Raw genomic sequence first — 56478 nt, 5'->3', positions numbered from 1 at the left:
TGCTGTGGTTCTATCAGGACGGCGCATCCTGGTTGTTTCCGGATTTCTGGGAAGATTTCATCGCCCCCATCCCCGAGGCCGAGCGCGGCGACCTGATTGCGGCCTACCGCAAGCGCCTGACCAGCCCCGACCCCGAAGAGCAACTGGCCTGCGCGCGGGCCTGGAGCGTGTGGGAAGGCCGCACCATCCGCCTGCTGCCGAGCGAGAACAACATCGTGCAGCACGCGCAGGACGCGTTCTCGCTCGCGTTCGCCCGCATCGAGAACCATTATTTTGTCCATGCGGGCTGGATGGAGGCGGGCCAGCTGATCCGCAACGCAAGCAGGCTGGCGGGCATTCCCGGCGTGATCGTGCAGGGGCGCTACGACGTCTGCACCCCGATGCGCACCGCCTGGGAGCTGCACCGCGCCTGGCCGCAGGCAGAGTTTCAGCTCGTGCCCGACGCCGGGCACGCCTACAACGAACCGGGCATTCTGTCGCGCCTGATCGACGCGACCGATCGCTTCGCGGCCTGAAGCCCGGATTGCGGTTGGTCAGGCCGTTGCCGCGGCGCGCAGTGCGCCCAGCCCCGCGTCCTCGCGCAGCAGCGCGGCGCGGTCGGTGGCCTCCCAGCTGAATTCGGGCTCGTCACGGCCGAAATGGCCGTAGGACGCGGTCTTCTCATAGATCGGCCGGCGCAGGTCGAGCATCTGGATGATGCCCTTAGGGCGCAGGTCGAAGTGACGCCGCACGAGTTGTTCGAGCCTGGCGTCGTCGATCACCCCGGTGCCCTGCGTCGTGACCATGATGCTGGTGGGCTGCGCCACGCCAATAGCGTAGGAAATCTGCACCAGACACTTCTTCGCCAGCCCCGCGGCGACGATGTTCTTCGCCACATACCGCGCGGCATAGGCGGCGGAGCGGTCGACCTTGGTCGGGTCCTTGCCGGAGAATGCGCCGCCACCGTGCGGAGCGCCGCCGCCATAGGTGTCGACGATGATCTTGCGCCCGGTCAGCCCGCAGTCGCCCTGCGGCCCGCCAACGACGAAGCGGCCCGTCGGGTTGATCAGGTACTTGACCTCGCCGCGCATGAGCTCGGGCGGCAGCACCGGCTTGATGATGTGCTCGATCACCGCTTCGCGCAGGTCGGCCATCTCGATGTCGGGCGCGTGTTGGGTGGACAGCACCACGGTGTCGATCGCCACCGGCACGCCGTTCTCATAACGGAAGGTGATCTGGCTCTTGGCATCGGGCCGCAGCCACGGCAGCCGCCCGTCGCGGCGCAGCTGGCTTTGACGCTCGACCAGGCGGTGCGCGTAATAGATCGGCGCGGGCATCAGCTCGGGCGTTTCGTCGCAGGCATAGCCGAACATCAGCCCCTGATCGCCCGCGCCCTGGTCGAGGTTGTCGTCGTGCGCGCTGTTCACACCCTGCGCGATGTCGGGGCTCTGCTTGTCGTAGGCCACCAGCACCGCGCAGCTCTTGTGGTCGATGCCGAAGTCGGCGTCGTCGTAGCCGATGCGCTTCAGGGTGTTGCGCGCGACCTGGATGTAGTCGACTACCGCGTTGGTGGTGATTTCGCCTGCGAGCACGATCAGCCCGGTGTTGGCCAGCGTCTCGGCGGCCACGCGCGCGGTGGGGTCCTGCGCCAGGATGGCGTCGAGGATGGCGTCGGAAATCTGGTCGGCCACCTTGTCGGGATGGCCTTCAGAGACGGATTCGGAGGTGAACAGGAAGTGGTTTGCCATGACGGCCCTCTCTCACGGTTGGTCTGACGCCACCGTCTGGGTCTCGCACGGCGACGCTTTAGCGGACTGCTGTGCAGCGCACCGATTGGCGCACTGCTCCTGCCACCCCGCAAGTTGTCATTAACTCGGTGGCATTGCGCTGCATTCTATGCCTGCAGCAAAGCCGCGCCAATCCGTAACATGGCACCCTTTGCACTGCAGGGACATCATGCTGCTTCGCGTTTTCCGCTGGCTATCCGTCTTGCCTCTGGGCCTGCTTCAGGCCCTCGGGGCGGCGCTTGGGATGACGGTTTATGCAGCATCGGGCACCTACCGCCAGCGCCTGCGGGCCAATCTGCAGCAGGCAGGGTATGAACCGAGGTTGCTGGCGCGCAAGGCGGCAGCGCAAGCCGGGCGCATGGTCGGCGAGCTGCCTGCAGTGTGGTTTCGGCAAGGGCACAAGGCGCCAGTCCACCGGGTGCGGGTGATCGGCAAGGAGCATGTGGACGCGGCGCGTGCGCAAGGCCAGGGCGTGCTCTACCTCACGCCACATTTGGGTTGTTTCGACGTGTCGGCGCAGAGCGCCTCGGCCTGGGGCCCGATCACGGTGATGTACCGCCCGCCGCGCAAGGCCGCGCTGCAGCCCGTGGCGCTGGCTTCGCGTCAGCGGCACAACCTCGCCATCGCACCCGCAAACCTGGCCGGGGTGCGGCAATTGCTGCGCGCGCTGCGCGCAGGCGAGGCGGTGGGCCTGCTGCCCGATCAGGCCCCCAGCAGCGGCGAAGGCGTGTGGGCCGATTTCTTTGGTCGCCCTGCCTACACCATGACCCTGCCGGCCCGGCTGGTGCAGCTGGGCAACGCCCGCATCATTCTGGCCTCGGCGCTGCGTCTGCCGCGCGGGCGGGGTTACACCCTGCTGCTGGAACCCTTCCCGCAGGCGCTCGACGCCGATCCGCAGCGCGCCGCCACGCAGATCAACCACGCGCTGGAGGCGCTGATCCGCCGCTGCCCGGAGCAATACCTGTGGGGCTACAACCGCTACAAGCGCCCACCGGGCGCCCCGCCCCCGCCGGAGGCCGCAGCATGAAAGCACTGCTTGCCCGACTGAGCATTGCGCTGATCTGGTTGCTGCACCTGCTGCCCTATCCGCTGCTGGCGGCGCTGGGCGCGGTGGTGGGCTGGCTGCTGTGGCCGCTGGCGCGGTCACGTCGGCGCATCACGCTGCGCAATCTGCAGTTGTGCTTTCCCGACTGGAGCGCGGCGCAGCAGCGCGCGGTCGGGCGCCGGCATTTCGTCTACGTGGCACGCGCGTTCCTGGAGCGCGGAGTACTGTGGTACGCCAGCCCACGGCGGCTGCGACGGCTGCTGCATCTCGACGGCGCGGTGACCGAGGCGCTCGACGGCAGCCGCAACACCCTGCTGCTGGGTTTTCACTTCGAGGGGCTGGACGCCGGATGGACGGCGCTCAGCCTGGTGGCGCCGCGCCCGGTCTCGGGCATGTACACCCCGCAGAAGAACAAGGTGCTCGATGACTGGGTGGTGGCGCGGCGCAGCCGTTTTCACACCGCAGCCATCGTCTCGCGGCACGACGGTGCGGCAGCCATGCTGCGGCAGTTGCGCGCCGGCGTGCCGTTCTACACCTTGCCCGACATGGATTTCGGCCTGCGCAGTTCGCGCTTCATCGACTTTTTCGGCGTGCCCGCTGCCACACTGGACGTGGCGCCACGACTGGCGGCGTCGGCCAATGCGCGGGTGTATCCGGTGGTCACCCGCATCCTGCCCGGCGCGCGCGGCTATGCCATCACGGTGCATCCGGCCTGGAGCGATTTCCCTGCGCTGGACGAAAAGGGCAAGCCCGCCGACATCGACGCCGATCTGCGGCGCATGAACCGCTTCATCGAAGAGCAGGTGCGCACCATGCCTGCGCAATACCATTGGGTGCACAAGCGCTTCAAGAATCGCCCCGAAGGCGAGCCCTCTCTGTACTGACCATGCAACTCGCGTTCACCAAAATGCACGGCGCCGGCAACGACTTTGTCGTGCTCGACGCCACCCGCGCGCGCCTCGCGCTGAGCGCGGCGCAGTTGCGGCTGCTCGCCGACCGACACTTCGGCGTGGGTGCCGACCAGATCCTGCTGGTCGAGCCGGCGCCCCAGCCCGGGGTGGATTTCCGCTACCGGATCTTCAACGCCGACGGCGGCGAGGTCGAACAGTGCGGCAATGGTGCGCGCTGCTTCGTCGCCTATGTGCATGGCAAGGGCCTGACGACCAAGCGCCGCATCCGGGTGCAGACGCTCGCGGGCGTGATCGCGCCCGAACTCCAGCCCGACGGCCGCGTCACCGTGGACATGGGCGCGCCGGTATTCGAACTGCCGCAAGTCCCGTTCGACGCCAGCGGGCTGTCGCCGCGGCAGGTGGACGGCTGGGAGCAGTGGCCGCTGGACTTGCCCGGCGCGACCGTCTGGGTCAGCGTGCTGTCGATGGGCAATCCGCACGCGGTGCAGCGCGTGACCGACATCGACGCCGCGCCGGTGGCGGAGCATGGCCCGCAGATCGAGCATCACCCGCGCTTTGCCCGGCGGGTCAACGCCGGGTTCATGCAGATCGTCGATCCGCAGCACATCCGCCTGCGGGTGTGGGAGCGCGGCGCCGGCGAAACCCTGGCCTGCGGCACCGGAGCGTGCGCTGCGGTCGTCGCCGGCTTGCGCCACGGCTGGCTGCAGGGCGCGGTCGATGTGCAGACCCGCGGCGGGCTGCTGACCATTTCCTGGGCCGGGCCGGGCCACGCCGTGCACATGACCGGCCCGGCCACCTTTGTTTTTGACGGCACGATCGACCTTCCCGATCTGCCCTGATGGAGATCCCCGCATGGAACTGAGCGAACACGACCTGGCCGCCTATCTCGCCGCCCACCCCGAATTTTTCGAGCGCCATGCCGAGCTGCTCACCACGGTGCAGCTCCACAGCCCGCACGGCAACCGCGCGGTGTCGCTGCAGGAACGCCAGATGGAAATGCTGCGCGACAAGATGCGTACCCTGGAGCACCGCCTGGCAGCGATGATGCGCAACGCCGTGGACAACGAAGCGCTGGCGGGCAAGCTGTTGCTGTGGGCACGCGACCTGATCCTGGCACAGCAGGGCGCACCGGAGCAGTTGCCGCACACCCTGCAGGAAGCACTGAAGGCGAGTTTCGACCTGCCGATGACCGCACTCAAGCTCTGGCCGGTGCGCGAGCAATTCGCCGCACTCGATTTCGCCACCGGGGTGAGCGATGACGCCAAGACCTTCGCCGCCAGTCTGGCGGCGCCCTTCGTCGGTCCCAATCCCGGCTTCGAGGCCACGCACTGGCTGGCTGATGCGCAAATGGCGCAGTCCCTCGCCCTCATCCCCCTGCAGAACCCGCACACCAGCATGTGCATGGGGCTGCTGGTGCTGGCCTCGCCAGACACCCAGCGCTTCACCGCCGATATGGGCACAGACTTTCTCACCCACATCAGCCAGCTCTCCAGCGCTGCACTCGTGGGATTGCTGGCGCGGTAGAACGTGGCAGAGGGCGCGCTGTCCATGGCCACGCATCAGGCGCCAGCGCCCGCCCCTGCCGACTTGCGCGCACTGGCCGTGCAGTATCTCGCCCATGCGCAGACCGAGCGCCGTCTGGCCGAGGGCACCCTGGTCAACTACCGGCGCGACCTCGACGACCTGCTGCAGCGCGCGGAGCACCTGGGCAACATGCCGATCGAATCCGCCCACATCCGCCGCTGGGCTGCGCAATTGCACGCCGACGGCATGAGCCCGCGCGCCATCGCGGCCCGGCTGTCGGCCTGGCGCAGCTTTTTCCGCTGGATGGGTCGAAACGGCGATGTTGCCGCCAACCCGGTGCAGGACGTGCGCGCGCCCAAGGCCGCCAAGCCGCTGCCCAAGGCGCTGTCGGTCGATCAGGCCGTGGCACTTGCCGCCTATATGCCTGAATCAACAGGGTCGACCGCAGCGCAGGCGCGCAACCGCGACGACGCTGCCGCTCGCAACGCCCGCGTGCATGCCATCGCCGAACTGCTGTACTCCAGCGGCCTGCGCGTGTCCGAACTCACCGGGCTCGATCTGCGTGCCAGCGCCACCGCGCGCGGCTGGATCGACTGGGACGCGGCAGAGGCCACCGTGACCGGCAAGGGCAACAAGCGCCGCAGCGTGCCCATCGGCCAGCCCGCGCTGCAGGCGCTGCGGCAGTGGCTCGCGCACCGCGCCACACTTTTGCGTTCCGACGCCGATGCCGACGCACAGGCCGCGCTGTTTCTCGGCGCGCGTGGCGGACGCATCACCCCGCAGCGGGTCTGGCTGGAACTGCGCGAGCACGCCAAGGCGGCCGGTCTGGACGCCCGTGTGCATCCGCACATGCTGCGCCACTCCTTTGCCTCGCATGTGCTGCAGTCCAGCGGCGATCTGCGCGCAGTGCAAGAATTGCTGGGTCATTCCAGCATCGCCACCACGCAGGTCTACACCCGCCTGGACTTTCAACATCTGGCCAAGGTCTATGACGCCGCCCACCCGCGTGCGCGCAAGAAGACCTGAGCCTGCCGCCCCTCTCTCATGAAGACCATCCGCCTGCACCCCGGCAAGGAACGTTCCCTGCTGCGTCGCCACCCCTGGGTGTTTGCCAGCTCCATCGCCAAAGGCAGTGCCGACAGCGGGGAAACCGTCCGCGTGGAGTCGCACGAGGGCCAGTTTCTCGCTTGGGCTGCATTCAGCCCCAGCTCGCAGATCCGCCTGCGGGTGTGGAGTTTCGATGTTGCGCAGCGGATCGATGCCGACTTCTTCGCCGCAAGGCTGCACGCTGCAATCGAACGTCGCCGCGCGCTCGGGCTGGACCTCACCGCCTGTCGCCTGGTGCACGGCGAAAGCGATGGTCTGCCCGGCTGCATCATCGACCGCTATGCCGACATCGTGGTGCTGCAGGCCGGCAGCGCCGGCATCGAACGCTGGAAAACCACGCTGGTCGGCGCGCTGCGCACGCTCTTGCCCGAGGTCCGCCTGTACGAGCGCTCCGACGCCTCGGTGCGCGAACGCGAGGGCCTGTCGCCATCTGCTGGCTGGCTGCATGGCGAGGGCAGCACCCAGGTCGAGATCAGCGAAAACGGCCTGCGGCTGATGGTCGATGTTGCCACCGGCCACAAGACCGGCTTTTACCTCGACCAGCGCGACGCCCGTGTCCGCTTTGCCGAGCTGGTGCGCAGCCATGGCGTGCAGCGCGTGCTCAACTGCTTCAGCTACACCGGCGGCTTCACCCTGGCCGCGCTGGCCGGCGGCGCGCAGCAGGTGGTGTCGGTCGATTCCTCCGCGCCAGCGCTCGCCCTGGCGGCGCAGCATGTGGCGCTCAACGGCTTCGATCCGGCCCGCACGACCTTTGTCGATGCCGATGTCAACGCCACCCTGCGCCGACTTCGCAACGAGGGCGTGCAATTCGACGCCATCGTGCTCGACCCGCCCAAGTTCGCCTCCACCCCGCAGCAGGTCGAACGTGCCGCCCGGGCCTACAAGGACATCAACCGTCTGGCGTTTCACCTGCTGCCACCGGGCGGCTGGCTGCTCACCTTCTCCTGCTCTGGCGGAGTCAGCGGCGACCTGTTCCAGAAAATCGTCTCTGGCGCCGCACTAGACGCGGGCGCCGACGCGCAGATCGTCGCGCGCACCGGCGCCGGGCTGGATCATCCGCTCACCCTGCACTTTCCCGAAGGCGACTATCTCAAGGGTCTGTTGCTGCGCCGCAGTTGATCGCAGATTGATTTTTCGACGATCGTCCCCAACCTCCCAGAATGCTCCGTTAAAAGGAATTCCCCGATGTCTACCCTCATCCCCGCCACCATCGTCACCGGTTTTCTCGGCAGCGGCAAGACCACCCTGCTCAAGCGCGTGCTCAACGAGGCGCATGGCTCCAGGATTGCCGTGATCGAAAACGAGTTCGGCGAAGAAAACATCGACAGCGACATTCTGGTGCGCGAGGAAGGCGAGCAGATCGTGCAGATGTCCAATGGCTGCATCTGCTGCACCATCCGCGACGATCTGCGCGCCACCCTGGCCGATCTGGCGCTCAAGCGGCGCAAAGGCGAGATCGCGTTCGACCGTGTGATCATCGAAACCACCGGCATTGCCGACCCCGGCCCGGTGGCGCAGACCTTTTTCATGGATGACGAAGTCGCCAGCCAGTACATGCTCGACGCCATCCTCACCCTGGTCGATGCGGTGCATGCCGAGCAGCAGCTCGACACCCGGCAGGAGGCCCGCCGCCAGGTGGGGTTTGCCGACCAGATTTTCATTTCCAAGGCCGATCTGGTGAGCAAGGACGCGCTCGCCGCGCTGCAGCACCGCCTTGCACACATGAATCCGCGGGCAAAACAGAGTGTGGTGCACTTCGGCGAGGTGCCGCTGGCGCAGGTGCTCGACCTCAAAGGCTTCAACCTCAATGCCAAACTCGACATCGACCCCGATTTCCTCAAGGCCGACGATCATGATCATCACGACCATGATCATCACGAACATGGCGCGCACTGCAATCACCCGCATCACCATCATCATGACGACGACGTGACGTCCTTTGTCTACCGCACCGACAAGGCGTTCGATCCGGCCAAGCTCGAGGACTTTCTTGGCGCCATCGTGCAGGTCTACGGTCCGCGCATGCTGCGCTACAAGGGCGTGCTGAACATGCAGGGCATCGACCGCAAGGTGGTCTTCCAGGGCGTGCACCAGCTCATGGGCAGCGACCTCGCCGCGCCGTGGGGGCCGCAGGAACAGCGACAGAGCAAGATGGTCTTCATCGGCATCGACCTTCCCCGCGACATTCTCGAACAGGGACTGCAGCAGTGCCTGATCAGTTGAGCGCCTTGCCTTGTCGCAAGAAGTGAATAGAATCGGCCGGTTTTGACCCACAGTGTCCTGGCAGGGAGAAACCTCTTGGTGACTGGGCAGTGGCGGGCAGACGATCGGGAACAGATGATCCGGGCTCTGTTTTGACTGGTGCTGCTGATGCGGCAAGTCGTGCGCAAGTACGCCTGGGCGGCACGAGGCACAGCGCAAGACGGCGCAAAACAGACGGCGACTTGCCGTCGGAATCGAGAAGTTCGGGAGGATTTTCGTGGTGAAATCGCCTCAAAAAACGGCGCCCCAAAAAGCGACGTCGCTGAAAACGGCTGCTGCACCTGACAAAACTCCGTCCGGTACGTCACACAAGAAAGCCGCCGTCAAGCACGCCGGGAAATCCGCCGATGTCGCGACATCCAAGGCGCCACCCAGTTCTGCAGCCGCTGTGCAGGCTGCGCCTGCCGCGCCGGCAAAAAAAGCCGCGACGGCCCTGCGGCGTTCCTCGTCTTCTGGTGTGAGTAAACTGCACGCCGCAAAGCCCTTGTCGGCGGCCATGGGGTCGCCGGAACCCATCCGACTCGACAGAAGTTCCATGAGCAGCACAACCATCGAACCCGCACCCAAGAAAACCGATCCCAAGCATGCCAATGCCTGGAAGAACAAGTCGGCCTCCGACCTGACCGAGCAGGACCTGCTGGCCATGCCCGAGTCCGAGTACATGAACGAGGTTCAACTCGATTATTTCAAGCGCCTGCTCACCGGCATGCGCAACGATCTGATCAAGAACGCGGGCGAGACCACGGAACATCTGCGCGAGGACACCCTGCTGGTGCCCGATCCGGCCGATCGCGCCACCATCGAGGAAGAACACGCGCTGGAGTTGCGCACACGCGACCGCGAGCGCAAGCTGCTGAAAAAGATCGAGCAATCGCTTGCCCGCATCGAGAGCGGCGAGTATGGCTGGTGCGAGGAAACCGGCGAGCCCATTGGCGTCGGTCGCCTGCTGGCCAGGCCCACCGCAACCTTGTCACTCGAGGCACAGCAACGCCGCGAAATCAAGCAGCGCATGTTCAACGACTAAGGCGTGTCGACCACCAGTTCGGCACGCAGCGACGCAGAGGCCCCAGCAGCATGAGCAGTTCGGGATCAGGCGGTTTCTGGAAGCGGGTGGGTTCTTTCGTCAAGAACCCGACCCGCGACTGGTCGCTGACCGATGAGCAAGCCCTGCAGGAACATGAAAGCCTCGCCAAGGTCAAGGCGCGCGAAGACCAGAAGCGGCAGGATGATTTCATCCGCAAGCGCGAACTCGATGGCTTGCGCAAACTGCGCAAGCGCGAGGCCACCGACCTGGGCATGGACGACAGCCTCCAGACCAATGTGCCCGACCTGAGTTCACAGCCCGCGCCCGTGCACGACCGGGACGAGACGCTGCGCAAGATCAACGAAATCGAAAAATCGATGGCGGGGGACCAAGCGGCCGCACCAGCCCGCACCCGCGCACCCGTGACCCGACAGATGCCTGCGGCGCCATCTCCCCAGTCGCGGCCTCCACTTCCCTTGGGGCTGCCCTCCGCCGCGCCCCCCCTCACGGCAGCATCGCTTACCCCAGAGACAACGGGCAGTGGCGCAGTGCAATGGAAAATCGACACGGCCTACGCGGACACCACGCTGATGACCAAACCCGGCGGGCTTGGCCCCGCTGCGGCAACAGGCATACCAACGCAATCCGGCCCAACAACCTCCCCCGGCACGCCCACGACGCAGCCCCCGCTTTACGCCCCCACGGTTCCCTACACGCCGACTGTCCCTCAGGCGCTCACCCGCGGGCAGAGTGCTGCGCCCCTGCCGTTTGACGAACAGCCCACGCTGGCCGCCGCCACGCGCCTGAGTGCGGACGCCATGCCCTCCCGGGTCTCCGTGGCATCGGGCGACAGTTGGCTGCGGTCGAGCAACGATTTCATGCCCAGTGCATTCTTCGCTGTGGAAGTGCACGAGGCCCTGAGTTCCAATCCTCTGTTCGACCAGGCGGTGATGGACTTCGCCAATGGCGACGACGCTGCTGCAGAAGCCGCGCTGCGCGACGCCATCTCCAACTCGCAAGACCTCGGCGCGGAAAAGGAGCTGTGGCTGGCGCTGTTCGATCTGTTCCGGGCATCGCACCAGATCGAGAAATTCGAAGCCCTGGTGGTCGATTTCGTCAGCCGCTTCCAGACCTCGGCACCGATGACCGATGATGGCCTGCCCGCCGCGCCCAGCGCACCCAAACCGGCCGAGAGCAGCTTCAGGCCATCGATCACGTTCTCGGCAAACGTCGACCTGGCACAAGGTGAGCGGCTGCGCAAGCTGCTGCTCAACGCGCCCTCTGCAGTGGAGTTGAACTTCTCCGAAGTCCGCAACATTGCCGCCTCCGCCCTGCCCGCCTTGGTCGAGGGGCTGAAGAAGCTCAATCAGACCGCCTGCACCGTGACCCTGCATGGCACGGAAAATCTGCTGGCACTGTGCCAGGCGCAGGCGCCGGCCATGCAGCGCGAGGCCGATGCGCAGTGGTGGGCGCTGCGTCTGGAATTGCTGCGGCTGATGAATCAGCAGGACGACTTCGACGCCATCGCGCTCGACTATTGCGTCACTTACGAAATTTCTCCGCCCACCTGGGAGCCCAGCCGCGCCCGGGTCGATCTGGCCGGGGTGGACAGCACGGCATCCGGCACGGGCGCAAGCTCGGCCCCGGCTGACTTCCAGAACTCTGGCCTGAGCCCGCATTCGGTGCTCGGCAACGGCGGCTCGCGCTCGGCGCAACTGCATCTCAGCGGCGAGATCACCGGCAGCTCCAGCGCCTTCCTCGGCCCGCTCGACCAGGCAGCCAGGACGCACGAGCAGATGAGCATTTCGCTGCGCCAACTGCGCCGCATCGACTTTTCCAGCGCAGGGGCCCTGCTCAACTGGGCCATGACCCAGCACGACGCCGGCAAGACCCTGCAGTTCACCGGGGTGCATCGCCTCATCGCCGGGCTGTTCAGCATTCTCGGCCTGCACGAGCACGCGCTCATCCAGTTGCGGCGCGACTGACTGCGCCCGCGCCGCGCACATCATCGCGGCCCTTGAGTTTCTTCGGCACATCCCCAAATCGCAGCATGGATCAATATCACGGCACCACCATTCTGAGCGTGCGCCGAGGTTCCACCGTGGCCCTGGGCGGCGACGGTCAGGTCACCCTCGGCAACATCGTCGTCAAATCCACCGCACGCAAGGTGCGCAGGCTCTACAACAACCAGATCCTCGCCGGTTTCGCCGGCGGCACTGCAGACGCGTTCACGTTGTTCGAGCGCTTCGAGGCCAAGCTGGAAAAGCACCAGGGGCAGTTGCTCCGCAGCGCGGTCGAACTGGCCAAGGACTGGCGGACCGACCGCATGCTGCGCCGCCTGGAGGCCATGCTTTCTGTGGCCGATGCCGAGCACTCGCTCATCATCACCGGCAATGGCGATGTGCTCGAACCCGAGTATGGCATCGTGGCGATTGGCTCGGGCGGTGCATACGCGCAGTCGGCGGCAAGGGCGCTGCTGGAGCACACCGCGCTGAGCCCGCGCGAGATCGTGGCCAAGTCGCTGCAGATCGCCGGAGACATCTGCATTTACACCAATCAGTCGCACACCATCGAGACCCTGGGGGAATGACGCCATGAACATGACTCCCCGAGAAATCGTCTCCGAGCTCGACCGTTTTGTCATCGGCCAGGCCAAGGCCAAGCAGGCCGTGGCCATTGCCCTGCGCAACCGCTGGCGTCGCCAGCAGGTTGCCGAGCCGTTGCGCCACGAGATCACGCCGAAAAACATCCTGATGATCGGCCCCACCGGCGTGGGCAAGACCGAGATTGCGCGCCGCCTGGCCAAGCTGGCCGACGCGCCGTTCATCAAGGTAGAAGCCACCAAGTTCACCGAGGTGGGCTATGTCGGACGCGATGTGGACACCATCATCCGCGATCTGATGGAAGCGGCGGTCAAGCTGGCGCGTGAAAACGCGATGCGTGCGCAGCGCACCCGGGCGGAAGACCGCGCGGAAGATCGCATCCTCGACGTGCTGCTGCCCGCACCGGCTGACTCCAGTGGTCACGCGGCATCGATCACCGAGACCAACCCGACGCGGCAGATGCTGCGCAAGCGCCTGCGCGAGGGCCAGCTCGACGACAAGGAAATCGAGATCGACGTCGCGGTGCATCCAGCCAGCGTGGACATCATGGGCCCGCCCGGCATGGAAGACATGACCGAACAGATCCGCTCCATGTTTGCCAATATGGGACAGACGCGCAGCAAGAAGCGCAAGCTCACCGTGCGCGAAGCCCAGAAGCTGCTGATCGACGAAGAGGCCTCCAAGCTGGTCAACGAGGACGAGATCAAGGCCGGCGCGCTGCGCGCCGTGGAACAGAACGGTATCGTGTTCCTCGACGAGATCGACAAGGTGGCCTCGCGCAGCGACACCCAGGGCGCCGATGTCTCGCGCCAGGGCGTGCAGCGCGACCTTCTGCCGCTGGTGGAAGGCACGACCGTGAGCACCAAGTACGGCATGGTGCGCACTGACCACATCCTGTTCATCGCCAGCGGGGCGTTTCATGTCGCCAAGCCCTCGGACCTGATTCCCGAACTGCAGGGGCGCTTCCCGATCCGGGTGGAACTGGAGTCGCTGTCCGTCGCCGATTTCGAGGCCATCCTCACCAGCACGGACGCCAGCCTGACCAAGCAATACGCAGCACTTCTGGCAACCGACGGAGTGCAGGTGGAGTTCACCGCCGACGGCATCCGTCGCATGGCGGAAGTTGCTTTTCAGGTGAACGAGAAAACCGAGAACATCGGTGCGCGGCGGCTGCACACGGTCATGGAGCGGCTGCTCGAAGAGGTGTCCTTCCACGCCGACGGCGCGCAGCACAGCACGGTGAAAGTGGACGCGGCAATGGTCAACCAGCGTCTGGGCGATATCGCGCGAGACGAAGACCTGTCGCGCTACGTGCTCTGAAGTGTCTGTTCCTGCTGCGCGGCGATGCACAGCAGGCCCTCGAACACCAGGTGTTCGACATGCCGATGCGGCAGGCCCAGCGCATCACGCAGCTTGGGCGCCGCACCGCCGGTCAGCAGCACGGTCACCTCGCCCTGAGCCAGGGCCTGCAGACGCGCATGCATCTGCCGCGCAGCGCCCGAGATGGCCAGCGCCCCGCCCGTCATCAGCGCATCGCTGGTGTTGGTGGGAAACTCCACGACCTCACCTTCGGGCACGCGCAATCCCGCAGTGCCCATCTCCAGCGCCTTGAGCATCAGACCGAATCCGGGCAGGATGATGCCGCCGATGAACACGCCATCGGCGCTGAGGCAATCCACCGTGACCGCGGTACCCACACTGATGACCATTGCCGCCCGATCAGGAATGCGCTGACGCGCTCCGAGTTGTGCCGCCCAGCGGTCCGCTCCCAGCAAGGAGGGCGTGGCATAGCTGTTGCGCACGCCGCATTGTTCAGACTGCGCGGCAATCCAGTTGCAGTGCAGCCCGAGCGCATCGAGTTCCGCACACACCCGCGCCGTCACCACCGCACCGGCAACCGCACAGCCGATGACCCGCTCAGCGCGTGGTTGACCGGCCAGCACATGCCGCAATTGATCGACTTCCTCCAGCAACATTGCACCACCGGCAAGCAACTCCGCGCCGCGCTGCGGGCGAGCATACAGCCCCCATTTCAGCCGGGTGTTGCCAACATCGAGAACAAGGAGGTGCATGCCGATCCGTGCTGCGAACCAAGAACGCATGCACCATAGCAGAGCATGCAGCAGCGTTCAGGGCTTCGCACCCGCCTTGACCCAGGACGCGACCTCGGCGCGCTCCAGTTCGGTGATCTGCGTGGCGTTGTTCAGCGGCATGGCCTTGAGCACGACCACCTGCTGGTAGATGGCCTGCGCGTGGCTGACGATGTCCTGCGGTGAATCGAGCCGCACGCCTTTTTGCGCAGCGGGCCCGGCATGGCAAAGCAAGCAGCGCTGCTGCACGATGTGCTGCACCGTGGCAAAGCGCACCGGCTCGGCCGATGCCCGCACAGGTTGCGGCTTGGGCGCGAGTGCAATCGCCACGCCGAGAATGATGGCCACGCCCACCAGCCAGTACTGCCACTTCCACGCGCCCTTGTGCTTGAGCACGAAAAACTGGCGGATGAGCGCACCGGCCAGCATCATCAGCACCAGCACCAGCCAGTTGTTCGGCGCGTCGTAGACGAAGCTGTAATGGTTGGACAGCATGGCGAACAGCACGGGCAGAGTGAAGTAGGTGTTGTGCACGCTGCGCTGCTTGCCGCGCTTGCCATCCATCGGGTCGGGCGTCTGGCCGGCGCGCATGGCCGCAACCACGCGGCGCTGACCCGGAATGATCCAGAAGAACACATTGGCACTCATCGAGCTGCCGAGCATGGCGCCAATGATGAGAAACGCCGCGCGCCCGGCAAACAGATGGCAGGCCAGCCAGGCCGCGAGCACCACGTATGCCGCGACCAGAATGCCCACGATCAGGTCGCCGTTCCTGCGCTGGCCGAACAGGCGGCAGATGCCGTCATAGACCAGCCAGCCGACCACGAGGAAGCTCAGCATGGCGGCCACCGCCAGCCCCGGTGAACTCCATGCGTACACACGTGGATCGACGATGAAAATGCCCGCGTGATAGAAGTACAGCACACACAGCAGGGCAAAGCCGGACAGCCAGGTGGTGTAGCTCTCCCAGTAGAACCAGTGCAGGTGCTGCGGCAGGTTCCTGGGAGCCACCATGTATTTCTGCGGGTTGTAGAAGCCACCGCCATGCACCGCCCACAGCTCGCCGTCCACGCCCTTGGCCTTGAGGTCGGCGGCCTTGGGCGGCTCCAGGCTGTTGTCCAGCCAGACGAAATAAAACGAAGAGCCGATCCATGCAATGGCCACAATGACATGCAGCCAGCGCAACAACAGGTCGGCCCAGTTCATCGCGTAGGGCAAGATGGTGTTGATCAAGTCGTTCGTCATGACGCCCCCAGAGAGTCATATGAAAACGACTTCCGCCACTGCAGGCCCTGCGAAAGTCTGTCGGATCGCGTGCCATCTGCGATGGCGCACCGCACTGCGGCGATCCTGGTTGATCTGGCAGCCTGCCTCAGCTGCCTCGGTAAGTCGAATAGCTCCAGGGCGACACCAGCAAGGGAACGTGATAGTGCTGCCCTGCATCGGCCACGCCGAATTCCAACGGAATCTGATCGAGAAAGGGTGTCTGAGGCAGCGTCAGGCCCAGCCCCTTGAAATAGGCACCCATGTGGAACACCAGCCGGTATCGTCCAGGCTGCAGGTCGGCTCCTTGCAACAGTGGCAGTTCACAGCGACCATCCGAGTTGGTCTGGACAGAGCGAAGCAGCATCCAGCCTGCACCCTGTTCGGCGTAGAGATCGATGCGCACGGCAGCAGCGGGATGCCCATGCGCGGTATCGAGAATGTGTGTGGTCAGCGCGCCCATCGCGGTTTTCGATCCCTGGATTGAATATGGCTCGAAGACTTCGATTGAAGCCTTATTGCATACAATCGTAAGATAAGTTGTATGCTACTGGCAAACCAAGTGGACTCACAACCCCACAGCCCGTTGGCATGCTTTGGAGTTGGCAGATGCCATGCCGAGAAACATCGCAAGAAGGGAGACCATGAACGCGCGCACCAAGGCACCCTCGAAGTCACAATCCCCCGCGGGGAAGGTGGTGCGCCCGGCAGCGGCTGTCGACAGCCCAGTCGCCGACTCGACCCAGACCATCGTCGCCGCGATTACCGCAGCGATCATCGAGCACCGCCTGGCCCCCGGCGCCAAGCTCACCGAGCAGAAGATCGCGGCGATCTACGGTGTGTCGCGCACCATCGTGCGGCAGGCGTTGTTTCAGTTGGCGCGTGACCATCTGGTCACGCTGGAGCCGGCACGTGGCGCCTTCGTCGCCCAGCCCTCGGTGGAGGAAGCCAAGCAGGTGTTCGCGGTGCGGCGTGTGCTCGAGCAGCATCTGGTCGAGGCATTCTGCGAGCAGGCCACGGCAGCAGACTTCCGCGCCCTGCGTGCGCACCTCAGGCAGGAACAGGCCGTGGTCAGCCGGGTGGATGTGACCGGGCGCACCCGGCTGCTCGGTGACTTTCACGTGCTGATGGCGCAGCGCATCGGCCAGCATGTGCTGGCGCAGATCCTGTCGGAGCTGATCTCGCGCTGCGCACTGATCACGCTGATGTACCAGTCATCACGCGCGGCGCAGCATTCGTCGGACGAACATGTGGCCCTCCTCAAGGCGCTGGAGGCGCGCAACGTACCCAAGGCCAGGGCGCTGATGGAAGCCCACCTGCTGGCCACCGAAAGCAGTCTGCTCTATCACCCACGAACCAGCAGCACCGATCTCGCCCAGGCGCTGACCGCGGCGGCTTGAAAGCAGAAGGACGTCCATCATGCCGAACCCTCGCTACCCCCGCGACCTCATCGGCTACGGCCGCAACCCGCCACAGGCCAACTGGCCGGGCCGTGCGCGCGTGGCGCTGCAGTTCGTGCTCAACATCGAGGAAGGCGGCGAGAGCTGCGTGCTGCACGGCGACGCGGCCAGCGAACAGTTCCTCTCCGAACTGTTCAACCCGGCTGCCTACCCCGCGCGCCATCTGAGCATGGAAAGCATCTACGAATACGGCAGCCGTGCCGGGGTGTGGCGCATCCTGCGCGAATTCGAGCAACGCGGCCTGCCACTCACCGTCTTCGGCGTGGGCATGGCGCTGCAGCGCACCCCCGACCTCGCCCGTGCCTGCGTGGAACTGGGGCATGAGATCGCCTGCCACGGCTGGCGCTGGATTCACTATCAGAACGTCGATGAGGCCACCGAGCGCGCGCACCTGCGCCTGGGCGTGGAGGCCATCGAAGCCGTCTGCGGCGTGCGCCCGCTGGGCTGGTACACCGGCCGCGACAGCCCCAACACCCGCCGCCTGGTGGCCGACCACGGTGGTTTCGCCTACGACAGCGATCATTACGGCGACGACCTGCCCTTCTGGCTGCAGGTGCGCAAGACCGACGGCACGCTGGCGCCGCATCTGGTCGTGCCCTACAACCTCGATGCCAACGACATGCGCTTTGCCCTGCCGCAGGGCTTTGCCCAGGCCGAGGACTTTTTCATTTACCTGCGCGACAGCTTCGACGTGCTCTATGCAGAAGGCGCCGAAGCGCCAAAGATGCTGAGCATCGGCATGCACGCGCGGTTGCTCGGCCGCCCGGGCCGCATTCGCGCGCTGCAGCGCTTTCTCGACCATGTCGCACGCTTCGACCGCGTGTGGATCGCACGGCGCATCGACATCGCGCGGCACTGGCAGGCCGAGCATCCGTTCCACGTCGCCACGGCTTTCGTCTGGGAATGACCATGTTGACTCTCGACCAGATCAACACGGCCAGCACCGCCGACATCGCCACCCTGCTGGGCGGTGTCTACGAGCACTCGCCGTGGATCGCGCAACGCGCGGCGGCAAGCCGCCCATTTGCCACACTGGCCGCGCTCAAGCAGGCGCTGGTGCAAACCGTGCGCAGCGCCAGCCGCGCGGAGCAGCTCGCGCTGATCCGCGCACACCCGGAGCTGGCGGGCAAGGCCGCGATCGCAGGCGCACTCACCGCAGAGTCCACGGACGAGCAAGGCCGCGCAGGACTCGCACATTGCACGCCACAGGAGTTCGCCCGCATCACCGCGCTGAACGCGGCCTATGGCGAGCGCTTTGGCTTTCCGTTCCTCCTCGCGGTGCGCGGCCCGCGGGGCACCGGGCTGACTCGCGCGCAAATCATCGCCACACTCGAGCGCCGCCTGGACAACCCGCCGGATGTGGAATTTGCCGAGGCGCTGCGCCAGATCCATCGCATCGCCGAACTGCGGCTCAACGACAAGTTTGGCTTCATCCCGCAGCAGGGCAACCAGGTGTGGGACTGGTGCGAGCGCCTTGCCGCGCACAGCGAGTCGCCTTGGCGCGAGCGCTTTGAGCTGACTGCAACCTATCTGACCGACGCCCATCGCGCCGCTGCTGCCGAGATCGCCGCAACCATGCGCCACTGTGGTTTCGACAGTGTGGGCATCGACGCCGTTGGCAATGTGGTCGGGGTGTATGAGGGCACGCAGCCGCAGGCCCGCCGCCTGCTCACCGGCTCGCATTACGACACCGTGCGCAACGCGGGCAAGTACGACGGCCGCATCGGTCACTTCATTCCGATGGCCTGCGTGCAGGCGCTGCATCGCGCCGGACGCCGCCTGCCCTTCGGCCTGGAGGTCGTGGCCTTTGCCGAGGAGGAAGGCCAGCGCTACAAGGCCACTTTCCTCGGCTCGGGCGCGCTGACCGGCGACTTCAACCCCGCCTGGCTCGACCAGCAAGACCGGGACGGTATACCCATGCGCGAGGCCATGCGCCATGCGGGGCTGCCGGCCGATCTGCAGGCGATTGCAGCGCTCAAACGCGATCCCCCGCGCTACCTCGGCTTTGTCGAAGTGCATATCGAGCAGGGCCCGGTGCTCAACGCGCTCGACCTGCCGCTGGGCATCGTCACCGCGATCAACGCCAGTGTGCGCTTGGTTGGAGAGATCGTCGGCATGGCCAGCCACGCTGGCACCACGCCGATGCATGCCCGGCGCGACGCCGCCTGCGCCGCAGCTGAGCTGGCGCTGTTCATCGAGCGTCGCGCCACGGTCGATGGCGATTCAGTCGCCACCATGGGGCTGCTGGAAGTGCCCGGCGGGTCGATCAATGTCGTGCCTGGGCGCTGCGCCTTCAGCCTGGATCTGCGCGCCCCGAGCAACACGCAGCGCGACACCCTGCTCGCGGACGTGCGCGCCGAACTCGACGCGATATGCACGCGCCGCCAGCTGCGCTTCACCCTGGAAGAAACCATGCGCGAACAGGCCGCTGCCAGCGACGCCGCGCTGCAACAGCGCTGGGAGCATGCCGTGGCCGCGCTGGGCCTGCCCTTGCACCGCCTGCCCAGCGGCGCCGGGCACGACGCGATGAAACTGCACACCATCCTGCCGCAGGCCATGCTGTTCGTGCGCGGCGAAAACGCCGGCATCAGCCACAACCCACTGGAATCCAGCACCGCAGACGACCTCGACCTCGCCTGCGCCGCCTTCACCCGATTGCTCGACGACCTCGCCGCCCCATGACCCACCGCGATCCCCCGCAAGCCACCTACGCCGCGCTCGACCGCTGGGTCGATGCGCACTTCGCCGAGCAGACCCGCATGCTGCAGGAACTGGTGCGCGTGCCCACCGATACCCCGCCGGGCAACAATGCGCCGCACGCCGAGCGCACCGCGCAACTGCTGGCCGACCTCGGCATGAGCGCCGAGAAGATTCCCATTCCCGCCGAAGCCTGTCGGGCACAGGGACTGGAGTCCATCACCAACCTCATCGTGCGCCGCCACTATGGCCCCGGTGGCCCGGTCATTGCGCTCAATGCCCACGGCGACGTGGTGCCGCCGGGCGAAGGCTGGACGCACGATCCATACGGCGGCGCAATCGAAGACGGCAAGCTCTACGGCCGCGCCGCCGCCGTGAGCAAGTGCGACTTCACCACCTACACCTTCGCCGTGCGCGCGATCGAGGCACTGGGCGCGCCGCTGCGCGGCGGCGTGGAGCTGCACTTCACCTATGACGAGGAATTCGGCGGCCTGCTCGGCCCCGGCTGGCTGCTGGACCACGGCCTCACGCGGCCCGACCTGGAAATCGCCGCGGGCTTCAGCTATCAGGTGGTCAACGCGCACAACGGTTGCCTGCAGCTCGAAGTGACCGTGCACGGCATGATGGCGCATGCCGCCATTGCCCACACGGGCGTGGACGCGCTGCAGGGCGCGGTCGTCATCCTGAATGCGCTCTACGCGCAGAACGCGCTCAACCGCAATGTGCGCTCGCAGGTTGTCGGCATCGACCACCCGTACCTCAATGTCGGGTGGATCGCAGGCGGCACCAACACCAATGTCGTCCCCGGCAAGGTGGTGTTCAAGCTCGACCGCCGCATGATTCCCGAGGAAGACCCAGCCGCGGTCGAGGCCGAGCTGCGCCGCATCATCGCGCAGGCCGCCGCCAGCGTGCCCGGCATCACCGTGGACATCCGCCGCATGCTGCTCGCCCGCGCCCTCACTCCGCTGCCCGGGCACGAGCGCCTCGCCGCGCCGCTGCAGCGCCATGCGCAGGCGCTGTTCCACGAGACCATCCCGATCGTCGGCACCCCGCTCTACACCGATGTGCGCCTGTACGCCGCGCATGGCATTCCCGCAGTGATCTACGGCGCCGGTCCGCGCACCGTGCGCGAGAGCAACGCCAAGCGCGCCGATGAACACATCGTGCTCGACGATCTGCGCCGCGCCACCCAGGTGGTTGCCCGTACCCTGTTCGATCTGCTCGGTTAAAACTTAAACTCCCCCGCGTGAAGCAACCCCCACTGCGCGCATGAACCCCGATACCGTGCTGTTCAAGACCCCCCTGGGCCAGAGCGAGATGGCCAAGCCATCGCTGTTGCGATCGCGCCCACTGCGCAATGTGCTGCTGCTGGTGGACGGCAAGCGCGATCTGCAGACCCTGCAGAGCATGATGCAGGCGATTTCCGCGCCGAGTGATGCCATCGAACAACTGCGCGCGCTCGGCCTGATTGCTGTGCCCGAGGAACCCGCGCCCGCAGCCGCCGCCGAATCAAGCGCCGATGCCTTCCTGCATGACGACGACGAGCTTCCTTCGGAACTCGCGCTCGACACCCGCAGCGCCGCCGAGCCGGAAGACACCGCAGCCGCGTTCTCCAGCCTGTATCGCCGCATCAACGCGCTGGTCAGCGGCAACCTGGGCATGCTCAAGGCCTATGGCATCCAGCTCAAGATCGAACAATGCCAGACCGCCGACGAGCTGCTCGCGCTGCTGCCCGAGATCAAGGCCGCGCTCGTGGCCAAGCATGGCGAGCCCAAGGCGATTGCGCTGCTGCGCCAGCTCAAGACATAGGTTCAGCGCGGCGCGAAGAACCACGCGCACACCGCGATCGACGCGATCACCCCGGCCAGATCGGCCAGCAGCGCGCAGCCCACCGTGTGCCGCACGCGGCGGATGCCCACCGCGCCGAAATACACCGCCACCACATAGAACGTGGTTTCGGTGCTGCCCTGCATGGTGGCGGCCAGCAGCGCCGGGTAGCTGTCCACGCCGTAATGCTGCATGGTCTCGATCAGCATCGCGCGCGCGGCGCTGCCGGAAAACGGCTTGACCAGCGCGGTGGGCAGCGCGGCGACGAAATCGGTGTTCAGGCCGAGCGCGTGCACCACCCAGCGGATCGCCTCCAGCGCATAGCCCAGCGCCCCCGAAGCGCGCAGCACGCCGACTGCGCACAGCATGGCCACAAGGTAAGGCAGCAGATCGCGCGCGACTCCAAAGCCGTCTTTCGCGCCATCGATGAACGCCTCGTACACCGGCACCTGCTTGATCGCCCCGGCCAGCAGAAACGCAACGATCACGCCGAACAGCACCAGATTGCCCACCAGCGCCGACACACTGGCCAGCGCCGCCGCGCTCAGACTCGCCAACACGGCAAGCAGGCCGCCCAGCAGCAGCGCGCCGCCGCCGAGGTAGGCCAGCGCCACCGGGTCCCACAGCTTGAGGCGCTGCATCCAAGCCACACTGAGCAGGCCGACCAGGGTGGACGCGCTGGTGGCGAGGAGGATGGGCAGGAACACCAGCGTCGGATCAGGCGCGCCCTGCTGCGCGCGGTACATGAAAATGCTCACCGGCAGCAGCGTCAGCGACGAGGCGTTGAGCACCAGGAACAGGATCTGCGCGTTGCTCGCGGTATCGCTGCTGGGGTTGAGCGTCTGCAGTTCGCGCATGGCGCGCAGGCCGATCGGCGTGGCGGCGTTGTCCAGCCCCAGCACATTGGCGGCGAAGTTCAGGGTGATCAGGCCGATGGCCGGATGGCCTGCGGGCACTTCGGGCATCAGCCTTGTGAACAGCGGCGTCAGCGCGCGCGCCAGCAGCTCGACCAGCCCGGCGCGCTCGGCGATGCGCAGCAGCCCCAGCCACAGCGTGAGCGTGCCGAACAGCAGCACCATGACCTCGACCGAGAGCTTGGCCATGGCAAACAGGCTGTCGGTGACGGCGGCGAACACCGCAGCATCGCCACCCAGCAGCCAGCGCGCCAGAGCTGCCACGGCGGCCACCAGAAAAAAGCCAAGCCAGAGACGGTTGAGCATCGCCTGAGGGCATGACGCGCCCGTGCGCTAACGTCTCAAGGCTTGCGCTTGAAGGATTTGCCGCCTGCGGGCATCGGCGCAGCGCGGCGCTTGGGTGCCGGCGAAGGGGCGCCAGCATCGGCGCGGCGCGACGGTGCGCGGGCTGGGCGCTCGCCGCCTCCTGCACGCACCGGTTCTGCCTTGCTGAGCTGCAACTGGCGTCCGCCCACCCAGGTTTTCTGCAGGGTGCGAAACACATCCTTGGGCATGCCTTCGGGCAGTTCCACAAAGCTGTGATCGCCACGAATGGCGATATTGCCGATGTGCTTGTTTTCCAGCCCGGCCTCGTTGGCGATGGCGCCCACCAGATTGCGCACTTCCACACCATGATCACGTCCGACCTCGACGCGGTAGGTCTCGAAGCGCAGATCGCCCACGGACACATTGCGCTGCGAACGCTCGGCGCGTGCCGGTCGCTCGGCATGCTCGGCCTCGCCATGCGTGGCGCGCTGCGGCACGCCCGCTTCCTCGCGCACCTGCATCAGGGTCTGGGTGAACGACTCCAGATCGCGTGGCTTGGTCCGCTCGCGGGGAGGGCGCAGCGGTGCCACGTCATCGCGCGGTGCCCGCACCGAACGCGGAGCGCGCGGCTCGCGGGCTTCACGCGGCTCGTGCTCCCGACGCGGGGCGGCGGTTTCCGCACTGTTGGACGGCTCGCTGCCCGCACGCATCAGCAACGGCTTGTTGCCCTGCACCATGCGCGCCAGCGCTGCGGCAATCTCGATGGCCGGAATGTCGAATTCCTGCTCATAGCGCTCGACCAGACGCTGATAGTCTTCCAGCCCCTCCTGCTCGCGGGCTTCAGTGATGCGCTCCATGAAACGGTTGATCCGGCTGTCGTTCACCGCCTCGGTGCTGGGCAGTTGCATCTGCGTGATGGGCTGGCGCGTGGCGCGCTCGATGGCACGCAGCAAATGCCGCTCGCGCGGGGTGACGAACAGAATGGCATCGCCAGCACGCCCCGCGCGGCCCGTGCGGCCGATGCGGTGCACATAGCTTTCGGTATCGGTGGGGATGTCGTAGTTCACCACGTGGCTGATGCGCTCCACATCGAGGCCGCGCGCCGCCACGTCGGTGGCCACCAGGATGTCGAGCTGGCCGTCCCTGAGCCGTTGCACCATGCGTTCGCGCAGCGCCTGCGGCACATCGCCGTTGAGCGCTGCGGCGGTGAAGCCACGGGCCGCGAGCTTCTCGGCCAGTTCCTCGGTGGCCTGCTTGGTGCGGGCGAAGATGATCATGCCCTCGAACGGCTCCACCTCCAGGATGCGGGTGAGCGCGTCGAGCTTGTGCAGACCGCTGACCATCCAGTAGCGCTGTTGAATGTGCGTGGCCGTGGTCGTGGCCGCCTTGATGGTGATTTCCTGGGGATCACGCAGATAGGTTTGCGCAATCCGCCGGATGGCTGAGGGCATGGTGGCCGAAAACAGCGCCACCTGACGCTGCGGGGGGGTTTTTTGCAGGATGGACTCGACATCGTCGATGAAGCCCATGCGCAGCATTTCATCGGCCTCGTCGAGCACCATGTGCGCGAGCTGGTCGAGCTTGAGCGTGCCGCGTTCCAGATGGTCGATGATGCGCCCCGGCGTGCCCACCACCACATGTGCGCCGCGCTTGAGCGACGCCAGCTGCGGCACATAGCTTTGCCCGCCGTAGATCGGCAGCACGTTGAAGCCCGGCAGATGCGCGGCATAGCGCGCAAAGGCTTCCGCCACCTGGATCGCCAGCTCGCGCGTGGGCGCCAGCACCAGTGCCTGGGTGTGGCGAGCGTTGCAATCGATCCTGGCGAGGATGGGAAGCGCAAACGCGGCGGTCTTGCCGGTGCCGGTCTGCGCTTGCCCGAGCACATCGCGACCGGCGAGCAGCGGCGGAATGGTGGCCGCCTGAATGGGCGACGGACTCTCGTACCCCACATCGCGCAGGGCTTGCAGCAGCGGTTCAGGCAGGCCGAGTTCGGCAAAGGGGGAGTTTTCTTGGGGCGTCATGATGAAGGCCTTGAATACGGCTAAACCTCCATTGTGCGCGCTCTTGGGCTGCGTACGCGCATTCGACGACAGTGATCCAGTCCAGCGTGCGTCAACGAGATCAGCAAGCATTTGTTACCACTTGTTTGCCTGAACGATGAGATCCTCGAGAAATCGAGAAAAATTCACGAATTTTTTTAACGTCACTCCATTATGATGGACAAGTGCTTGTTTTTATCCCCGAAACGATGAACCTTGCACACTCTGACTGACGCTGATCGACCTCTTGCGTTTTTCGGCAATCTTCGCGTCATGGCCACAGCGGTCAGTCGCCTACGAACCCGCACACAACACTTGGAGTCCGCAAAAAATGATGCAGCATCGCTTCAAACGCCTTGCCACCCTGGCTGTGGTCCTGTCCCTTTCTGCCTGTTCCAGCATGGACATGGGCTCCAAAGCAGCCAAGACCGAGGCCACCGGCTCTGCAGGCGGTGCAAACAGCCAAAACGCCAACGACAAACTGGCCCGCTGCAACGCGCCGCTGGGCACCATCGCCGTGGTCGAGGACACCAGTTCGCCGTGGTATGGCATCCTGACCAGCCAGTATCAGCTCGGCCCGACCACCCCGGTGCTCAAGCTGATGATCCAGCAATCGAACTGCTTCGTCGTGGTAGACCGCGGCCGCGCCATGAACAACATGATGCAGGAGCGTGCGCTGGCGCAATCGGGTGAACTGCGGCAGAACTCCAATTTCGGCAAGGGCCAGATGGTGTCTGCCGACTACACCCTCACGCCGTCAATCACGTTCTCCAACAACAACGCAGGCGGCATGGGAGGGCTGGTCGGAGGACTGCTTGGCCCGGTTGGCGCCATCGTCGGCGGAAGTCTCAGCTCCAAAGAGGCCAGCACCCTGCTGACCCTGGTGGACAACCGCTCGGGCGTCCAGCTTGCCGCTTCAGAGGGCAGCGCAAAGAACTGGGACTTTGGCGCCATTGGCGGCCTGTTCGGCGGCGGACTTGGCGGCATCGGCGGCGGCTACGCCAATACCGCGCAGGGCAAGGTGATCGTTGCGGCCTTCATGGACTCCTACAACGGCATCGTCAAGTCCGTGCAGAACTACAAGGCGCAAGAGGTCAAGGGCGGTCTCGGCACGGGTGGTCAGCTGGGTGTGCAGGGCGGATCGACCCCGGCGGCGCAACCGGCCGCTGCGGCGCAACCTGCGACCCTGAGCATGACGCTGAAACAGGCACAGGAAAAGCTCAACCAGAAGGGATACCCGGTTGGCGCCCCGGACGGCATGATGGGTCCGAAAACCCGCTCCGAGCTGATTCGCTTCCAGAAATCCCAGGGCCTGCCCGGTACCGGCATGCTGGATCAGGCCACCATCGCCGCGCTCAGCCAGTAAGCAAGCGGTCAACGGGGCTGCCCCCGGCGGGCTGTCGAACAGCCGCAGAGCGCCGGGGCGAGCCGATGGACCGTCCAGCACATGATCAAGCAAAAGGGTCGACAATGCGTCGGCCCTTTTTCATTCCGCATGTCACATTCGCCCTGTGCTATCCCGCAAATATCGCTATCTCATGGTTCTGGCGCAGGAGCGGCATTTCGGCCGGGCCGCCTCGCGTTGCCATGTCTCGCCGTCCACCCTGTCTGCTGCCATTCGGGATCTGGAATCAACGCTCGGCGTGGCACTGGTCGAGCGGGGGCAGTCGTTCTCTGGCCTGACCGTCGAGGGCATCGCCGTGCTCGACTTCGCACGCCGCATGGCCTCTGTGGAAGACGATTTGCGGCTGCACCTGAGCCAGCTTGGCGCGGGCATCAGCGGGCGCCTGCGGCTGGGGGTGATTCCCACGGCACTCACCGTGGTGGCCGCGCTCTCCGCCGTACTGGTCAAGAGCCATCCACAACTCATCCTGGAAATCCTGTCGCTCAACACCGATGAAATCCTGCGGCGGGTTCAAGCCTTTGAGCTGGAAGGCGGCATCGTCTATACCGAATCCAGCGACGGGCCGGGGCTGGATTTCATTCCCATCTGGCAGGAGCAGCATGTGCTGATCGCCGGGCGCGACACCGCAGCAGCGCAGCGCGAAGTCATCACCTGGGGCGAGGCGGCGCTGTTGCCGCTGTGCCTGCTCACACCGGACATGCAGAACCGCAAGACCATCAACCGCGTGTTCGCCAGCCTCGGCCTGCAGCCCAGGCCCGGGGTGGAGACCAATTCGATCATGAGCATGCTGTCGCATGTCGCCAGCGGCGCATGGTGCTGCATTCTGCCGCGCCGGGTGCTCGATATTCTCGATACCGCGCACTGCCTGCATGTGGTGCGCCTGGAGCAGCCTGCCGTGTCGTGGCAGACGGGGCTGGTCACCCTGCAGCGTGAACCACACCCGGTCGCGGTGGGCGCACTGATGGCTGCTGCGCGCCGCCTGACGGGGGCATCGACATCGCCCTGACAGGTCTCATGCAGAAAAAACGAATGCCCATTTCAGAAAATTTGATGGGCATTTTTCATATCCGCCTGTAAGTTTCTGCAAGAAATTTCACTACAAAGCGGTGCCACCGCTGAAATTCGGCGGTTGCTACATCGTTCATTCCAACAGACCACTTGGAGAATTCATGTCTGCATCCATCACCACGCCATTGCCCTCACCCGGCCTCCTCGACCGGGAGCGCACAGTCGCCAGTCCGCGCTTCAATCGCTGGCTGGTTCCCACCGCAGCGCTGGCCATCCACCTGTGTATCGGCATGGCCTATGGTTTCTCCGTGTTCTGGCTGCCCATGAGCAAGCTGCTTCAGGGCACCGATGCTGCGGTGTGCGGCAGCATGGGCTTCTGGGGACATCTCACCACCACGACCTGCAACTGGACTGTGCCGTCGGTCACGCACATCTTCGAGGTGTTCATCGCGTTTCTCGGCATTTCCGCAGCCATCTGGGGCGCCTGGCTGGAGCATGCGGGTCCGCGCAAGGCGGGCTTCATTGCGGCGCTGTGCTGGGGAGGTGGACTGGTGCTCGGCGGCATCGGCGTCTCCATCCATCAGCTCTGGCTGGTCATTCTGGGCGTCGGGGTGCTGGGGGGCATCGGCCTGGGGCTGGGATACATCTCACCGGTCTCCACGCTCATCAAGTGGTTCCCGGATCGTCGCGGTCTGGCCACGGGTTTCGCCATCATGGGCTTTGGCGGTGGCGCCATGATCGGCGCGCCACTGGCTGTCGCATTGATGAAGCAGTTCAGCGCCACCAGCCCGCAAGGCGTGGCGCCCACCCTGATCGTCATGGGACTGCTTTACCTTGTGGTGATGAGCATCGGCGCCTTTGGCTTTCGCGTGCCGCCCACTGGCTGGACGCCGCTGGGCTGGACGCCCAAGGCCAAGGGCAGCAACGCCATGATCACCGATCATGAAGTGCATCTGAACAAGGCCATGAAAACGCCGCAGTTCTGGCTGGTGTGGTGGATTCTGTGCCTGAACGTCACTGCCGGCATTGGCGTGATCGCCATGGCCAGCCCGATGCTGCAGGACGTGTTCGGCGGCCGTCTCATCGGTCTGGACAGCGGTGCCGTGCTCGACGCCGGACAGAAGGCCGCGCTCGTTGCAGCGGCCGGTGGTCTGGTGGGGCTGATCAGCCTGTTCAACAGCGGTGGGCGCCTGTTCTGGGCCGCCCTGTCCGACTACATCGGCCGCAAGGCGACCTATGCCGTGTTCTTTGCGCTGGGCGTGGCCCTGTATGCCAGTCTGCCCGCGCTCGGCCATGGAGGCGCGGCCGGTCTGTTCATCCTGGCGGTCTGCGTCATCATGACCATGTACGGCGGCGGCTTCGCCACGGTGCCCGCCTACCTGGCCGACTTGTTCGGCACGCAGATGGTCGGCGCCATTCATGGCCGGCTGCTCACTGCGTGGTCGGTGGCCGGGGTTGCAGGGCCCTTCCTGATCGCCGCCATCCGCCAGACGCAGATCGACGCTGGCATCGCGAAAAATCTGGTGTACGACCGCACGCTCTACATTCTGGCCGGGCTGCTGCTGGTGGGCTTCATCCTCAATCTGCTGGTGCGTCCGGTGGCCGCCAAGTACCGCATGACGCCGGAAGAACTCGCTCACGAACGCGCACTCAAACACGAAGATCGCATCGCGGGTGATGCCGAACACGCCGCACGTGGCAGCTTTGGCCTGGTCGGCGTGCTGGCCTGGGCCGCAGTGGGCATTCCGTTCCTCATCGGCGTGTCGATCGCCCTGCAGAAAGCCGCTGTGTTGTTTTGATCGATCTGCAGAGGTTCGGGAGGTGGTCTGATCTCGGTCTCCTCCTGTCGGTTCACCACAATGCCGGCATCCGTCGGCTTTGTGGTTTCAAAGGCCCCCAGGGCTGGCCTGCGCCCGGCCCGCCCCCAAGGGGAGACAAGGAAACTTGGGGTGTCCCTGCGTATCCTTGAGAGATTCACATCAGATCCCATGTCACAAGACTCCGCCATCTCCTCCGCCCCAACTCTCGTCCCTCCCGCGGTTGACGCCGCGAAAAGCGCAGCACGGCCACAACCGATGCGTTTCATGCGCAACACCCCGCGCGGCGGACTGGTCAGCCCGGAAGCCCGGGCTGCAGTGCAGGCCGCCTGCGGCGATCTGGCTGCGCGGCCCGATTTGCTGATGGAGCACCTGCACCGCCTCAACGACGCCGAGCGCGGCCTGCGACCCTCGCGTCTGGCGGCGCTGGCCGAGTGGCTACGCCTGAGCACCAGCGAGGTGTACGAGGTCGCCAGCTTCTATCACCATTTCCGTCTGCTGCGCGAGGACGAGGCCGCACCCACTGCGGTGGTGCGGGTCTGCACCAACCTGAGCTGCGCGCTGGCCGGGGCCGACGGCCTGCTGCACGATCTTCAGCAGCGCTGTGGTACCGGTGTTGCAGTGGAAGGCGCGTCGTGCATGGGGTTGTGCACGCAGGCGCCCGGCGTGCTGGTGGGGCAGCATGCACTGGGCCATGCCACGGCAGACGCCGTGCTTGCCGCGTTGCCGCAAGCAGCAGATGCACCACAGCCCCCCACGGATGCCGAAGACCTCGCCGCCTACCGCGCAGGCGGCGGCTACGCCCTGCTGGCCGACTGCCGCGCCGGGCGGCTGACTCCAGACGCGGTGATTGCGCGCATCGACAACGCCGCACTGCGCGGACTGGGCGGTGCCGGATTTCCCAGCGCGCGCAAATGGCGCACCGTGGCGCAGCAGCCGGGGCCGCGGCTGATGGTGGTCAACGCTGACGAGGGCGAGGTGGGCACCTGCAAGGACGGCCACTTGCTGCGCACGACCCCGCACCGCCTGCTCGAAGGTCTGCTGATTGCTGCCTGGGCCGTGGCCGCAGGCCGGGTGTGGATCTATCTGCGCGACGAATACGCCGCCGAAGGCGCGCTGCTGCACCGCGAGCTTCAGGCGCTGCACGACGCAGGGCTGCTGCGCTACGGCGGGGTGGACATCGGCGGCGCCAGCGATGACGAGCCGGGCGACGACGCCGCGGTGCGTGCGCGGCTGCCGCAGGTGGCACTGCGACGTGGCGCCGGGGCCTATATCTGCGGCGAGGAGTCGGCGCTGATCGAGTCTCTCGAAGGCAAGCGCGGCATGCCGCGGCTCAAGCCGCCGATCGTTGCCATCTCGGGCCTGTTCGGCAGGCCCACGCTGGAGCACAACGTCGAAACGCTCTCCTGGGTTCCCGAGCTTGTCGCAAATCCCGAGGCGGAGTGGTTCAAGCTGGGCCGCCGTGGCCACAAGGGGCTGCGTCGCTTCACCGTGTCGGGCCGGGTGGCGCGGCCGGGCGTGTATCTGGCGCCGGCGGGCATCACCGCGCGCGAGCTCATCGACGAATTCGCCGGCGGCATGGCGCCCGGCTGGACGCTCTACGGCGTGCTGCCCGGTGGTGCTTCCGGCGGCATTCTCAACGCGGAGCAGGCCGATCTGCCGCTCGATTTCGGCACGCTGGACGCGCAAGGTTGTTTCATCGGCTCGATGGCGGTGATCGTGCTCGGCACCAGCGTTGCGCACACCGACACCGCCACCCATGCCGCGCGCAACCTGATGCAGTTTTTCGCCCACGAGAGCTGCGGCCAGTGCACCCCCTGCCGCGAGGGCACGCATCAGATGCTGGCCGCGATGGCCAGCTCAGGTTGGCCCGCTGCGCGCATCGCAGACTTGAGCCAGCTCATGCGCGACGCCTCCATCTGCGGCCTCGGCCAAGCCGCGCCCAATCCGACCGACAGCGTGCTGCGTCACTTTCCCCACGAAGTGCACGCGGCCAAGGAGTAACCCGATGGACATGACCCCACCCACCATCGCCTTCACCCTCGACGGCAAGCCCGTCACCGCTCACCCCGGCGAGACCATCTGGGCTGCGGCCAAGCGCCACGGCGTGGAGATTCCGCATCTCTGCCACAGCGACCCCTTGCGCCCTGTGGGCAACTGCCGCGCCTGCATGGTCGAGGTCGAGGGCGAACGCGTGCTCGCGGCCGCGTGCTGCCGCGCCGTCACGCCGGACATGAAGGTGCATGCCGCGAGCGACCGCGCCCGTGCCGCGCAACGCGGGGTGGTCGAGCTGCTGACCGCGCGCAAGCCACAGCGGACAGACCGGGTGAACGACGCGCTCGACCACTGGGCGCAGCGCCTGGGGGCCGATCGCACCCGCTATGCCCGCGCGGTTCAGAGCGAGGCCGCGCAGGCCGCCCATTGGCCGCAGACTCCGGCAGCCGATCTGTCGCACCCGGCGATCAGCTTCAACGCCGACGCCTGCATCCAGTGCACCCGCTGCCTGCGTGCCTGCCGCGAGGAGCAGGGCAACGATGTCATTGGCCTGGCCGGGCGCGGCGCGGCAGCGCGCATCGTGTTCGACCAGAACGCGCCGATGGTCGAGAGCACCTGCGTGGCCTGCGGCGAATGCGTGCAGGCCTGCCCGACCGGCGCGCTGGCTCCAGCCAACGGTTCCTGGGCCAAGGTCAGCGCGCGTACGGTCGATTCGGTCTGCCCGTATTGCGGCGTGGGCTGCGCGCTGACCTATCACCTGCAGCAAGATGCGCAGGGGCAGGAACACATCGCCCGCGTCGAAGGCCGAGACGGCGTTGCCAACCAGGGCCGTCTGTGCGTCAAGGGGCGTTTCGGCTTCGACTACGTGGCCAACCCGGCCCGCCTGACCAAGCCGTTGATCCGCCGCGACGACGCGCCGAAAAACCCCGGGCAGGTCACGCTGGCAGACTGGCGCAGCGTGTTCCGCGAAGCCACCTGGGACGAGGCGCTGGAGCGCGCCGCGGGCGGCCTGCTGCGCATCCGGCAGCAGCACGGCGGCGCGGCGCTGGCCGGTTTCGGCAGCGCCAAGGGCACGAATGAAGAGGCGTATCTGTTCCAGAAGCTGGTGCGCGCCGGATTTGGCACGCACAACGTCGATCACTGCACCCGGCTGTGCCATGCCTCCAGCGTGGCGGCGCTGTTGGAGGGCATTGGCTCCGGCGCGGTGAGCAACCCGGTGAAAGACGCGCTGCAGGCCGACGTCATCCTGATCATCGGCGCCAACCCCACGGTGAACCATCCGGTCGGCGCCACCTGGATGAAGAATGCCCTCAAGCGAGGCACCCGCCTGATCCTGGCCGACCCGCGCCGCACCGAACTGGCGCGCAAGGCCTGGATGACGCTGCAGTTCACGCCGGGGGCGGACCTGGCGCTGCTCAACGCCATGCTGCACGTGGTGTTCGCCGAAAACCTGCTGAGTGAAGCCAGCATCGCCGCGCGCTGCCATGCCGTGGACGTGCAGGCCATCCGCGCGCACGTGGCCGCGCTGTCGCCGGAAGCGATGGCGCCGATCTGCGGCGTGCCCGCCGCCGACATTCGGGCCGCCGCGCGCGCCTTCGCCACCAGCAAGGCGTCGATGATTTTCTGGGGCATGGGCATTTCGCAGCATGTGCACGGCACCGACAATGTGCGCGCACTCATTGCACTGTGCCAGCTCACCGGTCAGATCGGGCGTCCCGGCACCGGGCTGCACCCGCTGCGCGGGCAGAACAATGTGCAGGGCGCCAGCGATGCCGGGCTCATCCCCATGATGTTCCCCGACTATGTACGCACGCAGACCCCCGGCGTGCTCGACAAGGTGGAGCGCTACTGGTCGCTGCCGCCTCAGAGCCTGAGCCGCACGCCGGGTCTGACCGTGGTCGAGATCATCCACGCTGCGCTCGCCGGGCAGATTCGCGGCATGTACATCGAGGGCGAGAACCCGGCGATGAGCGATCCCGATGTGCACCATGCCCGCCAGGCGCTGGCCGGGCTGGAGCATCTGGTGGTACAGGACATTTTCCTCACCGAGACCGCCGCGTTGGCCGACGTGGTGCTGCCCGCCTCCGCCTGGCCTGAGAAGACCGGCACCGTCAGCAATACCGACCGCCTGGTGCAGCTCGGCCGCAAGGCCGTGGCCTGCCCCGGCGAGGCGCGGGCCGATCTGTGGATCATCCAGGAGATGGGGCGCCGCCTTGGCGTGGCGCCCATTGCCGAAGTGGACATGCACGGCGGCGAAACCGGGGTGGACGCGGTGTTCGAGGAAATGCGCGGCATGATGCCGTCGATCGCTGGGATCAGCTGGCAGCGGCTGCAGCGCGAAGGCGCCGTCACCTACCCTTGCGCGGCGGAAGACGAGCCCGGCCACCGTGTGGTGTTCACCGACGGCTACCCCACCGCGGACGGCCGCGCCACGCTCAAGCCCGCCCCGCTGGGCTTTGCCGACGAGCAGCCCGACAACGTCTACCCCTATGTGCTGATCACCGGGCGCGAGCTGGAGCACTGGCACACCGGCGCGATGACCCGCCATGCCAGCGTGCTCGACTCACTGGAGCCGCAACCGACGGTGAGCATTCACCCCAACCTGCTGACCAAGCTCGGTCTGCACGCCGGCGATGCCTTGCAGGTGCAGTCGCGCCGCGGCACCATCGTGCTCGCCACCCGCGCCGACCCCGCCTTGCCCGAGGATGCGGTGTTCATCCCCTTCGCCTACGCCGAGGCCGCAGCCAATCTGCTGACCAACGCCGCGCTCGACCCCTGGGGAAAGATCGCCGAGGTGAAGTATTGCGCGGTCAAGCTGGGCAAGCCGCAACCGGCTTTGGCAAGTGTCTGAGGCGTTCGCGCAAAGCCGAAGAGCGCCCCGATCCGCGTCCTACAGCCCTTGAAAAAGGGCTGGAAATGCGGTTCGCCGCCAGAACATCCAGTCCTTCTGGCGGCGGATCTGCACGGTGCGCCAGCCGAACTCCCCGGCGAGGGTGAGCTGCATCGCGCCGTGCTGCCGCACCGCCCGGGCGATCGCGGCAGACAGCGCGGCATCGAGTTGCTGCGCGCCTTGGGCCGGGTCGTCGCGCAGGAAGCGGCGGGCGTCGAACAGTTGCAGCGTTGCGGACGCTTCGGCTTGCGCCAGCCCACGCAGCGCGGCAGCGAGCATGGGATCGCTGACTGCCTCGTCCGCGTCCATCAGGCGCAGCGGGCTGCGCCAGCCGGACGGCAACGCGCCGCAGCCGTGGATCCACAGGGTGTTGACATCGGGCAGTCCCTGCTGCGCCCGCGCCTCGTTGACCGCGTGGTGCTGCCAAGTCATCTGTACCTGGGTGAGCAATTGCCGCCACGGGCGCGCCGCCGGGCCACCGGGCATCCATGCGGCCACGCTGCGTCCCTGCGCCCGCGCCACGCCTGCGGTCACCACCTCGGCCAGGCTGGGATGCGCCGCATACCAGCGCTGCGGGGCGACCAGCCGCAACGTCCAGCCGGCCTCGGCAAACAGCGGCGCGACCGCGTCGAACAGCTGCTGTGCATTGGCAGCTGAAAGCGCGAGTGCGTTGGGGTCGGCAAGCGTCAGGCTGTCGCGCCCCAGCCTCAGGTGCGCCGGAGTCAGCAACCCGAGCGGCTGGTCTGCGGGAAGCCCACCCGCCACGCCATCGGCCAACGCGGCCAGCCGCGCCCAGGGCGCCTGCTCAGCCTCGGCGCCCTCCAGGTGCAGGGCGTGCAGCAGCCAGCGTTCCGCCGGGGTCAGCCAGGCGGCCTGCGCATCCTCGCGCGGCGCTTCCTGCTCCAGCACCACGGCCTGGCGACACAGCGCCGCGGTCGCCGGCAGCGCGGGCTGCGCGAGGAACTGGGCAAATGCGGGCGAGGTGGTCGGCAGATCGAACAGCAGCAGCTGATGCATGGCGGAAACGATGGAAAGCTCTACTCGTAGCGCAGCGCCTGCGCTGGCTGCACCCGCGATGCGCTCCAGCTGGGGTAGAGCGTGGCCAGCAGCGAGAGCACCAGCGAAGCGATGGTGATGGTGGCGATGTCGGAGAAACGCGGGTCGCTGGGCATGGTGTGGATCAGGTACACGCTGCGCGGCAGGAACTGGGTGTGCAGCACGGCTTCGAGAAACGACACAATGGGGTCGAGGTTGAACGCGATCAGACAGCCCAGCGCCACCCCGGCGAAGGTGCCGAGAAAGCCGGTGACCGCCCCCTGCAGCAGAAAGATGGACATGATCGAGCCGGGGCTTGCGCCCTGGGTGCGCAGGATGGCGATGTCGGCCAACTTGTCAGTGACGGTCATCACCAGGGTGGAGACCAGATTGAACGCCGCCACCGCGACGATCATGGTCAGGATGATGAACATCATGCGCTTTTCGATCACCACGGCTTCGAACCAGGTGCGGTTCTGCTCGGTCCACGGCTGCGCCACGAGGCTGGGCGGCAGCACGCGCTGCAGGTCTTGCGCAATCTGCGGCGCGTCGTTCATGTTGCGCGTCTGCACCCGCAGTCCGGTCGGGCCGCCGGTGCGGAACAGCGCGCTGGCATCTTGCAGATTGACCAGCGCCAGCGTGCTGTCGTATTCGTAATGCCCGACATCGAAAATGCCGACCACCCGCAGGGTGCGCAGGCGCGGAATCATGCCTGCCGGGGTGATCGAACCGCTGGGCACGACCATGGTGATCTGGTCGCCCAGCGTCACCCCGAGCGCGTTGGCCAGTTCATTGCCGAGCACCACGCCGAAGTCCCCTGGCTTGAGCACGGAAAGACTCCCCGCCACCATGTGCTCGGGAATCTGCGAGACCCGGGTTTCTTCGCCCGGCTCCACGCCCCAGACCAGCACGCCCTGCAACTGGCTGCCCTGCGCCACGAGCGCCTGGCCCTGCACGAACGGCGCCACGCCGGTGACCGCCGGATTGCGCTGCACCTGCTGCGCGACCCGGCGCCAGTCGGGCAGCGCCTGGCCGTTGACATTGAAGATCTGGATGTGCGGAATGACATTGAGCATGCGGTCGCGCACTTCCTTCTGAAACCCGTTCATCACCGAAATGACCACGATCAGCGCAGCCACCCCGAGCGCAATGCCGCCGACCGACACGGCCGAGATGAACGAGATGAAGCCATTGCGCCGGCTGCGCCGCCCGCTGCGGGTATAGCGCCAGCCGATGAGCAGTTCGAAGGGCCAGGAAAAGAATGTGGACATGGGCAAGCAGTGTAGGTGAGGCCGCAAGCAAGCGCCGTGGCCTCGGGCAAAACCGGGCTGCGCCGCTTGCGCAAGGCACAATTGCAGCCTCACTCGGTTCACGCGTTCTCCATGCTCCACGCCACCGCCCTGTCTGCCCTGCTCTGCTGGCTCGGATGCGCTGCGCTCATCGTGCTGGGGCGGCGCAAGCACTTCGGCCTGGACGAAACCGCCGGTGTGCAGAAATGGCACCGCCACCCGACCCCGCGCACCGGCGGCTTTGCGATGGCGCTGGGCATGATGCTTGGCATTCTGTGGCTGATGCACCTGTCCTATGTCACCGCGCCCGATACCGGGCTGCTGGCCGTTGCCAGTCTGCCCGTGCTGCTGGCCGGCATCATCGAAGATCTGCGGCGGCATGTGCCGCCGTTGTGGCGGGCGTTGGCCACCGTGCTTGCGGCCGCACTGGCGGTCTGGCTGCTGGGCGCCAGCGTGCATCGCATCGGCCTGTGGCCGGTCGATGCGTGGCTGCAGACCTGGCCAGTTCTGGGGTGGCTGATTGCACTGGTGGCCATCGGCGCCATGCCGCATGCAGTCAACATGATCGACGGCTACAACGGCCTGGCGGGGATGGTGAGCTTCATGATTTTCGGCGCCATCGGTTATGTGGCGTTCAAGGTCAGCGATGTGCAGATCATGGCACTCAGCCTCGCCGCGATCGGGGCGCTGCTGGGCTTTCTGTTCTGGAACTGGCCGCGCGGGCAGATTTTTTTGGGCGATACCGGCGCCTATCTGCTCGGCTTCTGGATGGCGCTGCTGAGCGTGCTGCTGGTTGCGCGCAACCCGGCCGTCTCGCCCTGGTTCGCGCTGATGGTGCTGATGTATCCAGTGTGGGAATTGTTGTATTCGCTGTGGCGGCGCAAGTTTCGGCAGCGCGCCGGCACCGCGCCCGACACGCTGCATCTGCATCATCTGGTGTACTGGCGGCTGACCCGCCTGCTCGACCATGACGACCACCCCGACCCACGGCAGCGGCGCAACGCCGCCACTTCGCCCTATCTCTGGGCGGTCGCCGCGTTCAGTGTGGGGCCGGCGATGCTGTGGTGGAGCAGCACGCCGATGCTCATGCTGTGCTGCGTGGCCTTCGTCACTCTCTATCTGCTGGCCTATCGCCTGCTGGTGCAGCGACGCATTTGAAGCGCTGCGTCAAGCCACGTCCTGCCAGTCGAAGCTCCAGGCGCCGTCCAGCAGTTTTTCCAGCCAGAAGGCGCCGATCACGGTCTTGACGTCGGTGATCTGGCCATTGCGCACCCAGTTCAGGGTGTCGCGCGGGTTGGCCTCGAACACATCGAGCAACTCGTTGTCGTCGAGCGACTGCGCCCCCGCGACCAGACCGCGCGCGAAAGCGAGGTGGATGGTTTCATCGGAATAGGAAATGGCGTTGTTGATCGGGCCGATGTAGGCCCATTGCCTGGCGCTGTAGCCAGTTTCCTCGCGCAGTTCGCGCTGCGCGCAGGCCAGCCAGCCCTCGCCGGCATCGAGCTTGCCCGCAGGAAACTCCACCATCACCCGCTGCATCGGCGTGCGGAACTGGCGCTCCATCAGCACATTGCCGTTGTCCAGCAGGGGAATGATCATCACCGCACCGGAATGACGGATGTACTCGCGCGTCACCTGCGCGCCATTGGCCAGCCGCACCAGATCGCGCGAGATGTTGAGAAAGGTCCCGCGAAACACCATCTCGCTGTCGAGCGTGTGCTCGCGCAAGGCCGCTGCCTGCGGCACGCGCGCCGGATCGCTGCTCATGCGCGACTCGGAGCCGGGTGGCGCTTGACCATGTAGCGCAGCACATAGCCCGGAAAGGCAAGCACCAGGAACATGGCGAGCGATACGGCGTAGAACTCCCATTGCTGCGGATAGTTCTGCCCGATCCGCGCCTCCAGCGCACGGCCGATGAAGCCGACGACGAAGAACAGGATCAGCAGTTCAGCCAGTCGCAGCCAGATCGACTTGGGCGTCTTTTTCAGCGGGAACACGAGAAAAAACCGGTTGGACACAAACGGCAGATTGGCGGCAACGAATGCCAGCACGATGACCAGCCAGACGGCGGAAGTTTGCACGACAAATTCCTTTCAATGCAGGGTATTGGCAATGGCCTGATAACACAGGGTCATCAGTCCACCGGGCATCAATCCGAGCGCCAGAACGGCCAGTCCATTGAGCGAGAGCAGCGCACGTGCACCACCCGCGCCCGCAGCACGACTGGCCGACAGCGCCGTGGGCGCATCGAAATACATGACCTTGACCATGCGGATGTAATAGAACGCCCCGATGACCGACAGAATCACCGCGTATACCACCAGCCAGACCCGCCCGGTGTTCAACAGAATGGTGAGCACTTCGAGCTTGGCATAAAAGCCGGCGAAGGGCGGAATGCCAGCCAGTGAGAATAAGAGAAAGGTCATGACACCTGCCATCCAGGGGTCTGTCTTGGCAAGCCCAGCGAAGTCGCGAATGTCCTCGGCCTCGAAGCCTTCGCGTGCCAGCAGCAGAATGACGCCGAAGGTGCCCAGGGTGGTCAGCACATAGATGACCATGTAGAACATCGCGCCGCTGTAAGCGGTGGATGCCGACAGCCCGTTGCCGTTGAGCATGCCCGACAGCAGCGCAAGCAGCACGAAGCCGACCTGCGCAATGGTCGAATAGGCCAGCATGCGCTTTAGATTGGTCTGCGCAATGGCTGCCAGATTGCCCAGGCCGATGGACAGCACCGCCAGCACCACCAGCATGCCCTGCCAGTCCATCGCCAGCGGGAACATGCCCTCCACCAGCAGACGGATGGCCATGGCGAAGGCCGCCAGTTTGGGCGCCGCCCCCACCATCAGCACCACGGCAGTGGGCGCCCCCTGATAGACGTCGGGAATCCACATGTGGAACGGCACCGCACCGAGCTTGAACGCCAGACCGGCGACGATGAACACCACGCCAAGCACCAGCACCGCGCGGTTGATCGGCTCGACCGCGATCATGCGGAAGATGGTCACCAGATCGAGCGATCCGGTGGCGCCGTACAGCATGGACATGCCGTAGAGCAGAAAGCCCGATGCCAGCGCACCGAGGACGAAATACTTCATCGCTGCTTCGGTGGACTGGGTATGGTCACGGCGCAGTGCGACCAGCGCGTAGAGCGCGAGCGAAAGCAACTCCAGCCCCAGATAAATGGTCAGCAGATTGTTGCCCGAGATCATGATGAACTGCCCGAGCAGCGACAGCAACACGAGGCTGAACAGCTCACCGCCCCACATGCCACGATCCAGGGCGTAGCGGCGCGAATAGACCAGGGTGACGGCGGTGGCGATCACGGTGAACAGCTTGAGCAGCATGGCCATCGGATCGACGATCAGTGCCCGCGCCATGGCCAGCTGCTGCATGCCCGAGGCGTAGTACAGGCCGCACAGCACGCCCAGAGCAGCCAGACCGACCAGGGTGATCCAGTAACTCACGCGGTGCCGCGTGTCTTTGACGCACAGGTCAACGAGCATGACCACGCAGGCCAGCACGAGCAGGAAGATTTCCGGATAAATGGCGATCCAGTTCATGGCGGTTGTTGTCACTGCAATTTGGAAGACGCCGCAAACTGCAGCAAATGTTGCACCGAGGCCTGCATTGGGTCGGTGAAGAATTTGGGATACACGCCCATCCAGAGGACTGCTCCCACCAGGACGGCCAGCATGAAGAACTCGCGCGCGCCGATGTCCTTCAGGGCAGCGACATGGGCATTGCCGATCGGGCCGAAATACACCCGCTTGATCATCCACAGGGTATAGCTGGCGGCGAGGATCAAGGTGGTGGCAGCGAGCAGCCCAATCCAGAAATTGAATTTCACCGCAGCCAGAATCACCATCCACTCCCCGACAAAACCGCTGGTGCCGGGCAGACCTGCATTGGCCATGCCGAACAGCACAGCCAGCGCGGCGAACTTGGGCATGGTGTTGGCGACCCCGCCATAGTCGGCAATCTCACGGGTGTGCATGCGGTCATACAGCACCCCGATGGTCAGGAACATGGCGCCGGAAATGAAGCCGTGCGAGATCATCTGCACCAAGCCGCCCTGCACTCCCAGGTCGGAGAACAGGAAAAAACCCAGGGTGACAAAACCCATGTGCGCAATCGACGAGTAGGCCACGAGCTTTTTCATGTCGGCCTGCACCAGAGCGACAAAGCCGATGTAGATGACCGCGATCAGCGACAGCGCGATCATCACCGGCGCCAGCGCGTGGCTGGCGTCGGGCAGCATGGGCAGAGAAAAGCGGATGAAGCCGTAGGCGCCGAGCTTGAGCATGATCGCTGCCAGAATGACCGAGCCGCCCGTGGGCGCTTCGACGTGCGCATCCGGCAGCCAGGTGTGCACCGGCCACATCGGGATCTTCACCGCAAAGGCGAAGAAGAACGCGATGAAGATGAAGACCTGTGCGGTCATCGACAGCGGGACGTGATACCAGTTGGCAATGTCGAAGCTGCCACCCGACTGCAGATAGAGATAGATCAGCGCCACCAGCATGAGCAGCGAGCCCAGCAAGGTGTAGAGAAAGAACTTGAATGCGGCATAGACGCGGCGCGGCCCACCCCAGATGCCGATGATGAGGTACATCGGGATCAGCGTGGCCTCGAAGAATACATAGAACAGCAGGGCGTCGGTGGCCGCAAACACGCCGATCATCAGTCCGGACAGAATGAGGAAGGCACCGAGATAGAGATTGGCGCGGTCCTTGATCACCTCCCAGGCGCTGATCACGACGATCACCGTCATCAAGGCGGTCAAGGGCACGAACCAGAGCGAAACGCCGTCGATGCCCAGGGCATAGTTGATGTTGAACGGTCGGATCCAGGGCACGGATTCAACGAACTGCATGCCGGCCTGCGCACCATCGAACCCGCTGATCAACGGCAGGGTGATCAGGAAGGAAATCAGCGCGCCGATCAACGCGAGCCAGCGCGCGGCACCGGCGCGATGTTCGCCCTGGACGAACAGCAGCACCACACCAAAGGCGATGGGAATCCAGATGGACAGACTGAGCAGTGGAAGAGATTGCATTCTTGTATCGCGCTTGGCTGTTATCTGATGAACCAGCCGGACAACAGCTTGCCCGGAACAAAGTAGCCCATGAAGACCACCACACCGGCAATCATCGCCAGGGCGTAGTAGTAGATGTAGCCGGTCTGCAGCAGACGCACCAGGCGTGCAGTCCAGCCAACAGCGCGCGCCGAGCCGTTGACCAGCAGGCCGTCGATGAGCCCGACGTCGCCGCCTTTCCACAGTCCCTTGCCCAGCAGGCGTGCAGCGGCGGACAGCACATGCTCGTTGAACCAGTCGAAGTAGTACTTGTGGTCGAGGATGGTGTAGATCGGTCCCAGCGCGCGCTGCACCGTGCGCGGGAAATTGAGGTTGATCATGTAGGCGTAGTACGCGGTGGCAAACCCGGCGACCGCCAGCCACAGCGGCAAGGAGGTGAACCCGTGCAGCGTCATGGCCAGTGCCCCGTGGAAGTGCTCGGCCAGATCGCTCATGGCCGGATGGGCTGCAGCATTGACAAAAATCGCGCCCTGAAAGAAGTGGCCGTACAGCAAGGGCTGGATCAGGAAGTAGCCCGCCACCGCCGATGGAATGGCCAGCATGATGAGCGGAAAGGTCACCACCCAGGGCGACTCGTGAGGCTCGCCGCCATGATGGCCGTGATCGTCATGCCCATGGCCGTGCGCTTGCGCCACGTCCCGGAAACGCTCCTTGCCGTGAAACACCAGGAAATACAGGCGGAAGCTGTAGAGCGCGGTGACGAACACACTGGCCACCACGGCGAAATAGGCGAAGCCCGAACCCGGCAGATCGCTGGCGTGCACCGCCTCGATGATGCTGTCCTTCGAGTAAAAGCCCGAGAACAACGGCGTGCCGGTCAGCGCCAGAGTGCCGATGAGGAAGGTGATCCAGGTGATGGGCATGTATTTGCGCAGGCCGCCCATGTGGCGAATGTCCTGATCGTGGTGCATGCCCAGGATCACCGAACCGGCGCCGAGAAACAGCAGCGCCTTGAAGAAGGCGTGGGTCATCAGGTGAAAGATCGCCACCGAATACGCCGAAGCGCCCAGCGCCACGGTCATGTAGCCGAGTTGCGACAGGGTGGAATAGGCGATGACGCGCTTGATGTCGTTCTGGATCACCCCGAGGAAACCCATGAACAGCGCAGTGATGGCACCAATGACCAGGATGAAGGACAGCGCGGTGTTCGACAGTTCGAACAGCGGCGACATGCGCGCCACCATGAAAATGCCGGCGGTCACCATGGTGGCGGCGTGGATCAGCGCGGAAATGGGCGTAGGGCCTTCCATCGAATCGGGCAGCCAGACATGCAGCGGGAATTGCGCGCTCTTGCCCATCGCGCCAATGAACAGGGAAATGCAGGCCGCAGTGACCAGCATCCAGTCGGTGCCTGGCAGATGCAGAAGGGCCAGTTCCGGACCTTTGGCAAAGATCTCCGTGTAGTTCAGGCTGCCGGTATAGGCAGCCAGCAGACCGATGCCCAGAATGAAGCCGAAATCACCCACACGGTTGACGATGAAGGCCTTCATGTTGGCAAACACCGCCGTGGGCCGGGTGAACCAGAAACCGATCAGCAGATACGACACCAGGCCCACCGCCTCCCAGCCGAAAAACAGCTGGAGCATGTTGTTGCTCATCACCAGCATCAGCATGGAAAAGGTGAACAGCGAGATGTAGCTGAAGAAGCGCTGATAACCGTCATCGTCGGCCATGTAGCCGATGGTGTAGATGTGCACCATGAACGACACGAAAGTCACCACCGTCATCATCAAGGCAGACAGGCCATCGATCATGAAGCCGACTTCCATGTGCAGCTTGCCCACCACCATCCAGTCGTAGATGGTGGCGTTGAAACGGGCGCCGTTGATCACGTCGTTCAGCACCACAAGCGACAGCACAAATGACAGGCCGACCGACAGTGTGGTCAGCCAGTGGGACGCGGACCGGCCGATGCTGCGTCCGAACAGACCGACGATGATGGACGAGACGAGAGGAGCCAGTGCGATGACCAGCAGCAAGTTGGGGTTCAGCGTGGCTTGCATCGATCAGCCCTTGAGTTGGTCGAGATCCTCGACGTCAATGGTGTTGAGGTTGCGGAACAGCACGACCAGGATGGCCAGGCCGATGGCCGACTCGGCCGCGGCAACCGTCAGAATGAAGAACACGAACACCTGACCAGCGAAGTCCTGCAGGTAGTGCGAAAAGGCGATGAAGTTGAGGTTGACCGCCAGCAGCATCAGCTCGATGGCCATCAGGATGACGATGAGGTTGCGGCGGTTGAGGAAAATGCCGACCACCGAGATGGCGAACAGAATGGCGCCGAGCACCAGGTAATGCGCCAGGGTGAGTGAACCGAGCATGGCTTAGTCCTTGGGTTGGGCGGGCATGGATACCAGCCGCACGCGGTCTTCGCGGCGGGCCTTGATCTGTTCGGAGGCCGGCATGTGCCGCGCGTCCTTGCGCTTGCGCAGGGTCAGCGCAATGGCGGCAATGATGGCCACCAGCAGGATGACCGCTGCAATCTCCACGGCGAACAGGTATTGTGAATACAGCACCACGCCCAGCGCCCGGGTGTTGGACAGGTGAGTGAGTGGGTTGTCGGCCGATGCGGCTGCGCCGACCTGCGCGGCGCGTGTCATGCCGCCGATCTGGAAACCCTGCATCAGCACGGCGGCCATTTCCAGCACGATGAGCACGCCCACCAGCGCGGCCACCGGGAAATAACGCCAGAATCCCTTGCGTATCGTGTCGAGATTGATGTCGAGCATCATCACCACGAACAGGAACAGCACCATCACCGCCCCCACGTACACCAGAACCAGCACGATGGCGAGAAATTCAGCCCGGAGCAGCAGCCAGATGGCCGACATCTGGAAAAACGCCAGCACCAGAAAAAGCGCCGAGTGCACCGGGTTGCGCGCCGTGATCACCCGCAGCGCGGCGAACAGCAGCACGGCGGAGAACAGGTAGAACAGGATGGTTTGAACGTCCATGGTCACAACGAAGGCCAGACCGAGGCGGAGCCGTCGGCATCGAAACAGAGGGAAGAACGTCGGGCCTGCTGCACCGCGAGCAGGCTCGAGGCGATCAGCGGTATGGGGCGTCGGCCTCCTTGGTGGCGGCGATTTGCTTTTCGTAGCGATCGCCCACGGCCAGCAGCATTTCCTTGGTGAAGTAGAGATCTCCGCGCTTTTCGCCGTGGTACTCGAAAATGGGCGTCTCGACGATCGAATCCACCGGGCAGCTTTCTTCGCACAGGCCGCAGAAGATGCACTTGGTCAGGTCGATGTCGTAGCGGGTGGTGCGGCGCGTGCCATCGTCGCGCTGTTCCGATTCGATGGTGATGGCCAGCGCCGGGCACACGGCCTCGCACAGCTTGCAGGCGATGCAGCGTTCTTCTCCATTGGGATAGCGGCGCAGCGCATGCAGCCCGCGAAACCGCGGCGACAGCGGCGTTTTCTCTTCGGGGTACTGCACCGTGATCTTGCTCTTGAAGGCGTACTTGCCCGTCAGCGCCAGCCCTTTGAAAAGCTCGACGAGGAAGAAGCTGTTGAATGTGTCACGCAAAGCGGCCATGGTCGTGTCTCACTTCCAGATGTTCCAGGGGGTTTGCATCCACGCCGCCACCACGACCAGCCAGATGAGGGTGACGGGAATAAAAATCTTCCATCCCAGGCGCATGATCTGGTCGTAACGGTAGCGCGGGAAGGTGGCCCGCAGCCAGAGGAACATGCTGACGACGAGGAAGGTCTTGATGCCCAGCCAGATCCAGCCCGGAATGAAGCCCAGGAAGGCCACCGGCGCATCCCAGCCCCCGAGGAACATCACGGTGGTCAGGATGGAAATGAGGATCATGTTGGCGTATTCGGCCAGGAAGAACATGGCGAAGGCCATGCCCGAATACTCGACCATGTGGCCGGCGACGATTTCCGACTCACCCTCGACCACGTCGAACGGAGCGCGATTGGTCTCTGCCACACCCGCAATGAAATACACCACGAAGATGGGCAGCAGCGGCAGCCAGTTCCAGGACAGGAAATTCAGCCCCATGCCGGCAAACAGACCCTTGGTCTGCCCCGTCACGATCTCGGTCAAGTTCAGACTGCCGGAGACCATGAGCACGATGACCATGGCAAAGCCCATCGCGATTTCGTAGCTCACCATCTGCGCGGACGCCCGCATGGCGCCCAGAAAAGCATACTTGGAGTTCGACGCCCAGCCGGCAATGATGACGCCGTAGACCTCCAGGGAGGTCAGCGCCAGCAGCAAGAGCAGCCCTGCGTTGACATTGGCCAGCGCGACATCCGGGCCGAACGGGATGACGGCCCAGGCCGCCAGTGCCGGCATGATGGTCATCACCGGCCCGAGCAGGAACAGGCGCTTGTTCGAGCGGAAGGGAATGACGATTTCCTTGAGCAGCAGCTTGAGGCCGTCGGCGACGGGCTGCAGCAGACCGTAGGGACCGACGCGATTGGGGCCGATGCGGATCTGAATCCAGCCGATCAGCTTGCGCTCCCACAGGGTCAGGTAGGCGACAGCGCCCATCAGCGGCGCGACGATCACAACGATCTTGATCAGGTTCCAGACAATCGGCCAGGCGATGGGGCCGAGCAGGGACAGACCGCCTTGGTTGAAGGATTCGAGCATGTCAGACCTTTTCAACAGCACGCACAGCTGCGGCTTGCGAGGTGGCGGAAGGCGTCACGCGCTCGATCTGCACGGCGCCAAACATCGCACCCAGTGCAGCGGCCTCGGCCCAGGCTGCGGCGATGCGCACCACATTGTGGGCAAGCGTGTCATCTCGGCGCGCGGGCAACACCGCGGCGTTTCCGCTGGCGCTCACGCGTACCGCGTCCCCGTCCTGCAGGCCAAGCTGTTGCCACAGCGCCGCCGACACACCCACCATGCGGGCGTCACGGGCATCGCGCGTGCGCTGCAGACTGGGAGCACGTCGCACAATGGCGTCACTGGAATAGATGGGCACAGGCGCACAGCGTTCGACTGCCTGCTCGGCGGCTGCAGCCAGCCCTTGCGGCAGCGGCAGTTCCTTTTGCTGTGCCAGCCTCGCTGCAATCTGCCCAGCCTCGTTCAAGGTGCCGAGTGCCTCGGCGCGCACTTCAGCGGCGCTCTGAAACTCGAATCCGTTGAGGTCGAGGAGATTGCCGAGCACACGCAGCACCTTCCAGCCAGGGCGTGTTTCGCCCAAGGGCTGAACCACGGGATTGAAGTGCTGCAGCCGCCCTTCCGCATTGATCAGGCTACCTGCGGTTTCGGTGTAGGGCGCGATCGGCAGCATGACATCGGCATGGCCCTCTGCCGCGTTGACGTAAGGGCTGAACGACACGATGAACTCGACCTGCTCCAGCGCCTTGGCCAGCGCCACCGGATCGGCGCTGTCCTCTTCCGGCTCGACATCGAACAAGAACATGGCGCGTGGCGGCTGCGCCACGATGCGTGCTGCATTGCACTCAGGCGCCAGAGGGGACACGCCCAGCAGCGCGGCGCCAACGGTGTTGCCCGCCTCCGTCAGGTCGCCGCACACCGCACCGGTTTCGCGGGCAATCCATTGCGCCAGCGCGCGCAACGCCGCTGCCTGAGGATGCTGAACCGCCGCGTTGCCGAGAAAGATGGCCTTGCGCTCGACACCCAGCAGACTGGACGCGATGGATCGGGCCTGTGCACTGGGCTCGGGCAAGGACTGCAAGGCGGCGGGCAGGGCAATGCCCTTGGCCTGGGCCACCGCCACGGCAATGCCGCCGAGTTGCTCCAGCCACTGGCTGGGCGCTGTCGCAATGCGCGCATGCATGGGCATGAGCCAGTCGTCGTTTGCGGCGTGGAGCGTGGAGACTTTCGCGCCCGCCTTGGCCGCATGCCGCAGCCGGGTTGACAGCAAAGGCTGCTCCTTGCGCAGGGTGCTGCCAATGAACAGGGCAGCTTGCAGCTGGCCGACATCGGCAATCGACATGCCCAGCCAGGGAATTCCAGCATCCTGTCCGTCGGCGGAAAAGTCGCTTTGGCGCAGGCGGGTGTCCAGGCTGTTGCTGCCCATCCCGGTGATCAGCTTTTTCAGCAGGTACAGCTCTTCCACTGTGCTGCTCGGTGCGGCCAGCGCAGCCAGACCGTTGTCGCCGCCACCTGCGCCCAGGGCACGTCTCAGCCCTTGTACCGTGAAGTCGAGCGCCGTCTGCCAGTCCACCGATTTCCACTGCCCGTTCTCACGGATCTGCGGCGAGGTGAGTCGCTCGGGGCTGTTGAGCCCTTCGTAGGCGAAGCGGTCGCGATCGGACAGCCAGCACTCATTGACGGCCTCGTTGTCTTGCGGGACCACACGCATCACGCGGTCGCCCTTGACCTGCACGATGAGGTTGGCGCCGATGCTGTCATGCGGGCTGATGGACGCACGGCGCGACAGCTCCCAGGTCCGCGCGCTGTAGCGGAACGGCTTGCTGGTGAGTGCGCCGACCGGACAGATATCGATCATGTTGCCGGACAACTCGGAATCGACCGTGCTGCCGACGAAGGTCATGATCTCGGAATGCTCGCCTCGATTGGCCATGCCGAGTTCCATGATGCCGGCAATTTCCTGCCCGAAACGTACGCAGCGGGTGCACTGAATGCAGCGGCTCATCTCCTCCATCGCAATCAGCGGGCCCACGTCTTTGTGGAAGATGACGCGCTTTTCCTCGGTATACCGCGAGGCCGAGCCGCCATAGCCCACGGCCAGATCCTGCAACTGGCACTCCCCGCCCTGATCGCAGATCGGGCAGTCGAGTGGATGGTTGATGAGCAGGAACTCCATCACGCCCTTTTGCGCCTGCAATGCGCGCTCGGAATGGGTGCGCACCACCATGCCCTGCGCAGCCGGCGTGGCGCAGGCAGGCAGCGGCTTGGGCGCTTTTTCCACATCCACCAGACACATGCGGCAATTGGCTGCAATGGTCAGTTTGTGGTGATAGCAGAAGTGCGGCACATAGATGCCGAGCTGCGTGGCCGCGTCCATGACCATCGCGCCTTCGGGCACCTGGACTTTTTGACCGTCGATTTCGAGTTCAACCATGATGGGGCGTCCTGTGCAGAATCGGGACAAAGAGCGGTTCAGACATAGGCCGGAACGAGGCAGGTCTTGTGGGTGACGTGATGCTCGAATTCGTTGCGGAAATGCTTGACGAAGGACTTCACCGGCATGGCCGCAGCATCTCCCAATGCGCAAATGGTGCGCCCGGCGATGTTGTCGGACACGGAGTTCAGCAGGTCCAGGTCTTCCATGCGCCCCCGGCCATTCTCGATGCGGTGCACCACACGGTACAGCCAGCCCGTGCCTTCGCGGCAGGGTGTGCACTGACCGCACGATTCATGTTGATAGAAATAGGACAGGCGCATCAGCGACTTGACCATGCAGCGCGTGTCGTTGAGCACGATGACCGCGCCCGAGCCCAGCATGGAACCGGCCTTGGCGATGGAGTCGTAGTCCATGGTGCAGTCCATGATGATGCTGGCGGGGAGCACGGGCGCCGACGAACCGCCGGGAATCACGGCCTTGAGTTGCCGCCCCTCGCGCATGCCACCCGCAAGGTCGAGCAGTGTGGAAAACGGCGTGCCCATCGGCACTTCGTAGTTGCCGGGCCTGGCCACGTCGCCCGAGACCGAGTAGATCTTGGTGCCGCCGTTGTTCGGCTTGCCGACTTCCAGATAGGCCTGGCCGCCGTTGCGGATGATCCAGGGCACTGCCGCGAAGGTTTCGGTGTTGTTGATCGTGGTCGGCTTGCCATACAGGCCGAAACTTGCCGGAAAGGGCGGCTTGAACCGCGGCTGACCCTTCTTGCCTTCGAGTGATTCGAGCAGCGCGGTTTCTTCGCCGCAGATGTAGGCACCGAATCCGTGCGACGCATGCAACTGGAAGCTGAAACTGCTGCCCAGGATGTTGTCGCCCAGATAGCCGGCAGCCCGCGCCTGACGCAGCGCTTCCTCGAAGCGCTCGTAGTCTTCAAAAATTTCGCCGTGGATGTAGTTGTAGCCCACGGTGATGCCCATGGCGAACGCGGCGATCGCCATGCCCTCGATCACGGCATGCGGGTTGAACCGCAGGATGTCGCGGTCCTTGAAAGTACCCGGCTCGCCTTCGTCGGAGTTGCACACCAGATATTTCTGTCCCGGGAACTGGCGCGGCATGAAGCTCCACTTCAACCCGGTCGGGAAACCGGCGCCTCCGCGACCCCGCAGGGCCGAGGCCTTGACCTCGGCGATGACCTGCTCCGGCGTCCAGCCTTCGGTGAGGATCTTGCGAAGCGCCTTGTAGCCATCGCGCGCCAGATAGCCCTCGAGATTCCAGTTGTCGCCGTTCAGATCGGCAAGAATCTGCGGCTGAATGTGACGTCCGTGGAAGCAGGTTTCCTGTCCTGTGCTTCGACCGAAAGGATGACTCATTTGGACTCCCCATCAGTGCCCCGCGCAGCCGCCTCTGCGCGCAGTTCGTCGATCAGCGCATCGAGGCGCTCGGGGCGCATGAAGCTGCACAGCCTGCGGTCATTGACCAGCATGGCCGGCGCATCACCACAAGCCCCCAGGCATTCCGATTCCTGCAGCGTGAACACACCGTCCGCAGTGGTTTCGCCCAGCGCGACGCCCAGCTTTTCGCTGAGATACTGCGCCGCCGAGTTGCCGCCGCTCAGGGCACAGGGCAGATTGGTGCAGACGTTGAGCTTGAATTGCCCGACCGGCCGGGTGTTGAACATGTTGTAGAAGGTCACCACCTCATGCACGGCGATGGGCGGCATGCCCAGATACTCGGCCACGGCCTTCTCGGCCTCGGGCGAGACCCAGCCCTGCTCCTGCTGCACGATGGACAGCGCGGCAATCACCGCAGACTGCTTCTGCTCGGCGGGATACTTGGCAACTTCCTGGTCGATGCGCTGGCGCGTGGGTTCGGACAACATCATGCGTTGCATTTCGTGCGAGAGAGGGGAGCGGTCCATCAGCGATCGATCTCACCGAAAACGATGTCGAGAGTACCGATGATGGCAACGACGTCAGCAATCATGTGGCCGCGCGACATTTCGTCGAGCGCGGCAAGGTGGGCAAATCCCGGAGCACGGATCTTGAGTCGATAGGGTTTGTTCGCCCCGTCGGACACCAGGTAGATGCCGAATTCGCCTTTCGGGTGCTCAACCGCTGCGTACGCCTGCCCCTCCGGCACCCGCATGCCTTCGCTGAACAGCTTGAAGTGATGGATCAGCGCTTCCATGCTGGTCTTCATTTCTTCGCGTGCGGGAGCGGCCACCTTGTGGTTGTCTGTGATCACCGGGCCAGGGTTGGCACGCAGCCAGTCCACGCACTGCTTGATGATGCGGTTGGACTGGCGCATCTCTTCCATGCGCACCAGATAACGGTCATAGCAGTCGCCGTTCTTGCCCACTGGGATATCGAAATCCAGACGGTCATAGACGTCGTAAGGTTGGGTCTTGCGCAGATCCCACTCCACGCCCGAGCCGCGCAGCATCGGGCCGGTCATGCCCAGATTCAGGGCACGCTCCGGCGAAATCACGCCGATGCCCACGGTGCGCTGCTTCCAGATACGGTTGTCGGTCAGCAGCGTTTCATATTCATCGACATAGGCCGGGAACCGCTGGGTGAAGTCGTCAATGAAATCGAGCAGCGAACCCTGGCGCCCCGCGTTGCGTGCCTCGACGGCACGGGCGTTTCGGATTTTCGATTCCCCATACTGCGCCATGCTGTCGGGCAGATCGCGGTACACACCACCAGGACGGAAATAGGCCGCATGCATGCGCGCGCCGGACACGGCCTCGTACATGTCGAACAGATCCTCGCGCTCGCGAAAGGCGTAGAGGAAGATGGTCATCGCGCCACAATCCAGGCCATGCGCCCCGAGCCACATGAGGTGATTGAGCAGGCGGGTGATCTCGGCAAACATCACGCGGATGTACTGCGCGCGGATCGGCACCTCAACGCCGAGCAGCTTTTCAATTGCCAGGCAATAGGCATGCTCGTTGCACATCATGGACACATAGTCGAGCCGGTCCATGTACGGCAGCGCCTGAATGTAGGTCTTGTGCTCCGCCAGCTTCTCGGTGGCCCGGTGCAGCAGCCCGATGTGCGGGTCGGCACGCTGCACCACCTCGCCGTCGAGTTCGAGCACCAGGCGCAGCACGCCGTGGGCCGCCGGATGCTGCGGCCCGAAGTTCAGGGTGTAATTCTTGATGTCCGCCATATCAATGCCCCAACCCGCCACGAAGGCCAACACCGAGCCCGCCGTACCCGGGCTCACGGACGATGCGCGGCGTGATTTCGCGCGGCTCAATGGTGACGGGTTGGTAGATCACCCGCTTGCTGTCCGGGTCGTAACGCATTTCGACGGTGCCCGAGAGCGGAAAATCCTTGCGGAACGGATGCCCGATGAAGCCGTAATCGGTGAGGATGCGGCGCAGGTCGGGGTGTCCCTCAAAAATGATGCCGTACAGATCGAAGGCTTCGCGCTCGAACCAGTTGGCTGCATTCCAGATGTCGTTGACCGATGCGATCAGCGGCAGATCATCCTGCGGGCAACGCACCCGGACGCGCAGACGCCAGTTGTGCCGCAGCGAGAGCAGATGCAACACCACCATGAAGCGCCCCTCTTCATCACGCGGGCTGTTGCCGTACTGCGCATAGTCCACGCCGCAGAGGTCGATCAGTTGCTCGAAATGCAGGTCTGCAGAGTCGCGAAGAGCAAGGCAGACGTCGAGATAGTGCGCTGGCGCAACGTCCAGGGTGAGCTCACCGACGTTGGCGTTCAAGTCCACGATGCGCTCACCCAGCGTGGCGCGCAGCGTGGTTTCAAGTTGTTCGAGCTTGCTGGTCATGGCGTCTGATGGAGGTGAAAGCGGGAGCTCAACGCGCAATGGTTTCCGTGCGGCGGATTTTGTTCTGCAACTGAATCAAGCCGTACAGCAGCGCCTCTGCCGTTGGCGGGCAGCCCGGCACGTAGACATCGACGGGCACGATGCGATCACAACCGCGCACAACCGAATAGGAGTAGTGGTAGTAGCCGCCGCCGTTGGCGCAAGAACCCATCGACAGCACCCAGCGCGGCTCGGCCATCTGGTCGTAGACCTTGCGCAGCGCCGGCGCCATTTTGTTGCACAGCGTGCCGGCCACGATCATCAGGTCGGACTGCCGCGGGCTCGGCCGGAAGACGATACCGAAGCGGTCGAGGTCGTAGCGCGCAGCACCTGCATGCATCATTTCCACCGCGCAGCATGCCAAGCCGAAGGTCATGGGCCAGAGCGAACCTGTCCGCGTCCAGTTGATCAGCTTGTCCGCAGAGGTGGTGATGAAACCTTCCTGCAAAACACCTTCAATGCTCATGATCCACTCCTGACCAATAGTTCAGACCGGTGTCGCAATGCAGGGGCTCGATGCCACCGGGCGCATGCGGGCTCGCACCCGCTCAATCCCGATTTCACTGCCGACATCACTCCCAATCGAGCGCCCCTTTTTTCCACTCATAGATGAAGCCGATCGTGAGGATGGCCAGAAAGATCATCATCGCCCAGAACCCGATCTGGCCGATGTCCTTCAGGGCGACGGCCCAGGGAAAAAGGAACGCGATTTCGAGGTCGAACAGGATGAACAGGATGGCGACGAGGTAATACCGTACGTCGAACTTCATCCGCGCGTCTTCGAAGGCTTCGAAGCCACATTCGTAGGGGGAGTTTTTCTCGGCGTCGGGGCGACGCGGAGCGATGAAGTAACCGAGCAACTGCGGCACGACGCCAACGCCAATGCCCACCAGGATGAACAACAACACCGGCAGATATTGCTCAAGATTCATCGCACTCCATCTCCTGTTGTTATCTGGGCGGATTGTGACCCTGCCCTTCAATCTTTTGGTGCCGACGGCGAGACTCGAACTCGCACAGCTTTCGCCACTACCCCCTCAAGATAGCGTGTCTACCAATTCCACCACGTCGGCTCAAAACCGGATACTGCCCGAACACCACCGCTGAAACCGCACGGCGAAGGCAGCCCAGCGCAACAAATTGCATATGAACAGTCAGCGTCGATCTGCAGGACGATCTCCGGGCGGTGACCATGCGGCGTCTGCCGCAACGCCAACATGCCGCCAACTGTCAGGCTGCTACGCGGCAAGCGCCTTCGCACCGGGCGAAATCACATGCACCGCGCATGTTTGTTACTGGATTTGCAAAACAGAAGAATCTTACATGCTTCCAATGCAGCGAAGCAACACAGAACAATGGGATATTGCGCTGGCGCAATGCCTCAATTCACCATGGATTGACAAGTCGCAGGGCTTGTGTTTGCTGCAACGCACAATCCATCACGATGCTTGACGCATATCAAGCGGAATTTACTTGGTTGTGGAAGCACTCGGCTTCGGTGTGGACGCGGCCTGGGGCGCCGCACCGATTGCCCCGGGAACGGATGGAACCTGGCTGATCGGACCACTGGGCTTTGCAGGCGAGACCACGGACGCCACCGGCGCTGGCGCGGCCAGCTTTTCCATCAGGCCACCGTCGCCAGAGTTCGCACGATTGCCAAAATACGCCATCATCAGCGTGGTCACGAAAAACAGCGTAGCCGCAACTGCCGTGCTGCGGCTCAGGAAATTGGCCGACCCGGTGGCGCCGAACAGACTGCCCGAGGCGCCGGAACCAAAAGACGCCCCCATGTCGGCACCTTTGCCGTGCTGCATCAACACCAGAACAATCATCACCAGCGCAGACAGGATCTGCACCACCAGGGTCAAGGTCATCAGAATTTGCATTTGTGCACTCAATCGCGCTTGGCGCGCTTCACAACATCACCACATGAAAAACAAGCGTCGCCACTGAACCGACGGCTCCGCCTCAGCGTGCCGCCGCAACAATGGCCAGAAAATCGGACGCCTTCAACGACGCCCCGCCGATGAGCCCGCCATCAATGTCCGGCTGGGCAAACAGCACCTGTGCATTGTCCGGCTTGACACTGCCGCCGTACAGAATGCGCACATCGCCCGCGGAACCACCGACAGTGCGCAGATGCGCCCGCAGCACGGCATGCACCTCCTGCGCCTGCTCAGGACTGGCGGTGCGCCCGGTACCGATCGCCCAGACCGGCTCGTAGGCGACGACGATGCGCTGCGTCTGCGCGCCGAGCAGATGCGTCACCGCCTGCAACTGGCGCAGCACCACAGCGGAGGTTTCACCCGCTTCACGCTGCTGCAGCGTTTCTCCGACACAGACGATGGGCGTCATGCCCGCCTCAAGAACGCGCTCCGCCTTGGCGGCGACCACCACATCGGATTCATGATGATCGGCCCGGCGTTCGGAATGGCCGACAATGACATAACGGCAGCCGAACTCCTGCAGCATGCTGACTGCAACTTCTCCAGTATGCGCACCGCTGGCATGCATGGAACAGTCCTGTGCGCCCAGCGCAACCTGGCTGGCCTGCAGCAGTTGCTGCACCTGAGACAGATAGGGATACGGCACGCAGACCGCCACTTCACAGCGCGCTGTGGCGACTCCGGTGAGGACTTCGCCCAGCAGGGCGGCGTTGCTCGCCAGGCTGCCGTGCATCTTCCAGTTTCCGGCGACGAATTGCTGACGCATATCTTGCTCCAATGTGATGTTGTCGTGTGTGCAGCCGGTCAAGCCCAGCGCAGAACCAGCTTGCCGATGTGCTGACCCTGTTCCATGCGCTGATGGGCCTGCACGATCTGTTCAGCAGCAAAGATCGTGTCCATGACGGGCCGCACCTTGCCCTGTTCGATCCAGGGCCAGACCGTTTCGCGCAAGGACCGGGCAATTGCGCTCTTGAACGCCACGCTGCGATTGCGCAAGGTGGAACCGGTGAGCGTCTGGCGCTTGCGCATCAACAGCCCAGCGTCGATCTCGGCCTGCGTGCCCCCCTGGACGGCGATGACCACCAGACGCCCGTCCTCGGCCAGGCAGCGCTGCTCGCGGGCGATATAACTGCCGGCCACCATGTCGAGCACCACATCCACGCCGCGCTGTGCCGTGTAGGTCTGGACAGCCTCGACAAAATCCTGGGTACGGTAGTTGATGGCCAGTGCCGCACCGAGATGCGAGCAGGCGGCGCATTTTTCATCGGACCCTGCAGTTGCAACCACGCGCGCGCCTGCGGCAACCGCCATTTGAATGGCAGCGGTGCCGATGCCGCTGCTCCCACCCTGCACGAGCAGCGTCTGCCCAGCCTGCAACTGACCCCGCTCGAACACATTGTGCCAAACGGTGAACAGGGTCTCGGGCAATGCCGCCCCCTGTTCCGGGCTCAGGCCAGCAGGCAGCGGAAGACACTGCCCCGTCGGCGCCACGCAGTATTCGGCATAACCACCGCCCGCAAGCAGCGCGCACACCAGATCGCCCACCCGAAAGTCGGTGCCGTCCAGATCGCCGGACACGATCTCCCCGCACACTTCCAGACCGGGGATGTCCGGCGCGCCCGCTGGTGGCGGGTAAAGGCCGCGACGCTGCAACGCATCGGGTCGGTTGACGCCGAACGCCCGCACCCGCAACAGCACCTCGCCAGCGCCCGCTTGCGGCAGGGGCCGCTCGCACAGGCGCAGAGCTTCCGGTCCTCCGGGCTGGGAAATTTCAATGGCGCGCATGCGTGGAATTGCGAGCTGGAGGTCAGGTGCCCGGTTCGAGGTCGGCATCCGCAGCGGCAGGCGCCACAGCCGCAGCCGCTGTATCGGTTGCGTCCCCCAGCAGCGCCTTGATCGACAGGCGGAAGCGGCCCTTGTCATCGGTCTCGATGACCTTGACGCGGACTTTCTGACCTTCCTGCAGATAGTCGCTCACCTTGTTGATGCGCTCGTTGGCAATCTGCGAGATGTGCAGCAGACCGTCCTTGCCGGGCAATACGTTGACCAGCGCGCCGAAGTCGAGAATCTTGACCACGGCGCCGTCATACACCTGCCCCACTTCCACCTCGGCGGTGAGGTCGACGATGCGCTGTCTGGCAATCGCTGCCTTGTCGGCGTCGGTGGAGGCGATGGTGATGGTGCCGTCCTCGGCAATGTTGATCTGCGTGCCAGTCTCTTCCGTGAGCGCGCGGATGGTCGCCCCGCCCTTGCCGATGACGTCGCGGATGCGCTCGGGGTTGATCTTCAGGGTATACAGACGTG

The 56478-nt window shown here is 64.9% G+C and carries 52 protein-coding genes and 1 tRNA gene (2 of these 53 running past the window's edge); 23 read left to right on the top strand and 30 right to left on the bottom strand.

The genetic code is table 11. The features are described from left to right. Positions 1 to 515 carry the 3' portion of a prolyl aminopeptidase gene (gene pip, locus AC1ZQA_RS05160; protein ID WP_482678748.1) on the top strand. Its footprint begins 433 nt before the window's first position, so the window shows 515 of its 948 coding nt (coding positions 434–948); its start codon lies beyond the left edge, outside the window; it ends in the stop codon at positions 513 to 515. 18 nt (positions 516 to 533) lie between these two features. On the opposite strand, the gene metK is transcribed toward pip, so the two are convergent. Then, complete coding sequence (gene metK, locus AC1ZQA_RS05155; protein WP_482678747.1) at positions 534 to 1727, bottom strand: methionine adenosyltransferase; 1194 nt, start codon at positions 1725 to 1727, stop codon at positions 534 to 536. A 208-nt stretch (positions 1728 to 1935) separates the two neighbouring features. Here metK and AC1ZQA_RS05150 point away from each other — a divergent pair, with 208 nt between their 5' ends. From AC1ZQA_RS05150 to AC1ZQA_RS05120, 7 genes are all read left to right on the top strand, one after another. Beyond that, the gene (locus AC1ZQA_RS05150; RefSeq protein WP_482678746.1) at positions 1936 to 2793 is read left to right on the top strand and encodes a lysophospholipid acyltransferase family protein; all 858 of its coding nucleotides are present in this window, start codon (positions 1936 to 1938) and stop codon (positions 2791 to 2793) included. Continuing rightward, the gene (locus AC1ZQA_RS05145) at positions 2790 to 3695 is read left to right on the top strand and encodes an LpxL/LpxP family acyltransferase (protein WP_482678745.1); all 906 of its coding nucleotides are present in this window, start codon (positions 2790 to 2792) and stop codon (positions 3693 to 3695) included. The genes AC1ZQA_RS05150 and AC1ZQA_RS05145 overlap by 4 nt, the downstream gene beginning before the upstream one ends. 2 nt (positions 3696 to 3697) lie before the next feature. Continuing rightward, positions 3698 to 4561 (top strand): diaminopimelate epimerase, encoded by an 864-nt coding sequence (gene dapF / locus AC1ZQA_RS05140; protein ID WP_482678744.1) that lies wholly within the window; start codon positions 3698 to 3700, stop codon positions 4559 to 4561. 13 nt (positions 4562 to 4574) lie between these two features. Beyond that, positions 4575 to 5246: a DUF484 family protein gene (locus AC1ZQA_RS05135; protein ID WP_482678743.1), complete on the top strand. Its 672-nt coding sequence runs from the start codon at positions 4575 to 4577 to the stop codon at positions 5244 to 5246. A 24-nt stretch (positions 5247 to 5270) separates the two neighbouring features. Continuing rightward, complete coding sequence (locus AC1ZQA_RS05130) at positions 5271 to 6272, top strand: tyrosine recombinase XerC (RefSeq protein ID WP_482678742.1); 1002 nt, start codon at positions 5271 to 5273, stop codon at positions 6270 to 6272. A gap of 18 nt (positions 6273 to 6290) precedes the next feature. Continuing rightward, on the top strand, positions 6291 to 7472 hold the full coding sequence (locus AC1ZQA_RS05125; protein ID WP_482678741.1) for a class I SAM-dependent rRNA methyltransferase: 1182 nt from the start codon (positions 6291 to 6293) through the stop codon (positions 7470 to 7472). Positions 7473 to 7538: 66 nt separating this feature from the next. After that, positions 7539 to 8576, top strand: a complete 1038-nt coding sequence (locus AC1ZQA_RS05120; protein WP_482678740.1) for a CobW family GTP-binding protein — start codon at positions 7539 to 7541, stop codon at positions 8574 to 8576. Positions 8577 to 8846: 270 nt separating this feature from the next. Here the strand turns inward: AC1ZQA_RS05120 and AC1ZQA_RS05115 are convergent, their stop codons facing one another. Then, positions 8847 to 9152: a hypothetical protein gene (locus AC1ZQA_RS05115; protein WP_482678739.1), complete on the bottom strand. Its 306-nt coding sequence runs from the start codon at positions 9150 to 9152 to the stop codon at positions 8847 to 8849. Here AC1ZQA_RS05115 and dksA point away from each other — a divergent pair. From dksA to hslU, 4 genes are all read left to right on the top strand, one after another. Then, positions 9151 to 9639 carry an RNA polymerase-binding protein DksA gene (gene dksA, locus AC1ZQA_RS05110; protein ID WP_482678738.1) on the top strand — a complete coding sequence of 163 codons (489 nt, stop codon included), beginning with the start codon at positions 9151 to 9153 and terminating at the stop codon, positions 9637 to 9639. The two genes, AC1ZQA_RS05115 and dksA, sit on opposite strands and share 2 nt — an antisense overlap. 50 nt (positions 9640 to 9689) lie before the next feature. Beyond that, complete coding sequence (locus tag AC1ZQA_RS05105) at positions 9690 to 11624, top strand: STAS domain-containing protein (RefSeq protein WP_482678737.1); 1935 nt, start codon at positions 9690 to 9692, stop codon at positions 11622 to 11624. 65 nt (positions 11625 to 11689) lie between these two features. Further along, on the top strand, positions 11690 to 12229 hold the full coding sequence (hslV, locus tag AC1ZQA_RS05100; RefSeq protein ID WP_482678736.1) for an ATP-dependent protease subunit HslV: 540 nt from the start codon (positions 11690 to 11692) through the stop codon (positions 12227 to 12229). Positions 12230 to 12233: 4 nt separating this feature from the next. Beyond that, entirely contained in the window at positions 12234 to 13562 is a 1329-nt protein-coding gene (hslU, locus tag AC1ZQA_RS05095) for an ATP-dependent protease ATPase subunit HslU (RefSeq protein ID WP_482678735.1), read from the top strand. On the opposite strand, the gene AC1ZQA_RS05090 is transcribed toward hslU, so the two are convergent. The 3 genes from AC1ZQA_RS05090 to uraH all read right to left on the bottom strand — a co-directional run bounded on the left by AC1ZQA_RS05090 (position 13550) and on the right by uraH (position 16058). Further along, on the bottom strand, positions 13550 to 14314 hold the full coding sequence (locus AC1ZQA_RS05090; protein WP_482678734.1) for a type III pantothenate kinase: 765 nt from the start codon (positions 14312 to 14314) through the stop codon (positions 13550 to 13552). The two genes, hslU and AC1ZQA_RS05090, sit on opposite strands and share 13 nt — an antisense overlap. 57 nt (positions 14315 to 14371) lie before the next feature. Next, the gene (locus tag AC1ZQA_RS05085) at positions 14372 to 15577 is read right to left on the bottom strand and encodes a urate hydroxylase PuuD (protein ID WP_482678733.1); all 1206 of its coding nucleotides are present in this window, start codon (positions 15575 to 15577) and stop codon (positions 14372 to 14374) included. Between the two features lie 127 nt (positions 15578 to 15704). After that, entirely contained in the window at positions 15705 to 16058 is a 354-nt protein-coding gene (uraH, locus tag AC1ZQA_RS05080; protein WP_482678732.1) for a hydroxyisourate hydrolase, read from the bottom strand. Positions 16059 to 16239: 181 nt separating this feature from the next. Between uraH and AC1ZQA_RS05075 the strand changes: the two genes are divergently transcribed. Genes AC1ZQA_RS05075 through AC1ZQA_RS05055 form a run of 5 tightly spaced genes read left to right on the top strand, consistent with a single transcriptional unit; the run spans position 16240 to position 21561 of the window. Then, on the top strand, positions 16240 to 16995 hold the full coding sequence (locus AC1ZQA_RS05075; protein WP_482678731.1) for a GntR family transcriptional regulator: 756 nt from the start codon (positions 16240 to 16242) through the stop codon (positions 16993 to 16995). Between the two features lie 19 nt (positions 16996 to 17014). Beyond that, positions 17015 to 17962: an allantoinase PuuE gene (gene puuE, locus AC1ZQA_RS05070; protein ID WP_482678730.1), complete on the top strand. Its 948-nt coding sequence runs from the start codon at positions 17015 to 17017 to the stop codon at positions 17960 to 17962. Positions 17963 to 17964: 2 nt separating this feature from the next. Continuing rightward, positions 17965 to 19737 (top strand): 2-oxo-4-hydroxy-4-carboxy-5-ureidoimidazoline decarboxylase, encoded by a 1773-nt coding sequence (gene uraD, locus AC1ZQA_RS05065; RefSeq protein ID WP_482678729.1) that lies wholly within the window; start codon positions 17965 to 17967, stop codon positions 19735 to 19737. Beyond that, positions 19734 to 20981, top strand: a complete 1248-nt coding sequence (locus AC1ZQA_RS05060) for a M20/M25/M40 family metallo-hydrolase (protein WP_482678728.1) — start codon at positions 19734 to 19736, stop codon at positions 20979 to 20981. Before uraD ends, AC1ZQA_RS05060 begins: the two co-directional genes overlap by 4 nt. 40 nt (positions 20982 to 21021) lie before the next feature. Beyond that, complete coding sequence (locus tag AC1ZQA_RS05055; RefSeq protein ID WP_482678727.1) at positions 21022 to 21561, top strand: hypothetical protein; 540 nt, start codon at positions 21022 to 21024, stop codon at positions 21559 to 21561. Positions 21562 to 21563: 2 nt separating this feature from the next. Here AC1ZQA_RS05055 and AC1ZQA_RS05050 read toward each other — a convergent pair whose 3' ends face one another. Both AC1ZQA_RS05050 and AC1ZQA_RS05045 read right to left on the bottom strand, forming a co-directional pair. Continuing rightward, positions 21564 to 22799, bottom strand: coding sequence for a nucleoside recognition domain-containing protein (locus AC1ZQA_RS05050; protein ID WP_482678726.1), 1236 nt, complete (start codon positions 22797 to 22799; stop codon positions 21564 to 21566). A gap of 35 nt (positions 22800 to 22834) precedes the next feature. Beyond that, positions 22835 to 24820, bottom strand: a complete 1986-nt coding sequence (locus AC1ZQA_RS05045) for a DEAD/DEAH box helicase (RefSeq protein ID WP_482678725.1) — start codon at positions 24818 to 24820, stop codon at positions 22835 to 22837. A 352-nt stretch (positions 24821 to 25172) separates the two neighbouring features. On the opposite strand from AC1ZQA_RS05045, the gene AC1ZQA_RS05040 reads away from it, so the two are divergent. From AC1ZQA_RS05040 to AC1ZQA_RS05020, 5 genes are all read left to right on the top strand, one after another. Beyond that, positions 25173 to 26204: a peptidoglycan-binding protein gene (locus AC1ZQA_RS05040; protein ID WP_482679276.1), complete on the top strand. Its 1032-nt coding sequence runs from the start codon at positions 25173 to 25175 to the stop codon at positions 26202 to 26204. 145 nt (positions 26205 to 26349) lie between these two features. Beyond that, a complete protein-coding gene (locus AC1ZQA_RS05035; RefSeq protein ID WP_482678724.1) occupies positions 26350 to 27249 on the top strand; it encodes a LysR family transcriptional regulator in 900 nt (299 codons plus the stop codon). A gap of 163 nt (positions 27250 to 27412) precedes the next feature. Continuing rightward, complete coding sequence (locus AC1ZQA_RS05030; protein WP_482678723.1) at positions 27413 to 29050, top strand: OFA family MFS transporter; 1638 nt, start codon at positions 27413 to 27415, stop codon at positions 29048 to 29050. A gap of 285 nt (positions 29051 to 29335) precedes the next feature. After that, complete coding sequence (locus tag AC1ZQA_RS05025; RefSeq protein WP_482678722.1) at positions 29336 to 31072, top strand: NADH-ubiquinone oxidoreductase-F iron-sulfur binding region domain-containing protein; 1737 nt, start codon at positions 29336 to 29338, stop codon at positions 31070 to 31072. Between the two features lie 4 nt (positions 31073 to 31076). Further along, a complete protein-coding gene (locus tag AC1ZQA_RS05020) occupies positions 31077 to 33914 on the top strand; it encodes a molybdopterin-dependent oxidoreductase (protein ID WP_482678721.1) in 2838 nt (945 codons plus the stop codon). Between the two features lie 39 nt (positions 33915 to 33953). Here AC1ZQA_RS05020 and AC1ZQA_RS05015 read toward each other — a convergent pair whose 3' ends face one another. Both AC1ZQA_RS05015 and AC1ZQA_RS05010 read right to left on the bottom strand, forming a co-directional pair. Then, positions 33954 to 34970 carry a hypothetical protein gene (locus tag AC1ZQA_RS05015; protein WP_482678720.1) on the bottom strand — a complete coding sequence of 339 codons (1017 nt, stop codon included), beginning with the start codon at positions 34968 to 34970 and terminating at the stop codon, positions 33954 to 33956. Between the two features lie 20 nt (positions 34971 to 34990). Then, positions 34991 to 36259: a lipoprotein-releasing ABC transporter permease subunit gene (locus AC1ZQA_RS05010; protein ID WP_482678719.1), complete on the bottom strand. Its 1269-nt coding sequence runs from the start codon at positions 36257 to 36259 to the stop codon at positions 34991 to 34993. Positions 36260 to 36370: 111 nt separating this feature from the next. Between AC1ZQA_RS05010 and AC1ZQA_RS05005 the strand changes: the two genes are divergently transcribed. Continuing rightward, positions 36371 to 37435 (top strand): glycosyltransferase family 4 protein, encoded by a 1065-nt coding sequence (locus tag AC1ZQA_RS05005; RefSeq protein ID WP_482678718.1) that lies wholly within the window; start codon positions 36371 to 36373, stop codon positions 37433 to 37435. Between the two features lie 9 nt (positions 37436 to 37444). Here the strand turns inward: AC1ZQA_RS05005 and AC1ZQA_RS05000 are convergent, their stop codons facing one another. From AC1ZQA_RS05000 to pnp, 21 genes are all read right to left on the bottom strand, one after another. After that, positions 37445 to 38044 (bottom strand): NUDIX domain-containing protein, encoded by a 600-nt coding sequence (locus AC1ZQA_RS05000; RefSeq protein ID WP_482678717.1) that lies wholly within the window; start codon positions 38042 to 38044, stop codon positions 37445 to 37447. Beyond that, positions 38041 to 38358 (bottom strand): DUF2818 family protein, encoded by a 318-nt coding sequence (locus tag AC1ZQA_RS04995; RefSeq protein WP_482678716.1) that lies wholly within the window; start codon positions 38356 to 38358, stop codon positions 38041 to 38043. Before AC1ZQA_RS04995 ends, AC1ZQA_RS05000 begins: the two co-directional genes overlap by 4 nt. A 12-nt stretch (positions 38359 to 38370) precedes the next feature. Further along, positions 38371 to 39837, bottom strand: coding sequence for an NADH-quinone oxidoreductase subunit NuoN (gene nuoN / locus AC1ZQA_RS04990; RefSeq protein ID WP_482678715.1), 1467 nt, complete (start codon positions 39835 to 39837; stop codon positions 38371 to 38373). 11 nt (positions 39838 to 39848) lie between these two features. Continuing rightward, complete coding sequence (locus AC1ZQA_RS04985; protein ID WP_482678714.1) at positions 39849 to 41333, bottom strand: NADH-quinone oxidoreductase subunit M; 1485 nt, start codon at positions 41331 to 41333, stop codon at positions 39849 to 39851. 20 nt (positions 41334 to 41353) lie between these two features. Further along, the gene (nuoL, locus tag AC1ZQA_RS04980; RefSeq protein ID WP_482678713.1) at positions 41354 to 43375 is read right to left on the bottom strand and encodes an NADH-quinone oxidoreductase subunit L; all 2022 of its coding nucleotides are present in this window, start codon (positions 43373 to 43375) and stop codon (positions 41354 to 41356) included. A gap of 3 nt (positions 43376 to 43378) precedes the next feature. Further along, on the bottom strand, positions 43379 to 43693 hold the full coding sequence (nuoK, locus tag AC1ZQA_RS04975) for an NADH-quinone/ubiquinone oxidoreductase subunit 4L family protein (protein ID WP_482678712.1): 315 nt from the start codon (positions 43691 to 43693) through the stop codon (positions 43379 to 43381). Between the two features lie 3 nt (positions 43694 to 43696). Beyond that, a complete protein-coding gene (locus AC1ZQA_RS04970; protein WP_482678711.1) occupies positions 43697 to 44326 on the bottom strand; it encodes an NADH-quinone oxidoreductase subunit J in 630 nt (209 codons plus the stop codon). 94 nt (positions 44327 to 44420) lie between these two features. Then, on the bottom strand, positions 44421 to 44909 hold the full coding sequence (nuoI, locus tag AC1ZQA_RS04965; RefSeq protein WP_482678710.1) for an NADH-quinone oxidoreductase subunit NuoI: 489 nt from the start codon (positions 44907 to 44909) through the stop codon (positions 44421 to 44423). A gap of 9 nt (positions 44910 to 44918) precedes the next feature. Next, positions 44919 to 45980 carry an NADH-quinone oxidoreductase subunit NuoH gene (gene nuoH / locus AC1ZQA_RS04960; RefSeq protein ID WP_482678709.1) on the bottom strand — a complete coding sequence of 354 codons (1062 nt, stop codon included), beginning with the start codon at positions 45978 to 45980 and terminating at the stop codon, positions 44919 to 44921. Between the two features lies 1 nt (position 45981). After that, complete coding sequence (nuoG, locus tag AC1ZQA_RS04955; RefSeq protein ID WP_482678708.1) at positions 45982 to 48390, bottom strand: NADH-quinone oxidoreductase subunit NuoG; 2409 nt, start codon at positions 48388 to 48390, stop codon at positions 45982 to 45984. Positions 48391 to 48428: 38 nt separating this feature from the next. Then, on the bottom strand, positions 48429 to 49757 hold the full coding sequence (nuoF, locus tag AC1ZQA_RS04950) for an NADH-quinone oxidoreductase subunit NuoF (protein ID WP_482678707.1): 1329 nt from the start codon (positions 49755 to 49757) through the stop codon (positions 48429 to 48431). After that, a complete protein-coding gene (gene nuoE, locus AC1ZQA_RS04945) occupies positions 49754 to 50266 on the bottom strand; it encodes an NADH-quinone oxidoreductase subunit NuoE (protein ID WP_482679275.1) in 513 nt (170 codons plus the stop codon). Before nuoE ends, nuoF begins: the two co-directional genes overlap by 4 nt. Before the next feature lie 38 nt (positions 50267 to 50304). Beyond that, on the bottom strand, positions 50305 to 51558 hold the full coding sequence (locus AC1ZQA_RS04940) for an NADH-quinone oxidoreductase subunit D (RefSeq protein ID WP_482679274.1): 1254 nt from the start codon (positions 51556 to 51558) through the stop codon (positions 50305 to 50307). A gap of 1 nt (position 51559) precedes the next feature. Then, on the bottom strand, positions 51560 to 52189 hold the full coding sequence (locus tag AC1ZQA_RS04935) for an NADH-quinone oxidoreductase subunit C (RefSeq protein WP_482678706.1): 630 nt from the start codon (positions 52187 to 52189) through the stop codon (positions 51560 to 51562). A 28-nt stretch (positions 52190 to 52217) separates the two neighbouring features. After that, on the bottom strand, positions 52218 to 52694 hold the full coding sequence (locus tag AC1ZQA_RS04930) for a NuoB/complex I 20 kDa subunit family protein (protein ID WP_013106540.1): 477 nt from the start codon (positions 52692 to 52694) through the stop codon (positions 52218 to 52220). Positions 52695 to 52800: 106 nt separating this feature from the next. Next, positions 52801 to 53160: an NADH-quinone oxidoreductase subunit A gene (locus tag AC1ZQA_RS04925; protein ID WP_482678705.1), complete on the bottom strand. Its 360-nt coding sequence runs from the start codon at positions 53158 to 53160 to the stop codon at positions 52801 to 52803. Positions 53161 to 53216: 56 nt separating this feature from the next. Further along, positions 53217 to 53301, bottom strand: a tRNA-Leu gene (locus AC1ZQA_RS04920). A gap of 396 nt (positions 53302 to 53697) precedes the next feature. Further along, entirely contained in the window at positions 53698 to 54114 is a 417-nt protein-coding gene (gene secG, locus AC1ZQA_RS04915) for a preprotein translocase subunit SecG (protein ID WP_482678704.1), read from the bottom strand. Positions 54115 to 54196: 82 nt separating this feature from the next. Continuing rightward, complete coding sequence (gene tpiA, locus AC1ZQA_RS04910) at positions 54197 to 54940, bottom strand: triose-phosphate isomerase (protein WP_482678703.1); 744 nt, start codon at positions 54938 to 54940, stop codon at positions 54197 to 54199. Between the two features lie 38 nt (positions 54941 to 54978). Next, positions 54979 to 55959, bottom strand: a complete 981-nt coding sequence (locus AC1ZQA_RS04905) for an NAD(P)H-quinone oxidoreductase (protein ID WP_482678702.1) — start codon at positions 55957 to 55959, stop codon at positions 54979 to 54981. Positions 55960 to 55981: 22 nt separating this feature from the next. Continuing rightward, positions 55982 to 56478 carry the final stretch of a polyribonucleotide nucleotidyltransferase gene (pnp, locus tag AC1ZQA_RS04900; protein WP_482678701.1) on the bottom strand. Its footprint extends 1657 nt past the window's final position, so the window shows 497 of its 2154 coding nt (coding positions 1658–2154); its start codon lies beyond the right edge, outside the window; it ends in the stop codon at positions 55982 to 55984.

The sequence above is a fragment of the Thiomonas sp. DCM-2 genome, from assembly GCF_056820905.1.
The sequence above is the reverse complement of the archived record's forward strand: the minus strand, read 5'-3'. Positions and strand labels throughout refer to the sequence as shown.

What these genes read in the sequence shown, in the direction of transcription:
- secG (WP_482678704.1), bottom strand. Translation starts at nt 54,114, where the DNA reads ATGCAAATTCTGATGACCTTGACCCTGGTGGTGCAGATCCTGTCTGCG.
- AC1ZQA_RS05040 (WP_482679276.1), top strand. Translation starts at nt 25,173, where the DNA reads ATGCAGCATCGCTTCAAACGCCTTGCCACCCTGGCTGTGGTCCTGTCC.
- AC1ZQA_RS05145 (WP_482678745.1), top strand. Translation starts at nt 2,790, where the DNA reads ATGAAAGCACTGCTTGCCCGACTGAGCATTGCGCTGATCTGGTTGCTG.
- AC1ZQA_RS05085 (WP_482678733.1), bottom strand. Translation starts at nt 15,577, where the DNA reads ATGACGAACGACTTGATCAACACCATCTTGCCCTACGCGATGAACTGG.
- AC1ZQA_RS05050 (WP_482678726.1), bottom strand. Translation starts at nt 22,799, where the DNA reads ATGCTCAACCGTCTCTGGCTTGGCTTTTTTCTGGTGGCCGCCGTGGCA.
- AC1ZQA_RS05075 (WP_482678731.1), top strand. Translation starts at nt 16,240, where the DNA reads ATGAACGCGCGCACCAAGGCACCCTCGAAGTCACAATCCCCCGCGGGG.
- nuoN (WP_482678715.1), bottom strand. Translation starts at nt 39,837, where the DNA reads ATGAACTGGATCGCCATTTATCCGGAAATCTTCCTGCTCGTGCTGGCC.
- AC1ZQA_RS04925 (WP_482678705.1), bottom strand. Translation starts at nt 53,160, where the DNA reads ATGAATCTTGAGCAATATCTGCCGGTGTTGTTGTTCATCCTGGTGGGC.
- AC1ZQA_RS05020 (WP_482678721.1), top strand. Translation starts at nt 31,077, where the DNA reads ATGGACATGACCCCACCCACCATCGCCTTCACCCTCGACGGCAAGCCC.
- AC1ZQA_RS05010 (WP_482678719.1), bottom strand. Translation starts at nt 36,259, where the DNA reads ATGTCCACATTCTTTTCCTGGCCCTTCGAACTGCTCATCGGCTGGCGC.
- nuoL (WP_482678713.1), bottom strand. Translation starts at nt 43,375, where the DNA reads ATGCAAGCCACGCTGAACCCCAACTTGCTGCTGGTCATCGCACTGGCT.
- tpiA (WP_482678703.1), bottom strand. Translation starts at nt 54,940, where the DNA reads ATGCGTCAGCAATTCGTCGCCGGAAACTGGAAGATGCACGGCAGCCTG.
- AC1ZQA_RS05130 (WP_482678742.1), top strand. Translation starts at nt 5,271, where the DNA reads ATGGCCACGCATCAGGCGCCAGCGCCCGCCCCTGCCGACTTGCGCGCA.
- uraH (WP_482678732.1), bottom strand. Translation starts at nt 16,058, where the DNA reads ATGGGCGCGCTGACCACACACATTCTCGATACCGCGCATGGGCATCCC.
- AC1ZQA_RS05045 (WP_482678725.1), bottom strand. Translation starts at nt 24,820, where the DNA reads ATGACGCCCCAAGAAAACTCCCCCTTTGCCGAACTCGGCCTGCCTGAA.
- dksA (WP_482678738.1), top strand. Translation starts at nt 9,151, where the DNA reads ATGAGCAGCACAACCATCGAACCCGCACCCAAGAAAACCGATCCCAAG.
- AC1ZQA_RS05125 (WP_482678741.1), top strand. Translation starts at nt 6,291, where the DNA reads ATGAAGACCATCCGCCTGCACCCCGGCAAGGAACGTTCCCTGCTGCGT.
- AC1ZQA_RS04935 (WP_482678706.1), bottom strand. Translation starts at nt 52,189, where the DNA reads ATGACCAGCAAGCTCGAACAACTTGAAACCACGCTGCGCGCCACGCTG.
- nuoH (WP_482678709.1), bottom strand. Translation starts at nt 45,980, where the DNA reads ATGCTCGAATCCTTCAACCAAGGCGGTCTGTCCCTGCTCGGCCCCATC.
- AC1ZQA_RS04905 (WP_482678702.1), bottom strand. Translation starts at nt 55,959, where the DNA reads ATGCGCGCCATTGAAATTTCCCAGCCCGGAGGACCGGAAGCTCTGCGC.
- AC1ZQA_RS05030 (WP_482678723.1), top strand. Translation starts at nt 27,413, where the DNA reads ATGTCTGCATCCATCACCACGCCATTGCCCTCACCCGGCCTCCTCGAC.
- AC1ZQA_RS05120 (WP_482678740.1), top strand. Translation starts at nt 7,539, where the DNA reads ATGTCTACCCTCATCCCCGCCACCATCGTCACCGGTTTTCTCGGCAGC.
- AC1ZQA_RS05105 (WP_482678737.1), top strand. Translation starts at nt 9,690, where the DNA reads ATGAGCAGTTCGGGATCAGGCGGTTTCTGGAAGCGGGTGGGTTCTTTC.
- metK (WP_482678747.1), bottom strand. Translation starts at nt 1,727, where the DNA reads ATGGCAAACCACTTCCTGTTCACCTCCGAATCCGTCTCTGAAGGCCAT.
- puuE (WP_482678730.1), top strand. Translation starts at nt 17,015, where the DNA reads ATGCCGAACCCTCGCTACCCCCGCGACCTCATCGGCTACGGCCGCAAC.
- AC1ZQA_RS05150 (WP_482678746.1), top strand. Translation starts at nt 1,936, where the DNA reads ATGCTGCTTCGCGTTTTCCGCTGGCTATCCGTCTTGCCTCTGGGCCTG.
- AC1ZQA_RS04930 (WP_013106540.1), bottom strand. Translation starts at nt 52,694, where the DNA reads ATGAGCATTGAAGGTGTTTTGCAGGAAGGTTTCATCACCACCTCTGCG.
- AC1ZQA_RS05090 (WP_482678734.1), bottom strand. Translation starts at nt 14,314, where the DNA reads ATGCACCTCCTTGTTCTCGATGTTGGCAACACCCGGCTGAAATGGGGG.
- AC1ZQA_RS05055 (WP_482678727.1), top strand. Translation starts at nt 21,022, where the DNA reads ATGAACCCCGATACCGTGCTGTTCAAGACCCCCCTGGGCCAGAGCGAG.
- nuoK (WP_482678712.1), bottom strand. Translation starts at nt 43,693, where the DNA reads ATGCTCGGTTCACTCACCCTGGCGCATTACCTGGTGCTCGGCGCCATT.
- AC1ZQA_RS05005 (WP_482678718.1), top strand. Translation starts at nt 36,371, where the DNA reads ATGCTCCACGCCACCGCCCTGTCTGCCCTGCTCTGCTGGCTCGGATGC.
- AC1ZQA_RS04985 (WP_482678714.1), bottom strand. Translation starts at nt 41,333, where the DNA reads ATGCAATCTCTTCCACTGCTCAGTCTGTCCATCTGGATTCCCATCGCC.
- nuoE (WP_482679275.1), bottom strand. Translation starts at nt 50,266, where the DNA reads ATGTTGTCCGAACCCACGCGCCAGCGCATCGACCAGGAAGTTGCCAAG.
- hslU (WP_482678735.1), top strand. Translation starts at nt 12,234, where the DNA reads ATGAACATGACTCCCCGAGAAATCGTCTCCGAGCTCGACCGTTTTGTC.
- uraD (WP_482678729.1), top strand. Translation starts at nt 17,965, where the DNA reads ATGTTGACTCTCGACCAGATCAACACGGCCAGCACCGCCGACATCGCC.
- AC1ZQA_RS05015 (WP_482678720.1), bottom strand. Translation starts at nt 34,970, where the DNA reads ATGCATCAGCTGCTGCTGTTCGATCTGCCGACCACCTCGCCCGCATTT.
- AC1ZQA_RS05000 (WP_482678717.1), bottom strand. Translation starts at nt 38,044, where the DNA reads ATGAGCAGCGATCCGGCGCGCGTGCCGCAGGCAGCGGCCTTGCGCGAG.
- hslV (WP_482678736.1), top strand. Translation starts at nt 11,690, where the DNA reads ATGGATCAATATCACGGCACCACCATTCTGAGCGTGCGCCGAGGTTCC.
- AC1ZQA_RS04940 (WP_482679274.1), bottom strand. Translation starts at nt 51,558, where the DNA reads ATGGCGGACATCAAGAATTACACCCTGAACTTCGGGCCGCAGCATCCG.
- AC1ZQA_RS05025 (WP_482678722.1), top strand. Translation starts at nt 29,336, where the DNA reads ATGCGCAACACCCCGCGCGGCGGACTGGTCAGCCCGGAAGCCCGGGCT.
- AC1ZQA_RS04970 (WP_482678711.1), bottom strand. Translation starts at nt 44,326, where the DNA reads ATGGACGTTCAAACCATCCTGTTCTACCTGTTCTCCGCCGTGCTGCTG.
- nuoG (WP_482678708.1), bottom strand. Translation starts at nt 48,390, where the DNA reads ATGGTTGAACTCGAAATCGACGGTCAAAAAGTCCAGGTGCCCGAAGGC.
- dapF (WP_482678744.1), top strand. Translation starts at nt 3,698, where the DNA reads ATGCAACTCGCGTTCACCAAAATGCACGGCGCCGGCAACGACTTTGTC.
- nuoF (WP_482678707.1), bottom strand. Translation starts at nt 49,757, where the DNA reads ATGAGTCATCCTTTCGGTCGAAGCACAGGACAGGAAACCTGCTTCCAC.
- nuoI (WP_482678710.1), bottom strand. Translation starts at nt 44,909, where the DNA reads ATGGCCGCTTTGCGTGACACATTCAACAGCTTCTTCCTCGTCGAGCTT.
- AC1ZQA_RS05115 (WP_482678739.1), bottom strand. Translation starts at nt 9,152, where the DNA reads ATGGAACTTCTGTCGAGTCGGATGGGTTCCGGCGACCCCATGGCCGCC.
- AC1ZQA_RS05135 (WP_482678743.1), top strand. Translation starts at nt 4,575, where the DNA reads ATGGAACTGAGCGAACACGACCTGGCCGCCTATCTCGCCGCCCACCCC.
- AC1ZQA_RS05060 (WP_482678728.1), top strand. Translation starts at nt 19,734, where the DNA reads ATGACCCACCGCGATCCCCCGCAAGCCACCTACGCCGCGCTCGACCGC.